The sequence below is a fragment of the Rhizobium leguminosarum genome (assembly GCF_010668065.1).
Lineage (GTDB): Bacteria > Pseudomonadota > Alphaproteobacteria > Rhizobiales > Rhizobiaceae > Rhizobium > Rhizobium leguminosarum_S.
Map to the genome: position 1 here is coordinate 572,088 of NZ_WUEN01000003.1, position 57,671 is coordinate 629,758.

At 60.6% G+C, this 57,671-nt stretch carries 50 protein-coding genes and 1 pseudogene (1 of these 51 only partly in view); 24 read left to right on the forward strand and 27 right to left on the reverse strand.

The window, feature by feature from the left end:
- Positions 1-850: the 3' end of a helix-turn-helix transcriptional regulator gene (locus tag GR198_RS11090; protein ID WP_164068893.1), read on the forward strand. Its footprint begins 1,901 nt before the window's first position; only the last 850 of its 2,751 coding nucleotides appear in the window; the start codon falls outside the window, past its left edge; the stop codon is at positions 848-850.
- A 132-nt stretch (positions 851-982) separates the two neighbouring features.
- Here GR198_RS11090 and GR198_RS11095 read toward each other — a convergent pair whose 3' ends face one another.
- Entirely contained in the window at positions 983-2,212 is a 1,230-nt protein-coding gene (locus tag GR198_RS11095; RefSeq protein ID WP_164049498.1) for a flavin monoamine oxidase family protein, read from the reverse strand.
- An 88-nt stretch (positions 2,213-2,300) separates the two neighbouring features.
- Between GR198_RS11095 and GR198_RS11100 the strand changes: the two genes are divergently transcribed.
- Positions 2,301-3,842, forward strand: a complete 1,542-nt coding sequence (locus GR198_RS11100) for a cation:proton antiporter (protein ID WP_164051326.1) — start codon at positions 2,301-2,303, stop codon at positions 3,840-3,842.
- A gap of 166 nt (positions 3,843-4,008) precedes the next feature.
- On the opposite strand, the gene GR198_RS11105 is transcribed toward GR198_RS11100, so the two are convergent.
- Complete coding sequence (locus GR198_RS11105; RefSeq protein WP_164049500.1) at positions 4,009-5,067, reverse strand: LacI family DNA-binding transcriptional regulator; 1,059 nt, start codon at positions 5,065-5,067, stop codon at positions 4,009-4,011.
- A 246-nt stretch (positions 5,068-5,313) separates the two neighbouring features.
- On the opposite strand from GR198_RS11105, the gene GR198_RS11110 reads away from it, so the two are divergent.
- From GR198_RS11110 to fba, 6 genes are all read left to right on the forward strand, one after another.
- On the forward strand, positions 5,314-6,297 hold the full coding sequence (locus tag GR198_RS11110; protein ID WP_029871576.1) for an autoinducer 2 ABC transporter substrate-binding protein: 984 nt from the start codon (positions 5,314-5,316) through the stop codon (positions 6,295-6,297).
- 126 nt (positions 6,298-6,423) lie between these two features.
- Entirely contained in the window at positions 6,424-7,938 is a 1,515-nt protein-coding gene (locus GR198_RS11115; protein WP_164023350.1) for a sugar ABC transporter ATP-binding protein, read from the forward strand.
- Positions 7,931-8,959 (forward strand): ABC transporter permease, encoded by a 1,029-nt coding sequence (locus GR198_RS11120; protein WP_164049502.1) that lies wholly within the window; start codon positions 7,931-7,933, stop codon positions 8,957-8,959. The genes GR198_RS11115 and GR198_RS11120 overlap by 8 nt, the downstream gene beginning before the upstream one ends.
- Positions 8,959-9,945, forward strand: coding sequence for an ABC transporter permease (locus tag GR198_RS11125; RefSeq protein ID WP_164049503.1), 987 nt, complete (start codon positions 8,959-8,961; stop codon positions 9,943-9,945). Before GR198_RS11120 ends, GR198_RS11125 begins: the two co-directional genes overlap by 1 nt.
- Positions 9,946-9,956: 11 nt before the next feature.
- Complete coding sequence (locus GR198_RS11130) at positions 9,957-10,805, forward strand: sugar phosphate isomerase/epimerase family protein (RefSeq protein ID WP_164051330.1); 849 nt, start codon at positions 9,957-9,959, stop codon at positions 10,803-10,805.
- A gap of 370 nt (positions 10,806-11,175) precedes the next feature.
- Positions 11,176-12,240: a class II fructose-bisphosphate aldolase gene (gene fba / locus GR198_RS11135; protein WP_011648981.1), complete on the forward strand. Its 1,065-nt coding sequence runs from the start codon at positions 11,176-11,178 to the stop codon at positions 12,238-12,240.
- Positions 12,241-12,247: 7 nt separating this feature from the next.
- Here the strand turns inward: fba and GR198_RS11140 are convergent, their stop codons facing one another.
- From GR198_RS11140 to GR198_RS11170, 7 genes are all read right to left on the reverse strand, one after another.
- Positions 12,248-13,999, reverse strand: coding sequence for a glycerol-3-phosphate dehydrogenase/oxidase (locus tag GR198_RS11140; protein ID WP_164068896.1), 1,752 nt, complete (start codon positions 13,997-13,999; stop codon positions 12,248-12,250).
- A gap of 37 nt (positions 14,000-14,036) precedes the next feature.
- Positions 14,037-15,566 carry an FGGY-family carbohydrate kinase gene (locus tag GR198_RS11145; RefSeq protein WP_164068898.1) on the reverse strand — a complete coding sequence of 510 codons (1,530 nt, stop codon included), beginning with the start codon at positions 15,564-15,566 and terminating at the stop codon, positions 14,037-14,039.
- 37 nt (positions 15,567-15,603) lie between these two features.
- The gene (locus GR198_RS11150) at positions 15,604-16,446 is read right to left on the reverse strand and encodes a DeoR/GlpR family DNA-binding transcription regulator (protein WP_164068900.1); all 843 of its coding nucleotides are present in this window, start codon (positions 16,444-16,446) and stop codon (positions 15,604-15,606) included.
- A 149-nt stretch (positions 16,447-16,595) separates the two neighbouring features.
- On the reverse strand, positions 16,596-17,543 hold the full coding sequence (locus GR198_RS11155; RefSeq protein WP_003550839.1) for a D-ribose ABC transporter substrate-binding protein: 948 nt from the start codon (positions 17,541-17,543) through the stop codon (positions 16,596-16,598).
- Between the two features lie 111 nt (positions 17,544-17,654).
- Positions 17,655-18,707 (reverse strand): ABC transporter permease, encoded by a 1,053-nt coding sequence (locus tag GR198_RS11160; RefSeq protein WP_011648984.1) that lies wholly within the window; start codon positions 18,705-18,707, stop codon positions 17,655-17,657.
- Between the two features lie 21 nt (positions 18,708-18,728).
- Entirely contained in the window at positions 18,729-20,273 is a 1,545-nt protein-coding gene (locus tag GR198_RS11165) for a sugar ABC transporter ATP-binding protein (protein WP_164068902.1), read from the reverse strand.
- Positions 20,270-20,923, reverse strand: coding sequence for a DUF2291 domain-containing protein (locus GR198_RS11170; protein WP_164068904.1), 654 nt, complete (start codon positions 20,921-20,923; stop codon positions 20,270-20,272). Before GR198_RS11170 ends, GR198_RS11165 begins: the two co-directional genes overlap by 4 nt.
- A 759-nt stretch (positions 20,924-21,682) precedes the next feature.
- On the opposite strand from GR198_RS11170, the gene GR198_RS11175 reads away from it, so the two are divergent.
- From GR198_RS11175 to ligD (GR198_RS11210), 8 genes are all read left to right on the forward strand, one after another.
- Entirely contained in the window at positions 21,683-23,257 is a 1,575-nt protein-coding gene (locus GR198_RS11175; RefSeq protein ID WP_246711086.1) for an FGGY-family carbohydrate kinase, read from the forward strand.
- A 34-nt stretch (positions 23,258-23,291) separates the two neighbouring features.
- The gene (locus GR198_RS11180; RefSeq protein ID WP_164068908.1) at positions 23,292-24,803 is read left to right on the forward strand and encodes a glycerol-3-phosphate dehydrogenase; all 1,512 of its coding nucleotides are present in this window, start codon (positions 23,292-23,294) and stop codon (positions 24,801-24,803) included.
- 11 nt (positions 24,804-24,814) lie between these two features.
- Complete coding sequence (locus tag GR198_RS11185) at positions 24,815-25,747, forward strand: sugar phosphate isomerase/epimerase family protein (RefSeq protein ID WP_164068910.1); 933 nt, start codon at positions 24,815-24,817, stop codon at positions 25,745-25,747.
- 70 nt (positions 25,748-25,817) lie between these two features.
- Positions 25,818-26,753, forward strand: coding sequence for a sugar-binding transcriptional regulator (locus GR198_RS11190; RefSeq protein WP_018480514.1), 936 nt, complete (start codon positions 25,818-25,820; stop codon positions 26,751-26,753).
- A 99-nt stretch (positions 26,754-26,852) separates the two neighbouring features.
- Positions 26,853-27,629, forward strand: a complete 777-nt coding sequence (locus tag GR198_RS11195; RefSeq protein ID WP_029871591.1) for a DeoR/GlpR family DNA-binding transcription regulator — start codon at positions 26,853-26,855, stop codon at positions 27,627-27,629.
- Positions 27,626-28,396 carry a triose-phosphate isomerase gene (locus tag GR198_RS11200; protein ID WP_164047541.1) on the forward strand — a complete coding sequence of 257 codons (771 nt, stop codon included), beginning with the start codon at positions 27,626-27,628 and terminating at the stop codon, positions 28,394-28,396. Before GR198_RS11195 ends, GR198_RS11200 begins: the two co-directional genes overlap by 4 nt.
- Positions 28,397-28,407: 11 nt before the next feature.
- Positions 28,408-28,863, forward strand: coding sequence for a D-erythrulose-4-phosphate isomerase (derI, locus tag GR198_RS11205; protein ID WP_003562478.1), 456 nt, complete (start codon positions 28,408-28,410; stop codon positions 28,861-28,863).
- Positions 28,864-29,127: 264 nt separating this feature from the next.
- Entirely contained in the window at positions 29,128-30,168 is a 1,041-nt protein-coding gene (gene ligD / locus GR198_RS11210) for a non-homologous end-joining DNA ligase (RefSeq protein WP_164068912.1), read from the forward strand.
- Between the two features lie 145 nt (positions 30,169-30,313).
- Here the strand turns inward: ligD (GR198_RS11210) and GR198_RS11215 are convergent, their stop codons facing one another.
- From GR198_RS11215 to GR198_RS11240, 6 genes are read right to left on the reverse strand one after another with little or no spacing between them, the layout of a single operon-like run.
- Entirely contained in the window at positions 30,314-30,610 is a 297-nt protein-coding gene (locus GR198_RS11215; protein ID WP_164023365.1) for a YciI family protein, read from the reverse strand.
- Positions 30,607-31,455, reverse strand: a complete 849-nt coding sequence (locus GR198_RS11220) for a dioxygenase family protein (RefSeq protein WP_164047543.1) — start codon at positions 31,453-31,455, stop codon at positions 30,607-30,609. The genes GR198_RS11215 and GR198_RS11220 overlap by 4 nt, the downstream gene beginning before the upstream one ends.
- A 20-nt stretch (positions 31,456-31,475) precedes the next feature.
- Positions 31,476-32,534 carry a maleylacetate reductase gene (locus tag GR198_RS11225; protein WP_164068914.1) on the reverse strand — a complete coding sequence of 353 codons (1,059 nt, stop codon included), beginning with the start codon at positions 32,532-32,534 and terminating at the stop codon, positions 31,476-31,478.
- 1 nt (position 32,535) lies between these two features.
- Positions 32,536-33,516, reverse strand: a complete 981-nt coding sequence (tsdA, locus tag GR198_RS11230) for a gamma-resorcylate decarboxylase (RefSeq protein WP_062941586.1) — start codon at positions 33,514-33,516, stop codon at positions 32,536-32,538.
- Positions 33,517-33,564: 48 nt separating this feature from the next.
- A complete protein-coding gene (locus tag GR198_RS11235; RefSeq protein ID WP_164068916.1) occupies positions 33,565-34,797 on the reverse strand; it encodes a flavin-dependent monooxygenase in 1,233 nt (410 codons plus the stop codon).
- A 10-nt stretch (positions 34,798-34,807) separates the two neighbouring features.
- Positions 34,808-35,347 carry a flavin reductase family protein gene (locus GR198_RS11240; RefSeq protein ID WP_017956502.1) on the reverse strand — a complete coding sequence of 180 codons (540 nt, stop codon included), beginning with the start codon at positions 35,345-35,347 and terminating at the stop codon, positions 34,808-34,810.
- 201 nt (positions 35,348-35,548) lie between these two features.
- Here GR198_RS11240 and GR198_RS11245 point away from each other — a divergent pair, with 201 nt between their 5' ends.
- The 4 genes from GR198_RS11245 to GR198_RS11260 all read left to right on the forward strand — a co-directional run bounded on the left by GR198_RS11245 (position 35,549) and on the right by GR198_RS11260 (position 38,423).
- The gene (locus GR198_RS11245) at positions 35,549-36,001 is read left to right on the forward strand and encodes a MarR family winged helix-turn-helix transcriptional regulator (RefSeq protein WP_003562469.1); all 453 of its coding nucleotides are present in this window, start codon (positions 35,549-35,551) and stop codon (positions 35,999-36,001) included.
- A 181-nt stretch (positions 36,002-36,182) separates the two neighbouring features.
- Positions 36,183-37,484, forward strand: a complete 1,302-nt coding sequence (locus tag GR198_RS11250) for an MFS transporter (RefSeq protein WP_204337065.1) — start codon at positions 36,183-36,185, stop codon at positions 37,482-37,484.
- Between the two features lie 269 nt (positions 37,485-37,753).
- Positions 37,754-37,987: a BrnA antitoxin family protein gene (locus tag GR198_RS11255; protein ID WP_029871604.1), complete on the forward strand. Its 234-nt coding sequence runs from the start codon at positions 37,754-37,756 to the stop codon at positions 37,985-37,987.
- 40 nt (positions 37,988-38,027) lie between these two features.
- Complete coding sequence (locus tag GR198_RS11260) at positions 38,028-38,423, forward strand: hypothetical protein (protein ID WP_032983866.1); 396 nt, start codon at positions 38,028-38,030, stop codon at positions 38,421-38,423.
- 99 nt (positions 38,424-38,522) lie between these two features.
- Here the strand turns inward: GR198_RS11260 and GR198_RS11265 are convergent, their stop codons facing one another.
- The 6 genes from GR198_RS11265 to GR198_RS11290 all read right to left on the reverse strand — a co-directional run bounded on the left by GR198_RS11265 (position 38,523) and on the right by GR198_RS11290 (position 44,904).
- Entirely contained in the window at positions 38,523-39,422 is a 900-nt protein-coding gene (locus GR198_RS11265) for a carbohydrate ABC transporter permease (protein WP_164068920.1), read from the reverse strand.
- A gap of 40 nt (positions 39,423-39,462) precedes the next feature.
- The gene (locus tag GR198_RS11270) at positions 39,463-40,395 is read right to left on the reverse strand and encodes a carbohydrate ABC transporter permease (RefSeq protein ID WP_164068922.1); all 933 of its coding nucleotides are present in this window, start codon (positions 40,393-40,395) and stop codon (positions 39,463-39,465) included.
- 84 nt (positions 40,396-40,479) lie between these two features.
- Positions 40,480-41,784 carry an ABC transporter substrate-binding protein gene (locus GR198_RS11275; protein ID WP_029871608.1) on the reverse strand — a complete coding sequence of 435 codons (1,305 nt, stop codon included), beginning with the start codon at positions 41,782-41,784 and terminating at the stop codon, positions 40,480-40,482.
- 149 nt (positions 41,785-41,933) lie between these two features.
- The gene (locus GR198_RS11280) at positions 41,934-43,001 is read right to left on the reverse strand and encodes an ABC transporter ATP-binding protein (RefSeq protein ID WP_164023373.1); all 1,068 of its coding nucleotides are present in this window, start codon (positions 42,999-43,001) and stop codon (positions 41,934-41,936) included.
- A 166-nt stretch (positions 43,002-43,167) separates the two neighbouring features.
- On the reverse strand, positions 43,168-44,154 hold the full coding sequence (gene denD / locus GR198_RS11285) for a D-erythronate dehydrogenase (RefSeq protein ID WP_138333015.1): 987 nt from the start codon (positions 44,152-44,154) through the stop codon (positions 43,168-43,170).
- 21 nt (positions 44,155-44,175) lie between these two features.
- Positions 44,176-44,904, reverse strand: coding sequence for a FadR/GntR family transcriptional regulator (locus GR198_RS11290; RefSeq protein WP_164047552.1), 729 nt, complete (start codon positions 44,902-44,904; stop codon positions 44,176-44,178).
- A gap of 206 nt (positions 44,905-45,110) precedes the next feature.
- Here GR198_RS11290 and GR198_RS11295 point away from each other — a divergent pair.
- Both GR198_RS11295 and GR198_RS11300 read left to right on the forward strand, forming a co-directional pair.
- Positions 45,111-45,408: pseudogene (locus tag GR198_RS11295) on the forward strand (PRC-barrel domain-containing protein).
- 73 nt (positions 45,409-45,481) lie between these two features.
- On the forward strand, positions 45,482-46,117 hold the full coding sequence (locus tag GR198_RS11300; RefSeq protein ID WP_164069050.1) for a hypothetical protein: 636 nt from the start codon (positions 45,482-45,484) through the stop codon (positions 46,115-46,117).
- Between the two features lie 364 nt (positions 46,118-46,481).
- Here the strand turns inward: GR198_RS11300 and GR198_RS36230 are convergent, their stop codons facing one another.
- Together GR198_RS36230 and GR198_RS11310 are read right to left on the reverse strand one after the other, a co-directional pair.
- Positions 46,482-46,961: a hypothetical protein gene (locus tag GR198_RS36230; protein WP_164069051.1), complete on the reverse strand. Its 480-nt coding sequence runs from the start codon at positions 46,959-46,961 to the stop codon at positions 46,482-46,484.
- Between the two features lie 322 nt (positions 46,962-47,283).
- Complete coding sequence (locus GR198_RS11310) at positions 47,284-48,162, reverse strand: alpha/beta fold hydrolase (RefSeq protein ID WP_029871613.1); 879 nt, start codon at positions 48,160-48,162, stop codon at positions 47,284-47,286.
- A 213-nt stretch (positions 48,163-48,375) separates the two neighbouring features.
- Between GR198_RS11310 and GR198_RS11315 the strand changes: the two genes are divergently transcribed.
- Positions 48,376-48,930 (forward strand): methyltransferase family protein, encoded by a 555-nt coding sequence (locus tag GR198_RS11315; RefSeq protein ID WP_029871614.1) that lies wholly within the window; start codon positions 48,376-48,378, stop codon positions 48,928-48,930.
- A 346-nt stretch (positions 48,931-49,276) separates the two neighbouring features.
- On the opposite strand, the gene ligD (GR198_RS11320) is transcribed toward GR198_RS11315, so the two are convergent.
- The gene (ligD, locus tag GR198_RS11320; RefSeq protein WP_164068925.1) at positions 49,277-51,922 is read right to left on the reverse strand and encodes a DNA ligase D; all 2,646 of its coding nucleotides are present in this window, start codon (positions 51,920-51,922) and stop codon (positions 49,277-49,279) included.
- Positions 51,923-52,099: 177 nt separating this feature from the next.
- On the opposite strand from ligD (GR198_RS11320), the gene GR198_RS11325 reads away from it, so the two are divergent.
- On the forward strand, positions 52,100-53,866 hold the full coding sequence (locus GR198_RS11325) for an SLC13 family permease (RefSeq protein ID WP_164068926.1): 1,767 nt from the start codon (positions 52,100-52,102) through the stop codon (positions 53,864-53,866).
- Between the two features lie 60 nt (positions 53,867-53,926).
- On the opposite strand, the gene GR198_RS11330 is transcribed toward GR198_RS11325, so the two are convergent.
- The 3 genes from GR198_RS11330 to GR198_RS11340 all read right to left on the reverse strand — a co-directional run bounded on the left by GR198_RS11330 (position 53,927) and on the right by GR198_RS11340 (position 57,671).
- A complete protein-coding gene (locus GR198_RS11330) occupies positions 53,927-54,988 on the reverse strand; it encodes an Ldh family oxidoreductase (RefSeq protein WP_164068929.1) in 1,062 nt (353 codons plus the stop codon).
- 70 nt (positions 54,989-55,058) lie between these two features.
- Entirely contained in the window at positions 55,059-56,579 is a 1,521-nt protein-coding gene (locus tag GR198_RS11335; protein WP_164068931.1) for an ABC transporter substrate-binding protein, read from the reverse strand.
- Positions 56,580-56,765: 186 nt separating this feature from the next.
- Positions 56,766-57,671 carry a 5-dehydro-4-deoxyglucarate dehydratase gene (locus GR198_RS11340; protein ID WP_164068934.1) on the reverse strand — a complete coding sequence of 302 codons (906 nt, stop codon included), beginning with the start codon at positions 57,669-57,671 and terminating at the stop codon, positions 56,766-56,768.

Sequence of the window (57,671 nt, forward strand, 5' to 3'; positions counted from 1 at the left end):
GGCCCGCAGCCGGCTGCGGCTGAGCGGTCTCGATACGGCAATGGCAGCGATCGACAAGGCGGAAGAGGTCGCCGTCGAACGCGCTCTGCCGCGCCTGAAGATTGCGGCCGACATCATGCGCGTCGATATTTTCTCGAAGACCGGCCTGATTGAATCGGCGGTGCTTCTCGCCGAGCGGCTGGTTTCATCGTTGCGCGATCCCGAACTCGGGCGCTTCTGGACGTGGCGCGAGGAAAGCGATTTCCTCGTTGCACAAGCGCGCCTTCTCAAAGCCCAGGGACGACCAGGCGAAGGGCTCGCCAATCTGGAGATCGTGATGGCGCGAAGCCGCGCGAACGGCAGCGGTTATCACCTGCTGGCGGCGGAAATCCTGGCAACGGTTGCCGCCTGGAACGACGGCCGGCATGCCCAGGCGCTCGAATATTTCCAGTTTGCGATTGCGCGTGCCCGCTCGCACGAGGTGACCCAGCTTTTCGAGGACGAGGGACTCGAATTCTCCACGGTCGTGCGGGCGATCGTGCGGCGTTTCGGCCTGAAGGTCTTCAGTGCCGATGCCGTCGACTTCATCGGTCGCATAATTGGCCAGGGTGAAAAAAGCGCCTTCGGCAAACTCACCGATAACGGCCGTCGGATCAAGAGTCCTCTTGCCGGCGGCAAAAGCCTTCTCAGTCAACGCGAGCAACAGGTCCTGCTCTGCCTGCACGAAGGTAAGAGCAACAAGGAAATCGCTCGCGCGCTCGGGCTTTCCGAGCCTACGGTGAAATTCCACCTTAAGAATGTGTTTTCTAAACTGGGGGTCAGTCGCCGGGCAATGGCCCTGGCAGTTTCGGCTAAATTGAACCTTAGATAGCGACAGAATGCCGACACTGTCAGCAGAAACGATCTATATTTCCACATGAACAATCCGAACCGGGCAATCATGAAATTCTGCCAGCTGGTGATGGTCCAGTGCGCTGGGGATCATGCGATGCACGCTTCTATATCACGAGGGTGTTAGGACAGCTGCAGCCTGGTGGGCGGCCCGCAACCCGCTTTCCCATGCGCCATGCGCGGTCGAAAAGTCGGATTGGTGCGTCGCCTCGCCGGCGAAAAACAGCCGGTCGCCGATCGGGCGCGCCAGGACTGCGCGTGCGCCCGCATGGCCGGGCAGCGCATGGCTGTAGGAGCCGCCTATCCAATCGGTACGACACCAGGAAGAGGCTGCCAGGGGCCGCAGGTGGCGGCGAATGTTGCTGCCGAGCAGTGATGACAGCTGGTCGAGTGCGAAGGCAAATGCGTCCACCAAACCCGCGCGTTCGATGACGACAGCGCCGTTTCCGCCAAAGAAGCCTTCGATGATTGGTCGACCGAGCGGCCGGATATAATAGCTGCCGGTCTCGGCATTTTGTGGGTCGCCGAGCAGATGGGTTTCCGGCTCGAGACCATGATTGCCATGGAGTTCCAAAAACAGCTTGTCTGCGAGGCCAAGCGGCAGCTGACTTGCGGCATGGAGGTGATCGTCGGTCCCCGGATCGAAGACAATGGCTCCGCGGGCCAGAACGGTCGTCGATGCCGTTATGATCGCAGCACCTGACGTGACCGGGCCGCGGTCGGTCTCCAGCTGGACGCCGTTCGCGGTCAATGTCACGCGTCGAACGGGCGTCGAAAGGCGCAAGCCCACGTTCGGAACGGCCGCGCTGATCAGACTTCCATAGCCTTCCTGCACCCGCCAATTGGCGTCGGTCGCTGCATTGTCATAGGCAAGAAAGTCGGTGACCGACAGCCGATCGAGCGGAGCGCCGTTCAGATATCCGCTGAGGGACTGGCAGTAGGCGTTCCATTTGCCGCCCGGCTCCAGCGCGTCCGACGCCCTGTCGCTGGCGGGAGGACTGGTCCGCATCCGCTCCTTTAGAGCGGTCCATGCCGCCGCCGCCGCCGCGCGCTCATCCTGCGTAAAGCCGAGATCGCGCCACTGGCCTTGCCACGCCGTCGGCCCACGCTCGATATTGAAGCCGGCCCCGCGGCCAATGGCGACGAGAGGATTGCGCTCGGCAGAGTGCAGCCAGCCGCAACCCATATCCAGCGGCATTCCGGCCAGTTCGATTGTCCAGGCCCGTCCACCCACGCGGTTGCTGGCCTCCAGGATGATGACCGAGCGCCCGGCATCGGCCAGGCTTTTTGCCGCTGCAATCCCGGCTGCGCCAGCGCCGACAATCGCAACCTCGTAGTCCATCGTCGCCCTCATCAGCTTGATACGACACAAGCTGTACATCGGGGCTGCACCCGCTTCAATGTGCTCGAAAGCCTGCTAGTATGCTGAAATGACGTTCTTCGAAACACTTGTTGCATTGCTGGCGGTTGCCATCCTGCTGCTGCAGGTCACGCGTCGCATGCGCCTGCCCTACCCCGGCATTCTGGCTGCCGCCGGCGTCGCCGTGGCGATGTTGCCCGGCGCACCCACGATCCCGATCGATCCGCCGACGGCGCTCGCTTTGTTCATCGCGCCCGTTCTTGTCGATTCGGCCTATGACTTCCCGGTGGGCGCGGCGCGGCGTATGCTGCTGCCGTTGTTCTTCTATGCTGTTGTTGCGGTTCTCGTCACGACAGGCGTGGTCGTGTCGATCAGCATGCTGACGGTCGGGCTTCCGATTGCGGTTGCGGTCACACTCGGCGCAATTGTTTCGCCGCCCGATGCCGCAGCCGCCACGGCAGTCCTTTCCAATTTGCCGGTCGCCCGCCGTGTGGATGCTCTGCTCAAGGGAGAAAGCCTGTTCAACGACGCAACCGCGCTGCTGCTTTTCGGCGCCGCGCTGACTGTCCAGGCGCGTGGCGGACTGGATGCCGGGACGGCGCTTCAGGTGGGGCTTGCCGCACCTGGTGGAATCGTTTTCGGCATCGTTTTCGGCTTTTTTGTCTCGCGGCTTCGGCCGATAACCGAAAACACGGTCGGCGGGACCCTGCTTCAATTCGTCTACGCTTTTTCAACCTGGCTGATCGCCGAACATCTGCACCTGTCGGCTGTCCTTGCCACCGTGGCGAGCGCAATGACGCTCGCCACTCTCTCTTCGGTCAAGGATTCGCCACGGATGCGGGTGCATTCCTTCGCCGTCTGGACGACTGTCGTCTTCCTGCTGAACGTGGTGGCTTTCCTGCTGATGGGCCTGCAGGCGCGCCGCATCCTTGAGGCGATGTCGGCCGAAGAGCTTCAGCGGGCGATGGGATTTGCCGCCATCGTGGTGGTCGGCGTCATCCTGGCGCGTATGGCGATGGCGTTCCTGCTTCACGCCGTCGTCGCGTCTCGCCACCGAAGCGGCCATGAATTGGCGCCTTTCACATCCGGGGAAACCTTGCTGGTGGGCTGGGCCGGTATGCGCGGCCTCGTTACGCTGGCGACGGCCTTCGCACTACCCGCCGATTTTCCGGAACGAGACCTGGTCGTGCTCACGGCCTTTACGGTGGTGCTCGCAACCCTGGTCATTCAAGGGGCGACCCTGGCGCCGATGATCCATTTCCTGAAACTCGGTCGGCAGGCAGAAGTCCGCGATGAACTCAAGGCGGCCCGAAGATCGCTCGCCGAAGCTGCCTTTCAGCGGCTCGAGAAGGAAGACGGCACTGAGGCCGAAGCGATCCGGACGATCTGCAAGGATCATTGGACCGCATCAACCGATGCAAACGAGACCTCGCCGCTCGATCGCCGCCGTCACCTGACGATCGCGGCCGTTCTCGCCCAGCGCCAGCGCCTCGAGGAATTGCGCGACGCAGATCAGATCGGCGCGACGCAATATCTCGAGCTGCAGGAAGACCTGGACTGGAAGCAGCTTTCCGTCGACTCGGATGAAGATCGCCGCATCACAGAAAGCTAGATCCGATAGGTTCCATTGGCTATGCGATCTGCGGTCGGACGACCTGCAGCAGTTTGTTGTTGCTGACCGGCACGATCAGCCGGCGAAGCCAGTAGCCGTGTCCAGCGATCGGCATCAAAGAGCCTGCTGCTCCGTCAGTCCAACCTCACCAACGAGGCAGGACGCATTACTCGATATCCTTCAGCGCATCGAGCGGGCCGGTCAGCGCCGTGCGTGGTGGGACGAGGGTTGGCCGCACCAGATGCGTGATTAGTGGGCCGCGGCCCGCATCGAGGATCGCAAACCCCTTGGTGATCATCGTTTCGCTGTCCTGCCGGATCATGAAGACGGGGAAAGGCAGGAAAGAGCCGAAGGGATCGTAGTCATAGCAGCCGACGATGATATCGGCGAAGGTCTCGTGCGGGTGCAGCGCGAGGAAGCGCATCAGGCCTTCGAGGTTGATCGAGGAATTGACGAAGAATGCGCGCGGCAGCTTTCCGTGGCCTTCGTAGAAGGCTTCGAAGGCGCGGGCCGTCATGGCGGGTGAATAGCCGGTCGGCTGGATGCAGACGTCGGGATCGGCGCCCAGCAATGCGCGCTTTACGTCGCGGAAACCGCGAATTCGCTCATGGCTGGCGTGGTCGTTGCGCCCGCCGAACAGGTAGAGATCGTCAGGTGAAAGCGGGCCATCCTCTTGCGCGCGTTCGATGATCGCCTGTGTCAGCATGCGCGCACCTTCATGATTGTCGCTGATGATCGACGGCGCCAGCGTGCCGGGCAGATCGATGTTGACGTGCTTCAGCCCTGCCTTTTCGCAAACCTTGTGCACGCCATCCGGATCGGTTGCGCCGGCGATGAAAAGCTCGTCGATCGAATAGGAGATCAGCGTCTCGACGACCTTGCGCTCCTCCTCCGGATCGCGACAGGCACTGACAACGAGAGGGCACTGGCCGCGGCTTCTGACCTGCGCCTCGAAAGACTGTGCCATGGAGGAAAAATAGCGGTTGTCGTGCACCGGCAGCAGAAGACCGACGAGACCGGAGCGGGACGAACGCAGGCCACGGGCCTGCAGGTTTGCCGTATAGCCGTGCTCGTTTGCCAGGTTCTGAATGAGCTGCGCCGTCGCCTCCTTGATACGCCGCTTCCGCCAGCTTCCGTTCAGCACGGCGCTCACGGTGGAAGGCGACGCACCCGATAGCATCGAGAGATCGTAGATCGTCGCCTTCTTCTTGCCGATGTCGGTCATATCTCGCCTTTCCCTTGTCGCTTCCCTTAGAAACAAACCCCTCTTGACGAAAGCCCTACCTTGATCGATAGTCATTGCACCATCGATTGTGCAAAAAAGAAAGATCGATTGTGCAAAAGATGGTTCGCCGGAGGAGGCGGGATGGGAGGCAAGGGTATTCCCTCGCCAAGAAGCAACCAGGAACAACCTGCCGCAAACCGGCCGGTGGTCGTCGTTCGTATGAGCGACCTTTGAGGAGGAGTGAGGATGAGGAGCCTTATCGTAGCGGCATTTGCCGCATCGCTGTCGCTTGCCGGGGCGGTGGTCGCGTTTGCGCAGGACGCGCCGAAGGTCGGCGTTGTCGTCAAGATCGGCGGCATTCCCTGGTTCAACGCGATGGAAGCCGGGATCAAGGAACAGGGCCAGAAATTAGGCGTCGATGCCTTCATGATCGGCCCGACCAGCGCCGATCCGGCGCTGCAGGTGCGCGCCATCGAGGATCTGATTGCGCAAGGCGTCAAAGTCATTGGTGTGGTTCCGAACGATGCCAAGGTGCTCGAGCCCGTGCTGACCAAGGCGCAGGCCGCCGGCATCAAGGTCATTACGCATGAATCACCCTCGCAGAAGGGCGCCGACTGGAATTTCGAACTCGCATCGGCCAGCGGCTTCGGTGAAGCGCATGGCAAGCTGCTCGCCGAGAAAATGGGCGGGAAGGGCGAATATGCCGTCTTCGTCGGTTCGCTGACCGTGCCGCTCCACAACGCCTGGGCGGATGCCGCAATCGCCTATATCAAGGCGAATTACCCGGACATGAAGCTCGTTGGCGAGCGCTACGGCGTGGCGGAAGACGTCGACAAGAGCCGCTCGACGGCGCTCGATCTCATTGCCGCGCATCCGGATCTGACCGGCTTCCTCGCCTTCGGCAGCCAGGGTCCGATCGGCGCTGGGCGCGCCATCGAGGAACGCCGCAAGACGGGCAAAATCTTCGTGCTCGGCCCGTTCTCGCCCGGCCAGGGCCAGAAGCTGATCAAGTCCGATGCTATATCGGGCGGCTTCATGTGGAATCCGAAGCAGGCCGGCGAAGTCTTCGTCACGCTCGCCGATCGCCTGATCAAGGGCGAGAGCGTCAAGGAAGGTGATGACATTCCGGGTCTCGGCGTGATCAAGCCTGTTGGTAACGACATCATCGTCGATCAGCTGCTGCCGATCAACAAGGATACGGTCGACGACCTGGCCGCAATGGGCCTCTGAAGAGGCCCCCTCCCCGGGTGTCGGGCTGGTCCATGTCGACCGGCCCGGCGTTCGGGAAAGAGAGCGGTATCCGGCCATGGCCGGACCATTGATCTTTCATGGCATTCGACTGGACAGGCAACCGGCATGAGCACGGCAACGGATGATGGTGTGAAGGCGCAGCCGCTTCTTTCGCTTCGCGGCATCAACATGACATTCGGCGGTGTGAAGGCGCTCAAAAACGTCTCCTTCGAAGTCTTGCCCGGCGAAGTGCATTGCCTCGCCGGCGAGAATGGATCCGGCAAGAGCACGCTGATCAAGGTGATCTCCGGCGTCTATCGGCCGGCCGACGGCGCCGAGATCGTCTTCGACGGCGAGACGATATCCCACATGACGCCTGCCATGGCCCAGTCCCGCGGCATCCAGATCATCTGGCAGGACCTCGCGCTCTTTCCGGAAATGAGCGTGGCTGAGAATATCGCCTTCCAGACCCTTTCCGGTTCGCGCCCGCGCTTCGTCAACTATGCCGCGATCCGCGGAATAGCCGAGGAAGCACTCGTCCGGCTCGGCGTCACCCTCGACGTCGACAGACCCCTCAAGGACTTCGCCATCGCTCAGCGCCAGATCGTCGCCATTGCCCGCGCGCTGGTCGGAGAGGCCCGGATCGTCTTCATGGACGAGCCGACCGCCTCGCTCACCCAGTCTGAGACCGATCATCTGCTGGCGATCGTGCGCACGCTGTCGACCTCGGGCGTTGCCGTGGTCTTCGTCAGCCATCGTCTTGCGGAAGTGCTGGAAATCTCCTCGCGCATCACCGTGCTGCGCGATGGCGCGCTGGTCGGGGTCTATCCGGTGGAGGGCATGACCCAGTCTGACATCACCGAGCTGATGACCGGACGCACCTTCGACCAGAATGTTCGCGCCCGCGACGTATCGCAGAACCCGGTCCTGCTCTCCGTCAGCAAGCTTTCTCGGCCCGGCGAGTTCGAGGACATCTCCTTCGATCTGCGCCGTGGCGAGACCCTCGGGATCACCGGCCTGCTCGGCTCCGGGCGCACCGAACTTGCGCTCACGCTGTTCGGCATGCGCCGGCCCGCCGCCGGAACGATCGTGTTGGAGGGAAAGCTGGTGCGCTTTGCCTCCAACCGCGAGGCGATCACATCAGGCGTCGCCTATCTCTCCGAAGACCGCCTTTCGCTCGGTCTCAACCAGCCGCAATCGATCGCCGACAATCTGGTCATGGCTTCGCTTAACCGTATCCTCAGCGGCCGGCTCATTTCGCCGGAAAAGAAGCGCTCGCTGGTCGCGCGCTGGATCGCCGATCTCGGCATCAGGATCGGCAAGCAGGACGATGCGATTTCGACGCTTTCGGGCGGCAACCAGCAGCGCGTCGCGATCGCCAAATGGCTCGCCACCGATCCAAAAGTGTTGATCCTCGATGCGCCCACGGTCGGCGTCGATGTCGGCGCGCGCGCCGGCATCTTCGAAATCGTTGCCCGCCTCGCCGAGGCGGGGCTTGCGATCATCCTCATCTCGGACGAGGTGCCGGAAGTCTATTTCAACGCCGATCGGATCGTCCACATGGAAAAGGGCCGGATCGCCGGCTGGCACGATCCGCGCGCGACCACACTGAAGGACCTGGAGGCGGCGGTCTATGCGTAAGCTGTTCCTGGCCTATACGACGGAATTCGTGCTGTTTGCCGTCATCATCGCGATGAGTATCGTCCTGGCTTTTACGACCGACCGTTTCTTCACGCTCGGCAACGCCTTCGACCTGCTCAATATCAGCGCGGTCAACATCATCTTTGCCGTCGGCCTGCTCGTGGTGCTGATATCAGGCGGGATCGACATCTCCTTCGCCGTCGCAGCCTCGATCGTGCAATATGTCACTGCACTTGCGCTCGAGAGGATCGGCGGCGGCGGATGGGTATCCGGTCTCCTGATTGCGGCCTGCATCGGCATCGTGCTCGGCATGATCAACGCCTTCCTGATCCACCGCTTCCGGATCATCTCGATCGTCGCGACGATCGCGACCTTCAACGTCTATTTCGGCCTGCTGATGTTCTTCACCAAGGGCGTGTCGATCTACAATCTGCCCGACTGGCTGACGAGCCGCGTCATTATCTACGAGCGCGAAATGGCCGATGGGAGCTGGGCTGAGATCACCTTGCCGGTTGTCGTCATGGCCGTCTGCACGCTCGCCACCTGGTTCTTCATTACCCGCACGACGACCGGCCGGCAGCTCTATGCCTTCGGCGACAATCCGGAAGGCGCGCGCCGCTTCGGCATCAATATCGGCGCCATGCAGTTCATCGCCTTCGGCTGGCTTGGGTTGATGGCGGGCATCGCCGGTCTCATGCAGGCGCATTATGCGCAGGAGGTCGTGCCGAACGCACTCTATGGCCGCGAGCTCGATGTCCTGGCCGCCGTGGTGCTCGGTGGCGCGCGGCTGGGCGGCGGCAAAGGCTCGGTGCTCGGTTGCGTGCTGGGCGTGCTGCTCGTCTCGATCACCCAGAATGGACTCAACCTGATGGGCGTCTCGCCCTTCGCCTTCAAGATGATCGTCGGCGCGATCATCCTCGTTGCGATCACCTTGTCGAGCGCCCGCATCGGCAATCTGGTGCCGGTGTTTGCGACCCGCAAATCGACCGGTGACAGGCCTGCAGTCGGGGGAGAGAACTGATGAACGCGCTCGCCGCCCGCTTCAACGCCATCTTCGGGGCCGACATGGCCGGTCCCCTCGCCGCGCTGGCGGTCGTGCTCATCGTCTTCGGTTTCGCCTCGCCGCATTTCCTTACGGGCGCGACCTTCGGATCGGTTGCCTTTCAGCTTCCCGAGCTTGGCGTTCTGACGCTTGCCATGCTGATGCCGATCCTCACCGGCGGCCTCAACCTTGCGATCACCTTCACCGCCAACATCGCCGGCCTGACGCTCGCCTGGACGCTGCAGGCCAATGGCGGCATCGATGCCGGCCCGGGCGCCTTCCTCCTCGGCTCGGTTCTGGCGCTTGCCGTCGGCGCGGCAAGCGGCCTGGTCATGGGCCTGGTCATCGCCTTTACCCGCGCCCATCCAATCCTCGTTTCGCTGTCGATGATGATCTTCCTGCGCGGCCTCGGCGAGTTCCTGACACGCGGCGGCGATATCTCGGGCTTCCCCACCTTCATCGCTCCGATCGGCCACGGCAGCATCCTCGGCATCCCCGTCCCGTTGCTGATCCTGATTGCCTGCGTGATCGCCAGCCATATCCTGCTCTCGCGCTCCAAGCTCGGCTTTTCCACCTATATGATCGGTTCCAATATCGAGTCTGCCCGCTATTCCGGCATCAACACCCGCAAGGTCCTGGTGCTGGTCTATATGCTTTCCGGCGTGATGGCGGCGGTTGCCGGCATCATCATGCTTGCGCGCTTCAATTCGGTGCGTGTCGGCCACGGCGAATCCTATCTGCTGATCACCGTGCTCGCCTGTTTCCTCGGCGGCATCAATCCCTTCGGCGGCTTCGGCCGCGTCCTGCCCGTCTTCGTGGCGCTCATCGTGCTGCAGCTTCTCTCTTCGGGGCTCAACCTGCTCGGCGCCAACCAGCATCTCACCACTGCCGTCTGGGGCATCCTGCTCATCGTCGTGATGGTGCTGCGGTGGCTCTCGGCCAAGTTCATCAGAATCGTGAAATAGGAGATACGACCATGGAAGGTTTCGGCGTTCACACCAGCATGTGGACCATGAACTGGGATCGCGCAGGCGCCGAAAAGGCAATCGCCGGAGCCGTGCACTACAAGATGGATTTCATCGAGATCGCGTTGCTCAACGCGCCGGCCGTCGATGCCAAACACACCCGAGACCTGCTTGAAAAGAACAAGCTGCGCGCCGTCTGCTCGCTCGGCCTGCCGGAGCACGCCTGGGCCTCCGTCCGCCCGGATGCGGCGATCGAGCACCTGAAGGTTGCGATCGAAAAGACTGCGGAAATGAACGCCGAGGCGCTCTCCGGAGTCATCTTCGGCGGCATTGGCGAGCGCACCGGCCTGCCACCGACGCAGGGCGAATACGACAACATCGCCAAGGTGCTCGACGTGGCGGCAAAGCATGCTAGGAAGTACGGCATCCAACTCGGCGTCGAGGCCGTGAACCGCTATGAGAACCACCTGATCAACTCGGCGCAGCAGGCCGTCGACATGGTGGAGCGTGTCGGCGCGGACAATATCTTCGTTCATCTCGACACCTACCACATGAATATCGAGGAAAAGGGTGCGGCAAACGGCATCCTGATCGCCCGCGATCACCTCAAGTACATCCATCTTTCCGAAAGCGACCGCGGCACGCCGGGCTACGGCAACATTCCATGGGATGCGATCTATGCCGCGCTCGCCGCAATCGGCTTCAAGGGCGGGCTTGCGATGGAAAGCTTCATCAACATGCCGCCTGAGGTCGCCTATGGCCTGGCCGTCTGGCGCCCCGTTGCGCGCGATATGGAAGAGGTCATGGACAAGGGCCTGCCGTTCCTGCGCAACAAGGCGGAACAATACGGTCTCATCTGACCCGGTTTGCCGGATATCCGCATTCCTGCAAAGGCGTTAAACCGACGCCCATGTTGGCCGTCTGCGATTGGCCACAAGCTATAACCGCAGCGGCCGCGCGAGGTGTCTGGCTGAAGAGCTCTCGTCATCGCCGGCTAGACCATGACGCCCATCTCTTCAGCACATGCCTGAAATTTCATTCGGCTCGTGGATACGCAATGACCGCTGAGAAATATCATGCTCGTTGTGATATTGTTATTATTGCTTGTTACATTCCTCCTCCTATGCCATTTTGCCAATTAAAATAAGATGCTTGAACGGCTCGCGCCCGGGCTCTAGTTTCGAAGAGATGGCGGCGTTTAAATCGACCATCGATATGGGGGAATCTTGGATGGCACGCATTACGCTGAGGCAACTGCTCGACCATGCTGCGGAGGAAGGCTACGGCGTTCCTGCTTTCAACATCAACAACATGGAGCAGGCGCTCGCCATCATGGAAGCCGCGGACGCGTGTCATGCGCCGGTTATCATGCAGGCGTCGCGCGGAGCCCGCGCCTACGCCCATGACATCATGCTGAAGCACATGATGGATGCCGTCGTCGAAATCTATCCGCATATTCCGGTCTGCGTGCATCTCGACCACGGCAACGATCCCTCCAACTGCATGACGGCGATCCAGGCGGGCTTCACCTCGGTGATGATGGATGGTTCGCTGAAGGCGGACGCCAAGACGCCCGCCGACTGGGCCTACAATGTTGGCGTCACCAAGATGGTGACTGACATGGCGCATTTCGGCGGCATCTCGGTGGAAGGCGAACTCGGCGTTCTCGGTTCCCTGGAGACCGGCATGGGCGAGGCCGAGGATGGCCACGGCGCCGAGGGCAAGCTTTCGCACGACCAGCTGCTGACCGATCCGGACGAAGCCGTGAAGTTCGTGCGCGAAACCAAGGTCGATGCGCTCGCCATCGCGATGGGCACATCGCATGGCGCCTACAAGTTCACCCGCAAGCCGGACGGTTCGGTACTGGCGATGAACGTCATCGAAGAAATTCACCGTAAGCTCCCGAACACGCATCTTGTCATGCATGGCTCGTCCTCGGTCCCGATCGAGCTGCAGGAGATCATCAACAAGTATGGCGGCCAGATGAAGCCGACATGGGGAGTCCCGGTCGAGGAAATCCAGCGCGGCATCAAGAACGGCGTTCGCAAGGTCAATATCGACACCGATGGCAGAATGGCAATGACCGGTCAGATCCGCCGCGTGCTGCAGGAGGACCCAAGCGAGTTCGACCCGCGCAAATATCTGAAGCCGGCAATGACGGCGCTGACCAAGCTCTGCAAGGAGCGGTTCGAACAGTTCGGCACTGCCGGCATGGCCGGCCGCATCACGCCCCTTCCCGTTTCGGAAATGGCGAAGCGTTATAAATCCGGTTCTCTCGATCCGGCTTTCTCTTGAAACTGGGTTAGCCTGCGGCCGGGCGTGCGGCCTTTTCCGGCCCGGCGGCGGCAGGCTTGCCCGTCAGCGTTTGGCCGTGGAAGCGGCTCAGCTGGCTGACAACGTCCTGGATTTCGCTGGCCGTCCGTTCGGCATTCCAATCGAGCGCTGCCCCGGCAACGCCGGCGATTTCCTGTAGGCCTGCCAGCGTCAACCGGCCCTCGATCGCAAGCGTCGTGCGGCGCATCACGATGTCCGACAGGTGGATAACGAGTTCATTCCGGGCGATCCAGTCGATCTCGCGGAGGCTGTAATGCGGCGCACCCGTCAGGCGCTGCTCGTCGGAATAGGCTGAAGGAGAAGAAAGCAGGGCCGCGGCCGTCGTGCCGTAGCGGCGGAGCAGTTCGTCGGCACGCTCGGCAGCAACGCCGCTGCGCGCCGCGGTATCGCTGATCCAGGCGTTACGCTGCTCAGCATCAACCGGAAAGGCCTTGCCGCCGCCGATCGCCAGATAGCGTGTCGACTGGCTGCGGCGGCGCTGCAGCCGGGTGAGAACAGTGTCGGCAACCTCTTCCGCAAAACCGCGGAACGTCGTCCACTTGCCTCCGACCAGCGAAATGATCGGAAACGGTCTGCCGTCCTCGGGTTCCTTCACCGGCGCGGAGTGATCGCGGCTGATCAGCCCCGGTGCGGTCGCATCCGATGCCGGCAGCGGGCGGATGCCGCTATAGCTGTAAACGATCTGGTCGCGATCGAAGCGGAGCGTCGGCAGCAGCGAGCGGATGCTTTCGAGGAAATACTCCGTTTCGGGCTCCTCGCACGAGACATTGTCCGGATCACCTGCCGGAATGTCGGTTGACCCGACCAGCGCCAGCCCGAGATAGTCGTAGACCAGGCAGATGCGGCCGTCGTCGGCCTCGAAATAGATCATATGGCCGTTGAGGCTTCGCACCAATTCGGGATGGTCAAGCAGGATATGGGAACCCTTCGTGCCGCCGATCAGCCGCGATGGAACGCAGAGCAAAGTGTTGACCTGATCGATCCAAGGACCTGCCGCATTGACGACCAGTTTGGGAGCGACGCTGAACTCGCGACCATCGGGCTGCCGGAAGGTCAAACGCCCTTCTGAAACGGCAGCCAGTGTCGCGAAATTTGCCGCGAGGCTCCTCGCATTCGCATCGAGACCATCACGCACGAGCTCATAGACGAGCCGCTCCGGCCTGCTGATCTTGGCATCGTAATAGATGCCGCCGGCGACGATGGCGGGGGTAATATGCGGCATCTTCCTGCGCGCCTGTTTCTTCAGGATCAGCCGGTGACGCGGCATGACCTGGTCGCGTGAACCGAAAAAGTCATAGAGCCGAAGCCCGATCTTGATGAGAACCGCACCACGGCTGCGTGGGGCCGTCTTCGACCCGAAGAGCGTCCGGATCGCTGCCCAGATACCGCGGGTCCAGGAAAAGACCGGAATGAAGGTCGGCAGCGGCTCGACGCAATGCGGCGCGTTCTTGAGCAGGAGGTTGCGCTCAAGCGTCGACTGCGCAACCAGTCCGAACTCACCCGTCTCCAGATATTTCAAGCCGCCGTGGATGAGCCGCGATGGTGCGGCGCTCGTGCCGGAACCAAAGTCGGCCTTGTCGACGATCAGGCAATTGACACCCTGTATCGAGAGGTCGCGGAACAGGCCGGCGCCGTTGATGCCCGCCCCGATGATCAAAACGTAGATATCGTTCTCGCCGAGATTCGAGAAGCGCTGCTGCAAATCGGGAGTCATGCTCATCGTCCTAAATCGCCCGCCGCAGCAGGCATCTGTCTTTTCAGTTTGCCGATTGTTCCGGCGCAAGCGCGGCAATCTTCGGCCAAAGGGGGATCATCGCGTCGGCAATCTCGCGGAACACCTGGTAACGCTTTTCATAATCCGCGCTGCGCGCCGCATCGGGCCGGCAAGTCTTTGCGATGGAGGCCGTGTCGCGCGGATCGCTCTGCGGATCGGCGAAGATACCGGCGCCCGACCCGGCACAAAGCGCAGCACCCCAGGCGGCCGCCTCATCCGTCTCGGTTACCGTGACCGGCATGCCAAGCACATCGGCAAACATCTGCACGACGGCAGGATTGCGCGAGACGCCACCGGCGAGCCGCGCCTGATCGAAGGCAAAGCCGTCGCGAAGCGCGTCAACATGAATGCGATGATTGAAAGCGATGCCCTCAAGCACGGCGCGCAGCATGTCGCCGCGGTCGTGCCATCCACCGAGCCCGAAGAAGCCGGCGCTGGCTGCCGCGCCATAAGGCGAGCCGAACAGATAGGGATGGAAGAGCGCCGTCGAGGGGCGTTCGAAGGCGGCGTCGATCTCGGGCGCCAGCAGGGCGTGGATTGAGTTGCCTTCCACCTCGCCATTCGTTCGCTCGGCAGCGCAGAGCGTGTCCAGAAACCAGTCGTAATTGGCTGTCGATGCAGGGGAGATCGACATGCTGTTCCAGATGCCGGGCGCAATCCCGTTGCGGCAGAACCAGCGTCGGTCGACACGCGGTTCCGACGAAAGCGTCTCGTTGATCGAATAGGTCCCGGCAATGACTGCGACAACGCCCTTGGCATACCCCCCTGCCCCGAGCGCCGAGGCCGTGACGTCGTGCAGACCGGCAACGACAGGCGTTCCTTCGGCAAGGCCCGTCAGCTGCGCGGCTTCACGGGTCACGCGTCCGACGATCTGGTCGGAACGCGAGGCTGGCGGCAGGGCGTGGACGAGATCCTGCAAGCCAAACAGCTGCAGGGCATCCTCACTGTAGTTCTGCGTTTTGACATTGGTGAAGGAGGTGCTGGCTTCGGTGCGGTCCGTACCGATGATCCCGGTCAGGCAGAACCGCAGCCAGTCCTTGCAGCTGCAGAAATAGCCGATGCGCTTGTAGCGCTCAGGCTCCATTTCGCGGATCCAGGCAAGCAATGCCGATGGCGCGGAGACATGCGGGATCTGCCCCGTCAGCTCGATTGCCAGGTCGGCGACATCGCTCTGCGTCCACCGGTCGACGATCGCCCCTGCCCGGCTGTCCAGCGAGAGAATGGCCCGGCCGAGCGGCTTTTGGGCGTGATCGAGCAGGTAGATGCCGTCTCCATGCGCGGTAGCGGCAATACCCTCTATGTCGCTTGCCGGCCGTCCGCTGAGCGAAATCGCCTCGCGGATGGCATCGGCCGTCGCGTTCCACAATTCATCCATGTCGCGCTCGATATGGCGGGCCTTCCGAATGAACTGCGTGACGCGGCGCCGGGCGGCTGCAAGCGGCGTGCCGTCGATATCGAAGATGACCGCCTTGGTGACTGTCAAACCACTATCGATCCCGAGCAGTGTCGGCATTTAAATTTACCTCATGAGGGGCAACGGGCCGGCGCCGTCAGGAGCGCCCTCCGGCGCCCTTGGCGATGACCACGTTGATATCTCTGGACCGCATGCGGTCGATGTGCACCGGGTGGGTCTTGTCGTCGACGATAACGACGTCGAACTCATCCAGTGCTGCGAAACTGTGGAGTGCACGCCGTTCGAACTTGGTATGATCGGCAAGCAGGATGCGTTTTACGGAACAATCGAACATGGCGCGCTTGGTATCGACTGTCTCAGGAGACTGGTGCAGCACCGTGCCATCGCTGATCGCCGACATCGAGATAAACGCGACATCTGCCCTGAGAGCCTTGATCTCGTTGATGGTCATGCGACCCATGAAGGCATTGCACCAATTGTAATACTGGCCGCCGAGGGCGAGCAGCGTCACGTCGTGCAGGCCCGTCAGCGCATTCATCAGAGTCAGGGAATTGGTAATTGCGGTGACCGGCGCCTTCGAAGGCAGATGTGCCGCCATCTGAAGAACCGTGGTCGAGTCATCGAAAAAGATCGCCTGCCCCGGTTCGACGAACTGCATTGCCGCCTCGGCGATCAGCTTCTTTTCGGCCGACTGACGGTTCGAGCGGTAGACGTCGCTGGATTCGATGAGATTGGTCGCCGCCGCAGTGACGATACCGCGCGTCTTCCTGAAGAGGCCGCGGCTGACGAGTTCATCGACATCGCGATGAGCCGTCATCAGGCTGATCCCAAAGCGGTCGGTCAGGTCTTCAATCCGCATCGAGCCTTCACCCATCACGGCCTCTGCAATCATGCGGCGGCGCGCGATCTGGCGCGTCTGCCGGCTGTCACTGGTGAGCTGGTCCAACAGATCGTCGTCCCGGCTGGTCTTCTCTGTCACGGGTCACCCCTGTCGCTGAATTATGGATCCCAGCTTCGTACAGTGATTGCCGCGCCAAGGCAAAAAGGCGAAGCGCAACCGGCGGTTGGATCGTCGGCCATCGCTTCCAGCATGAAAATGAGGGCGCTCTTGCGAGCGCCCTCTTCCCTTTACTGCGCCAGAACGAACGGGCCAGTGTACTTGTCGATGTTGTCCTTGGTGATCAACAGGCAATCGAAGAGCTGCTTCTCGCTCTTGGCACCGGTGTTACCCGTCTTGATCAGATTGTCGGCCTGCTTGACGGCTTCTTCGGAGAAGACGGCAACCGGTTGGAGGACGGTGTATTGGAGTTCGCCCGCCTTGATGGCGGCAACCGCATCCGGCGAACCGTCGAAGCCGCCGACCTTCACATTGGCGAGCTTGCCGGCTTCCTTGAGCGCGGCGATCGCACCGAGCGCCATTTCGTCATTGCCCGAGATGACGCCGACGATATCCGGGTTGGCCTGCAGCATGGACTGCATCTTGTTGTGGCCCTGGGTGCGGTCCCAGTTGGCAACTTCCTTGGCGACCTTCTTCAGATCCGGATACTGCGAAAGGACAGTCTCGTAGCCATTCGACCGCGTCGCCGCGTTGTTGTCGGACGGAGCGCCGAACAGTTCGGCATAGTTGCCCTTGTCGCCGATCGCCTCGACCCATTGCTGCGCGCCGAGGGCGGCACCCTGTGCGTTGTTGGAAACAAGCTGCGCCTTGGCCAGGCCTTCCTGGTTGATTTCGGCGTTGACGAGGATGACCGGGATGCCGGCAGCAACGGCCTTCTTGACCGCACCGACGGAACCGTCAGCGTTTGCCGGGTCGAGGATGATCGCCACCGACTTGTTGGTGATCGCCGTATCGATCAGGTTGCTTTCGGTATTGGTGTCACCCTTGTGGGCGTTGACCGAGGCCGTGTAGCCCAGCTTTTCGGCAGTTGCCTTGGCGACATTGCCTTCCGTCAGCCAATAGGGATTCGACGGATCATTGACGATGATCGTCATCATGCCCGCTGCCCAAGCCGAGCTTGCCAGAAGCGGTGCTACGGCCGCGGCGGCCAGAAGTATGCGCATGCCTTTCTTAAACATAGTCTCTCTCCCATTTGTGAGCTCAGTTATTGCCGGTGATCCGGCGTTGCTTTCCCCAATCGGCTTTCTGGACTCCAGCCTGCCGTCGTGGATAAGTTTCGGTCTCAGCCGTCAGGACGATTTGACCCGGCGGCCGTATTGGATGCTGTTCATGAGGACGGCGAGAACGATCACAGCGCCGGTAAATACCGTCTGCCAGTAGGCCGAGACGCCGATGATCACGAGGCCGTCCGAAAGGAAGCCGATGACGAAGGCGCCAAGCATGGTGCCGCGGACCGTACCGCGGCCGCCGGTCAGCGCCGCCCCGCCGATAACCACGGCTGCGATCGCCGTCAGCTCGTAGGTTGTGCCTGCCGTCGGACCGGCGGAGGTCAGCTGCGAGGAGAGGACCAGGCCGGCGATTGCGGCACAGACGCCCGAAAGCACATAGACGATGATCTTCACGCGCTTGACCGGAACGCCGGAGAGGTCGGCGGCCCGCTCGTTACCACCAGAGGCGTAGAGCCAGCGGCCGAAGGCGGTGCGGCTCAGCACGATGCCGCAAATGATGGCGAGAACCGCAAGCACGATGACCCCGATCGGAATGCCTGCGAGCCGGTTGAAGCCGAGCCAGTCGAAGCCGGTATTGCCGAGTTCCGGACGGCCGCCGAGATTGTTGTAGGTCAGGCCGTTGGTCATCAAGAGCGCGATACCGCGGGCGACGTAGAGCACGCCGAGCGAGGCGACGAAGGCCGGCACCTTGAGATAGGCGATCAGCACGCCGTTGACTGCACCGACCAGCGCACCGAGCGCACATGTGATGACGACGACGGCCCAGACCGGCGGATAGAGGATGACGCCGAAATAGGTGAGCGTGACGCCCTGCATCAGGAAACCGGCAATGCAGCCTGCAAGCCCAAGCGTCGAGCCGACCGAAAGGTCGATGCCGCCATTGAGGATGACGAGCAGCATCCCGATCGCCAGAATGCCGAAGATCGCGACGTGCGACGCCATGATCAGGAAGTTGTTCAGAGTGAAGTAATAGGGCGACAGGAATGAGAAGACCGCGATGATGACGATCAGCGCGAAGAAGGCCCGGCCCTCCAGGATGAGACGCACGATATTGGTATTGCGCTTCGGCCCGCTGGAAACTGATTTCTTTTCGGTGACGTTCGTGACTGACATAATCAGTGCTCCATACTCAGGCTAGTGCGCGACCACGGCTTCGCCGGAGGCGGCCATGATCTTTTCCTTGGTGACATCCGAGCCGAACTCGGCCGATATCCTGCCGCGATGCATGACGATGATGCGGTGCGCGATGCTCAGGCATTCATTGACTTCGGACGTCGAATAGATGACCGCCAATCCCTGCTTGGCGCGCTCCGCGAGCAACTTGAATACTTCCGCCTTGGCGCCGATGTCGATGCCGCGGCTTGGCTCATCGAGCAGGATGACTTTCGGCTGGGTTGCCAGCATCTTGCCGATGACGACCTTCTGCTGGTTGCCGCCGGAGAGCGAGCCGATCGAAGCCGCGCCGCCATCGGTTTTCACATGCACCCGCCGGATCGCGTCATTGACGAGATCGCGCTCCCGATGGCCGGAGGTGAAAAGCCCTTTGGTGAATGCGCGGATACTCGCAAGCGACAGATTGGAGCCGACCGTCATCGTCTGGACGAGACCGTCGCGCTGGCGATCTTCGGGCACGAGCACGAGACCGCTGGCAATGCGCCCGGCTATGCTGAGCCCACTGACGTCCTGTCCTTCGAGCAGAACCTGTCCGCCGCTTGCGCGCAGACGTCCGGCAACGCACTCGAGCAGTTCCGTGCGCCCGGCGCCCATCAGCCCGTAGATGCAGACGATCTCGCCGGCACGCACCTTGAGAGACAGACGATCGACTGCATTATAGGCGGCGCCGGAGGGACCGGGGACACTGAGATTTTCGATGGAAAGCGACACGTTTCCGAACGGGTGATCTTCCGGCGGGCTGCCGAGGTCGAAATTCTCGCCGACCATGTTGCGGACGATCCACTCGAGATCGATATCCTTGCGTTCGGCATAGGCCGTCATGGTTCCGTCGCGCAGAACGACGGCATGATTGGTGATCTGCAGCGCCTCTTCCAGATGATGCGAGATGTAGACGATCGACACGCCTCGGCTCGTCAGATCGTGGATGACCTTGAAGAGCACTTCCACCTCGGTCGCGCTCAGCGCCGAGGTCGGCTCGTCCATGATCAGGATGCGCGAATTGACGGAGAGCGCCCGGGCAATTTCGACGATCTGCTGCTGGCCGAGGCGAAGATCCTCGACGCGCGTCAGCGGATCGATGTCTTCCTCGAGTTCCTCCATCAGCGCGCGGGTCTGACGCGCCTCTTCAGCGAAGTCGACGACACCGCCCTTGATGATCTCCCGGCCCATGAAAATATTGTCGCGGACACTGAGATTGGGGGCCAGGCTGAGCTCCTGGTGAATGATCGAGATCCCGCACTCGCGCGCATGGGTCGACGAGCTAAAGCTGATCGGCGAGCCGTCGAGAATGATCTCGCCGGAGCTTGGCTGCGCGACACCCGAAAGGATCTTCATCAAGGTCGACTTGCCCGCGCCGTTCTCTCCGAACAGGGTTGTGACCTGGCCGCGACGAATGTCGAAGTTCACTCCCTTCAGGGCATGTACGCTGCCGTAGGATTTTGCGATGTTGCGGGCTGCGAGGACGACCTCGCCTTTCGCCCCGTTGCTGCGTTGCGGCTGGCTCATTTGAGCTCGACCTTCACCGGCGTGACGAGCCAGTTCTTCGGGTTGATGAGCTTGAAGACGCCGACGACGGTCGCCTGCTTTCCGTCCAGCGCGTCAGCATCCAGGCCCGCGAAAACTGCCTTCTTCATCTCGTTATTGATGGCCGAGCCGGCATCCTGATACTGGATCTGGTTGGTAAACTGGCCGAATTCGATGGTGCCGGTTGCATCGCGGAGGTCCGTGCCGTTGACCGCAGGGCCGGTCTGGACACGGACCACCGTCTCGGGAGGCAACCCATCGATCTTCATTTCGTTGGTGTTCGACTTGCGGGCGCCGAAAACACCGGTCAGTGTGACCGGAATGACCGGTCCGGTGCTCGTCGCAGTGCCGTATTTCTCGGCCGCCGCCTTCTTGTCGGCGGCAATGGCGGCCGCGAGGTCGGCGGCTGCAATCGCCCGTTCCTCGACATTTGCCTTGATCTTCGGGAACTGCTCGGCGCCGAAGGTTTCCGGAGAGAATGCCTGCTGGCGGACATCGTTTTCGGAACCGATCCTGACGACCGCCGTATCGAACGCGATCGCTGCAACGACGATGACCGCCAACGCCGCACTGACAAGGAGCCCGCGATTGCCGCTCGGCTTTGATGCTGGATAATCGGGCGAGGTACTCATGTCCGGACGGCCTTTGGCTTGGAATGGCAAGATGGAGAGGGCTAGCGCGACGATGATCGCAGGCGGGCTGAAGCATTGCGTCGCACCGGAACGGAAGCCGGCGGACCACCCGCAAGAGCGCAACTCTGGACGAAAATTCGCATTTTAAGCCTCCTCAACAAGACCGGCGCTTGTCTCCTCCAACCGCCTGGATCTGCAAATTCTCCATCAGGAAGACCGCTTCCGTGATAGAAGTATGTTATTTATGCCGTAAATGATGTTATAAATTTTATGAGCTGTCAACGGCACTTTCAAGGTATGTCGATTAAAATGCAGGGTCTCACATCTTGTTTATCACGCTGCGCTGCAGCGAAAAGGGGCAGCAAATGCTAACAGCTTCACGCATGTCATTCGATCGAATTATGGCGTTATATGTCTGGTTTCAAATCAATATTCTGCACGTTAAGCATCGCGGACATTGCCGTTTTCGATGCCGCACGGCAATCGCTGGGCGGCACAGGCATAACATCCGTACCTTTCTATTTTAGATGAAAAAAATTACACCGCTAGAAAAATCTTACTGGCATTGTGGTATCTTTATGTTATGTTTTTAAACGAGCTTAGGGAGGTTTCGGCTGCGCGCTCGATCTGAGATTAAAAACCGAATTTGGCAGCCGGATGCACCATCCCAGAGAGTTGAGGGATCGGGAGGACTTCAGATGAATTTGATGCGCATATTGCCCGCCGTGACCCTTGCTAGGATGGCGAGATAGGCCTGCAATGACATCGACCGAGAAGATCATCATTGGGATAGATGCCGGCACCTCGGTCATCAAGGCTGTCGCCTTCGATCTGTCCGGCCGCCAGATCGCCACCGCCTCCGTTCGCAACCGATATGCCACCGGAGACGATGGCTCGGCAACGCAGTCGCTGGATCAGACCTGGCTCGATTGCGCCAGTGCGTTGCGTGGCCTCGGCGAAAAAGTCCCCGACCTCACATCCCGCACCGCAGCCATCGCCGTCACCGGACAGGGCGACGGCACCTGGCTCGTCGGCCGCGGCAATAGGCCGGTCGCCGATGCCTGGCTGTGGCTCGACGCGCGTGCCGCGCCGACGGTTACGGCACTCGCCGGCGGAACCCAGAACCGTGCCCGCTTCGAGGCGACAGGCACCGGTCTCAACACTTGCCAGCAGGGCGCGCAACTTGCCCATATGGACCGCTTCACGCCGGATCTTCTCGACCAGGCGGATACGGCGCTGCACTGCAAGGACTGGCTCTATCTCAACCTCACAGGCGTGCGGGCAACCGATCCATCGGAGGCAAGTTTCACCTTCGGCAATTTCAGAACGCGCCAGTATGATGCCGTGGTGATCGACGCGCTCGGCCTTGACCACAGACGCGGGCTGCTGCCCGAAATCATCGACGGCAGCGAGATCAGCCACCCGCTGACATCGGAGGCGGCGAAGGCCTGCGGGCTTCTTGCCGGAACGCCGGTCTGCCTCGGCTATGTCGACATGGTGATGACGGCGCTTGGTGCAGGCGTACGCAGCGGCACTCGCAACGCCGCCTGCTCGACGATCGGCTCTACCGGCGTGCACTTGCGCGCCAAGTCCGTTGCCGACGTTCAGCTCAATCGTGAGGGCACCGGCTATGTGATCGCCCTGCCCATCCCCGGCATCGTCACCCAGGTCCAGACGAATATGGGCGCCACGATCAACATCGACTGGATCCTTAATGTCGCCGCCTATCTGATGGCCGAGGCAGGCAAGCCTGCTTCGCACGCAGACCTCATTGCGCGCATCGACGGCTGGTTTGCAGAAAGCCGACCGGGGTCGGTGCTTTACCATCCCTACATTTCCGAGGCGGGCGAACGTGGGCCTTTCGTCAACGCCAATGCGCGCGCGGGCTTCACCGGGCTTTCGATGCGTCACGGTTTCCCCGACCTGCTGCGCAGCGTGATCGAAGGGTTGGGGCTTGCTACCCGCGACTGCTACGCGGCGATGGGCGCGATGCCAGAGGAGCTGCGGGTCACCGGCGGCGCAACACGGTCCGTCGCCCTTCGCCGTTCACTTTCGGCCGCCGTCAACGCATCGATCCGCCAGTCGCGCCGCGAGGAGACGGGGGCGGCCGGCGTGGCGATGATGGCCGCGGTGGCTGTCGGCGTCTATTCCAGCATGGACGATTGCATTGCCGATTGGGTGACGCCGCTGCTCGGCGATCCGGAAACACCGGATGCCAGCGAGGCTGCCCGGTTCGACCGACTTTTTTCTGCCTACACCGATATACGCCAGGCAATGGCGCCCGCCTGGGACAAGCTTGCCGAAGCCGCAACGACGTCGCCGCTGGGCGCGTAATTCTGATGCAGCAGGGGCATCGAAGGAGCATGACATGACCGAACCCGAACTCCTGGATCTCTTCGTCATCGGCGGAGGCATCAACGGCGCGGGGATAGCACGCGATGCTGCCGGCCGCGGCCTGAAGGTCGTGCTGTGCGAAAAGGACGATCTGGCACAGGGAACCTCGTCGCGCTCGGGCAAGCTGGTGCATGGCGGTCTGCGTTACCTCGAATATTACGAATTCCGCCTGGTGCGTGAGGCGCTGATCGAGCGTGAAGTGCTGCTCAACGCCGCGCCGCATATCATCTGGCCGATGCGCTTCGTCCTGCCGCACAGCCCTGAGGATCGCCCCGCATGGCTCGTGCGGCTCGGCCTCTTCCTCTACGATCATCTCGGCGGCCGCAAGAAGCTGCCCGGGACCCGAACGCTCAATCTGCTCCGCGACCCGGAAGGTACGCCGATCCTCGATCAATACACACGCGGCTTTGAATATTCCGATTGCTGGGTCGACGACGCCCGCCTCGTGACCTTGAATGCGGTGAGCGCAGCGGAAAACGGCGCTCTGGTGCTGACCCGCTCGCCGGCCGTGTCGGCCCGTCGCGAGAATGGCGGTTGGACGGTGGTCACCAAAAGCAACGCCACGGGGGAGACGCGAACCTTTCGTGCCAAATGTCTGGTGAACTGCGCCGGTCCCTGGGTGATGGACATCATCAATCGCGTCGCCGGTTCGAACTCCGGCCGCAACGTCCGCCTCGTCAAGGGCAGCCACATCATCGTGCCGAAGTTCTGGGCGGGCGCCAATGCCTATCTGGTGCAGAACCACGATAAACGCGTCATTTTCATCAATCCCTATGAGGGCGACAAGGCGCTGATCGGGACGACCGATATCGCTTACGAAGGCCGGGCCGAGGATGTTGCCGCCGACGAGACGGAGATCGAGTATCTGCTCCAGGCGGTCAATCGCTACTTCAAGGAAAAGCTGCGTCGCCACGATGTGCTGCACAGCTTCTCCGGCGTGCGCCCGCTGTTTGACGATGGCAAGGGCAATCCGTCGGCCGTTACCCGCGACTATGTCTTCGATCTCGACGAGACAGGCGGCGCTCCACTGCTCAACGTCTTCGGCGGCAAGATCACCACATTCCGCGAGCTCGCCGAACGCGGCATGCAGCGCCTGAAGCATATCTTCCCGAACATGGGAGGCGACTGGACGGAGAAGGCGCCGCTGCCTGGCGGCGAAATTCCGAATGCCGATTACGAGAGCTTCTCCAACAGCCTGCGCGATATCTATCCCTGGATGCCGCGCGAACTCGTCCATCACTACGGCCGTCTCTATGGCGCCCGTGCCAGGAATGTGGTTGCCGGAGCGACTGGCATGGAAGGGCTCGGGCGGCATTTCGGCGGACAGCTCTATGAGGCCGAGGCGCGCTATCTCGTCGCCACGGAATGGGCCGAAACGGCCGACGACATCCTCTATCGCCGCACCAAACACTACCTCCATCTGAACGAAGCGGAACGCGCGGCCTTTGGCGAGTGGTTTGCTTCAACCCGCCTTGCCGCCGCCTGAAGGATGCCGCCATGCCGCTGACCCTTTCGCTCAATACCAATCCGCTGGTGAACCGCTTCGCCGACCCAGACGATCTGATCGATACGGTTGCGCGTGATTTGCGGATCCGCGACCTCCAACTGACCCACGAGTTCATCAATCCGAGCTGGCAGGCGCCCGTGATTAGCCGCCTGACGCGCATGATGAGCGCTGCCCTGAAGCGCACCGGCGTACGTGTCACCTCGGGCATGACCGGCCCCTATGGGCGCCTCAACCATTTCGGACATCCGGATGCCGATGTGCGCCGCTACTACGTCGACTGGTTCAAGACCTTTGCCGACATCACCGCCGATCTCGGCGGCCATTCGGTCGGAACGCAATTTGCGATCTTCACCTATAAGGACTTCGACGATCCGGCCAGACGCGAGGAGTTGATCAAGATCGCCATCGATTGTTGGGCCGATGTCGCCGAGCACGCGCGCGCTGCAGGCCTCTCCTACATGTTCTGGGAGCCGATGAGCATCGGCCGCGAGTTCGGCGAGACGATCGGCGCCTGCCTGTCGCTGCAGGAGCGGCTGACATCGGCCGGAATGGCCATCCCGATGTGGATGATGGCGGATATCGATCATGGCGACATCACCTCCGCCGATCCCGACGACTACGACCCCTATGCCTGGGCGCGTGCCGTCCCGGCGATATCGCCGATCATCCACATCAAGCAGAGCCTGATGGACAAGGGCGGGCACCGGCCTTTTACCGCCGAATTCAACGCCAAAGGCCGCATTCAGCCGGCACCTCTGCTCCAGGCGCTGGTCGAAGGTGGGGCGAAGGACAATGAAATCTGCCTGGAACTCTCCTTCAAGGAACGCGAGCCGAACGATCGCCAGGTCATCCCGCAGATCGCCGAAAGCGTGGCCTTCTGGGCGCCGCATATCGACACCGGCGTCGCCGACTTGAACATCTGAGGCGGAGATCTTTAAAAGGCAGCACTGCGATACGGCGGAATCGCCGCATGACCTTCGAAAAGGAGCCGTGATGACGGACGCCGATGATACGCTTGCCGTGCGTGCTGCCTGGCTTCACTATGCCGGTGGCCTGACGCAGTCCGACGTCGCTCGCCGCCTCGGCGTGCCGTCGGTAAAGGCCCATCGCCTGATCGCCAGAGCGGTCGCCGATGGCGTCGTCAAAGTCACCATCGACGGGGATATCGTCGAATGCGTCGAGCTGGAGATGCGGCTTTCGGAACGGTTCGGACTTCAATATTGCGAGGTCGCACCCGATCTCGGCGAGGAAGGCTTGCCGCTGCGCGCACTCGGCCATGCCGGCGCCGGCTATCTCAAGCGCGAGATCGAGCGCGGCGACAATACGGTCATCGGCCTTGGTCATGGCCGCACGCTTTCCGCTGCCGTCCAATATATGCCGAGGGTAAGCGCGAAGAACCTGCGCTTCGTCTCGTTGCTTGGCGGCCTGACACGAAACTACGGCGCCAATCCCTATGACGTGATGCATCGCATCGCCGAAAAGACCGGCGCCCATGCCTATGTCATGCCGGTTCCCTTTTTCGCCAATACCGGCGAGGACCGCGAAGTGCTGAAGGCGCAGCGCGCCGTCAAGGAGGTCTTCGATCTTGCCAATAATGCCGATCTGAAGCTCGTCGGCTTGGGAACCGTCGATGCCGAGGCGCAGCTTGTTTTGTCCGGCATGGTTGAACCCGGTGAAATCGACGACATCGCTGCCGCAGGCGGCGTCGGCGAAATCCTCGGACATTTTTTCGACGCCGACGGCCATATCCTCGACACTGCTCTGACGGCGCGCACGCTCTCTGCGTCTTTCCCCAAGACCAAGAAAGAGCGGCTTGTGGCGCTGGCTGGCGGGCAGTCGAAAGTGGCTGCCATCCGGGCAATTCTGAATAGCCGCCGCCTTTTCGGGCTGATCACCGACGAACGAACCGCGCAGGCGCTGCTGAAGTAACGATCGAAAGCAACAATATTTGATCGCAAAATAACATAATAAATGTTGATTATCACGAATACTCCGTTATCTTAACATCAAACGAGGGTGGAGACCGGGATGAGGCGGGAAGAGCGGCAGCAGTTGATCGTCAACCTGCTCGTCGAAAACAAGACCGTCGATCTCGACGACCTTGCCGATCGCTTCACCGTGTCAAAGATGACGATCCATCGCGATCTCGACGATCTCGAGCAGGCCGGCGTCCTGCGCAAGGTTCGCGGCGGCGCGACCATTGACGCCGGAACGCAGTTCGAAAGCGACTTCCGCATTCGCGAACGCCAGGGCAACGAAGCCAAGCTGGCTATGGCTGAGACCGCGCTGGAACTGGTCGAGCCCGGGATGACGGTGATGGTAAATGACGGCTCGATGGCGGCCGTGCTCGGCGAAATGCTGCTGCAGAAGCGACCGCTGACGTTGATCACCAACAATGCGGCGATCATGGAGCGGCTGAAAGGCGAAACCGGCATCACGTTGATCGCGCTCGGCGGCATCTATTCGGCCAAATTCAACGCCTATCTCGGCGTTGTCACCGAGGAGGCACTGTCGCGGCTGAGGGCCGACATCGCCTTCATTTCGACGCCCGCCGTCAGCGGCGGGCGCGCCTATCACATGGACGACAACGTCGTTCGCGCCAAACGGGCGATGATCGCGTCCTCGACCAGGACCTGCCTTCTGGTCAATCACCAGCGCATCGGCCACACCGCCCTGCATGTCATGGCGGATCTGGCCGATTTCGACGCGATTATCACCGACAGCGCACCGGATGCTGCTGTCCTGGAGGAATTCGAGCAGGCGGGCATTACGCTCACCATCGCATCAACGCAGGATCCGACATGACCGAAAAGCCGCGCTTCTGGATTGGCACCAGCTGGAAGATGAACAAGACGCTTGCTGAAGCCGAGCATTTCGCCCGCGGTCTTGAAGCTGCCGATGCCGCGCGCGACCCGCGTATCCAGCGTTTCGTCATTCCGTCTTTCACGGCCGTGCGCGAGGTCAAGGCGAGGCTTGCCAAGACCTCGGTGAAGGTCGGCGCGCAGAACATGCATTGGGCCGACCAGGGCGCCTGGACCGGCGAAGTCTCGCCGGTGATGCTGAAGGACTGCAATCTCGATCTCGTCGAGCTCGGCCATTCCGAACGGCGCGAACACTTTGGAGAGACCGACGAGACTGTGGGTCTGAAGACCGAAGCGGCCGTTCGCCACGGTCTCATTCCACTGATCTGCATTGGCGAGACACTTTCCGACCGCGAAAGCGGGAGGGCCGCCGACATCCTCGCGACCCAGGTGCGCGGCGCGCTTTCGAAACTTTCGGGCGCCCCGAAAAGCGCCGAAATCCTGCTCGCCTACGAGCCGGTCTGGGCGATCGGCGAGAAGGGCATCCCGGCGACAGCGGATTATGCGGATGCCCGCCAGTCTGAAATCATCGCCGTTGCCGAAACTGTGCTTGGCCGGAAGATCCCCTGCCTCTACGGCGGGTCGGTCAACCCGCAGAACTGCGAAGAACTGATTTCGAGCCCGCATATCGACGGGCTCTTCATCGGCCGTTCGGCCTGGAATGTCGAAGGCTACCTCGACATCCTGGCCAAATGCGCCGCCAAACTCTGAGGAGAAAGACAATGAAGCTTGCCATTGCAGGAGACAGCGCCGGCGAAGGCCTTGCCAAGGTTCTGGCCGACCATTTGAAGGACCGCTTCGACGTGTACGAAGTCTCGCGTACCAGCGCCGGTGCCGATCCTTTCTACGCCAACCTCTCGGATCGCGTCGCCTCGGGCGTCATCGACGGTACCTACGACAAGGCGATCCTCGTTTGCGGCACCGGCATCGGCGTCTGCATCTCGGCCAACAAGGTTCCGGGCATCCGTGCCGCCCTGACGCACGACACCTATTCGGCCGAGCGCGCCGCGCTTTCCAACAATGCGCAGATCATCACCATGGGAGCCCGCGTCATCGGAACGGAGCTTGCAAAGTCGATCGCTGACGCGTTTCTTGCCCAGACTTTCGACGAGAACGGCCGCTCTGCCGGTAACGTCAAGGCCATGGATGATCTTGACGCGAAGTACAGCGCCCGTTGAAGAATGACGATGACGGGCAGGAGTGTGTTCTCCGTGTTAAGTCCTTGAATTGAGATTCGTTTCGACTCGGAACAATCGGCCGGGTGATCAGTTGAGTCGCGTTGTTGCCATCGACGCGAAGAAGAAGCAGATGAAGCCGAGCACGGCAAAGTCCAAGGCTGGGGAAAAGCAAGAGCCGGCACCGGGCAATGTCGTCAGAATCAGGAGTGCTCGGCGCAAGCCGGTCGAAGTGGAAAACTGCTCGGGGAGGCGTCAGACTTAATCATGAAGCGCCCGCGCCGCCCACTGCCCTTGATCGACGAATCTCACTCAACGCTGCAGTCTCGTCCGATCCGCAAGCGCGATCCTGACCAGCCCAGCCTGCCCTTCGATCCTATGCCGTCGCGCGTCGAGCCCTGCCTCGCACTGCTGAAGCCGACTGTGCCCGTCGGGCCGGATTGGCTCTATGAGGTGAAGCTGGATGGCTATCGATTGGCAATCCACGTTGAGCCGAAGGGCGTGCGGGTCATCACCCGCGGCGGCCATGACTGGACCCATCGCTTCCCCACCATCGCCGCCGCAGCGAAAGAGCTTGGCGTAACGACCGCCATTCTCGATGGCGAGGCCGTTGTACTCGATGATCATGGCCGATCGGATTTTGGCGCCCTGCAGCGTTCGCTCGGCGGGCGGGGCGGCAAGCGAGTATCGACCGAGTCGATCCTCGTCGCCTTCGACCTTCTCTATCTCGATGGACACGATCTGACCGGCACCGAGCTTGACGTACGCCGGCACCTGCTTGAAGATCTGATACCGGACGGCGACGATCAGGCGATCCGCCTCTCCGAGGAGATAGAACTGCCGGCCGAAGAACTCCTCGAGCACGCCTGCCTTCATCATCTGGAAGGCATCATCGCCAAGCATCGCGACCGGCCCTACGGCAGTGGCCGCACGGGCGACTGGCTGAAGATCAAATGCGTCCAGAGCGAGAGCTTCATGATCGTCGGTTATGAGCAGTCCGCATCCGCCCGCGGCGGCATCGGCAGGCTGCTGCTGGCCGGCAGACAAGGGCTCGACTGGATTTACGTTGGCTCCGTCGGAACCGGTTTCGGTGCCAGCGATGCTGAATACCTGAAAAAGACGCTGGACCGGTTGAAGACGAGCCGGCCGGTTGTTCCCCTGAAGGGCAAGCGCCTCGTCCTCGTGCAGCCGACGCTGATCGCGGAGATCGAGTTTCGCGGCTGGACGGATGACGGCAATCTCCGCCATGCCTCGTACAAGGGGCTGCGCGAGGTTCAGGACAACGCCGCCGTCTTCGATATGACCTAGAACAGGATGATTTTAGGCCGAGTCGGCCTAAAATTTGAATCCTGTTCTAAATTAAAGAGTTAGAGCATGATGTCGTCCGAAAACCGCTCACACTTTTCGGCATCATGCTCTGGATCTGATCGCTTTCAGCAGGTCAAAACGCCGATCAGAGACTCTCCAGAAGAAGCCCAAAACTGGGCCGCCATTCGAATATATCGACGCTCGCGTAAACGCCGGAGCGGACGAAGGGGTCTCCTGCGCTAAACGCCTCGAACTCGGCGAGCGTTTCGACTTGCGCCATCACGATTGCGGTGGAACCCTTGTCCTCCGCCGGCGGCGCGGAAGGTCCGGACAGCAGGATGCGGATCACCGCGCCATGCAGATAGGTCTTGTGCTCCTCGAGCAATCGGGAGCGTTCGGCAGCCTTGCCGGGGTCGGATACCGCGTAGCGGGCGACGATCATCGTGTATTCTCCACCGGCGTCAGCACGAAATCGAAATCGGAGCGCCAGATCGTCGGACGATCGACACGCTCGAAAGGCGCGACCAGGCTGTTTTTGACACCAAACACCGTATCGGATTGCAGATAGGGATCGTCGCCGACAAAAGTGTGGGTTACGAGCTTCTGATAACCTGAAGCCGTGATCAGGTAATGGGTATGGGCAGGACGGTAGGGATGGCGGCCGAGGGACGTCAACATCTGGCCGACCGGGCCATCATCCGGGATCGGATAGGAAACCGGCTTTATGCCGACGAAGCTATAGCTGCCATCTGCGCCGGTGACGAAAATGCCCCGGTTGTTCCACTTCGGCTGGGTATCCGGCTGCTGGACGTCGTAGAAGCCATCGGAATTATCCGACCACACATCGATCCGGGCTCCCTCGATCGGATTGCAGTTAAGATCCAGCACGCGCCCGATGAAGAGACAGCTCTCACCCTTGCCGTCGAGCGAGATGTTTTCACCCATCTGCCGTACGGGCGCGCCTTCGACATGGAACGGTCCAAACACGGTATTTTCCGTGGCGCCTGGCGGACGCCGGTTGTTGATTGCATCCACCAGCATCGACAAACCCAGCGTATCGCTGAGCAGGATGAACTCCTGTCGCTCGTCATGACAGAGATGGCCGGTTCGGGTCAGGAAGCCTATGGCCAGCTCCCATTCCTCCTGGGTCAGGCTGATATCCTTGGCAAAGGCATGCAGGTGCTTGACAAGCGACGCCATGACTTCGGCCAGGCGCGGATCAACGCCCTGCCCCATCCGCGAGTTGACGGCTTCCACGGATCTCTCTTCGCTGAAATATTCAGGCACGTGGCCATCCTCCTAAGGTATTAACGCGGCCGCGCGCCCTCCCAGGCGCTCTGCAACAAAGCCCGGATCGCTTCCCGTTCGATCGGGCGCGGGTTCCAGTAGGGGTTCCGGGCGGCGAGTTCCGCTGCACGATCCAGATCGGCTTCCTTCATACCCAGATCTCGCAGCGTCAGGGGCGCGCCGATCGAAGCGGCAAAATCATAAAGACCGCTGCCCAGCGAGCCGCCAAAAAGATCGGCAGCGGGCTTTAGCGCATCCGCTGCGGCCTCAGCGTTGTAGGCAGCAGAATGGGGAAGAATGACCGCGTGAGTTTCGGCATGCGGCAGGTCGAAGCTACCGCCCAGCGTATGGCAAAGCTTGTGATGCAGGGCCATTCCAACCGCTCCGAGCACCGTGCCGCACAGCCAGGAACCGTAAAGCGCTTCGCTTCGCGGCTCGATGTCCCCAGGCGCATTGACGATTTGAGGCAAAGCCTGCTTCAGCGCGCGCAAGCCCTCGACCGCCATCATCGACGAAATGGGATTGCGATCCTGTGCATAGAGACCTTCAACCGCATGCGCCATCGCATTGAGCCCGCTGCTGACGCTGATGTTGACCGGCAATCCCAATGACAATTCAGGGTCGTAGATGACCACTTCGGGCAGGATGCCGGCCCCGCGGACCGTCGTCTTCTGCCCGTTCTCTGTCTGGCCGAGGATCGGTGTAACCTCCGACCCTGCATAGGTCGTCGCCACCACGATTTGCAGCGCGTCGTTGCGATAGGCGATTGCCTTGCCGAGACCGATCGTCGATCCGCCGCCGATCGCGACGACGCAATCGGCACCGGCTGCGCTATATGCCGCCATCGCCCGCTCGGTCACATCGACCGGCGTATGCATCGTCGCATCGTGGAATAGTCCCGCCGCAAGCGGGCCGAGGGAGGCGGCGATCCGTTCAGCCTCCGCTTTCTGGTGCGGGGTCGAAAGGATCAGGGCGCGTTTGCCGCCCTGCCCTGTCATCGCATCGGCGAGACGGCTCAACGAGCCGCTCCCGAAGATCACCTGGGCCGCGCTGACCGTGTATCTGAAAGGTGCGACCATGCTATCGATCGAGTTTGAAGAGTGAAACTGCGTTGGTGCGACCGATCTTCAGACGGTCGGCTTCGGAGATGGTGGCGCTGTCGAACCAATTTGCAGCATGGTCGATGTTCTCGAATGGCCAGTCTGCCGAGAACAGAATTCTGTCTGCGCCGATTTCCAGCATAGCATCGATCAGCGATTGCGTGCGGAAATTCCCTGACGTCGTGATGTAGAAATTCTCGTTGAAATAATCGGCAATCGGACGTTTGGCCGGATAGCTCTTTTCCACCTTGACCCACGCATTCCGGTTGTCGATGCGCCACATCATGTATGGCAGCCCCTCGCCCATGTGACCAACGATGATCCGCAAGGCCGGATGTTCGTCAAACAGGCCGGATCCCATCAAGCGCAGCGCATGAACGGCGGTCTCCTGCGCGAACGCCCATGTCGGGCCCATCAGCCAGGAATGGCCAGCATAGATCCGGCTGTCCTGCGGCAGCGGGTTACGCGGATGCAGATAGAAGGGAACGTTGAGTTTTTCGACTTCTGCCCAGAACGGGCGGTATTGCGGCAGGTCGTAGTAGAGCGGCGTCGTTCCGTCGCCTTCCTGCGAGAAGCCGTTGACCAGTGCGCCGACGAAACCCATCGTCGTCACGCAGCGCTGCAATTCCTGTGTTGCGGCATCCGGATCCTGCAGGGGCAATGCTGCAAATCCCAGGAAACGGTTGGGGTTCTTGACGCATTGCTCCGCCAGAAAATCGTTGGCGCGTCGGGAGATCTCCAGGGCCTTTGCCCTATCCGGGATCGCCTGCACGGCCGGAGCGTTCAGCGACAGGATCATCTTCTCGATGCCGTGGGCATCCATCAGCCGCAAACGTTTTTCCTGGATATCCAGAAGACGGGCGGACAGTTCCGTCCAATAGTCGCCCGGCACGAATCCAGCCGAATCCTGCAGCGTCTCGGGAATGGCGAAATGTTCTTCAAGCGCGATCTTGCCTTGCACGATATGCTCTCTTTCCTGTCTTGAATCGAAATACTGAGGATGGCGGGATCAGAATTGTCCCTTGGGCGGAAGACCGAGCAGCTGCTGGCCGGCCATGGTGCCGACGGCATCCCAGTTCATGGAAATGTGGCGCCCGACGGCATTTGCATCGCGCCATGCCCGCTGGACGGGGTTGGACATCTGGAGGCCGAGGCCGCCTGTCGATGCATTGAGTGCTTCGACGGCGCGAAGCGCCAGGCTGACCGCAAAGGACTGGCTGCGACGGGCAAGAATCCGATCTTCCTCGGTGATCTCGCCGGTGCCGTCCTCGCGGGCCTGGGCAAGTTGCTGCGCCCGGGCAATATCGCGCAGAATGATTTCGCGGGCCGCATCCACCGATGCGGAGGCTTCCGCCACGCGAAGCTGGATGGTCGGAAACTCCGCGATCTTGTTGTTGCCACCGGCAACTGCACCACGTGTCACACGGGTCCCGATCTGGTCGATATAGCTCTCCAGTGCGCCCTTCGCCGCGCCAACAGCTGCGCTGCCGAGGCAGAACGGAACTCCCATGAGGAGCGGAATGTTGAAAAGCCCGATACCTTTGTAGCCACGTCCGCCCGGCGTCCTGCCGGAAGTCGCATCCGGAAAGCTCAGAATGCGGTATTCCGGAACGAAGGCATCCTTGAGGATCAGGCTTTTTGAGCCGGTGCCTGCGAGCCCGACCACGTCCCAGGTCTCGGCGATGGTATAGTCGCTGGCGGGAACCAGAAGAAACGCCGGTACAGGACGCTCCCCCTCGCCGTTTGGCGGAATGATCGCCGCACAGAGCGCCCATTGGGCATTTTCGCATCCGCTCGCAAAGGCCCAATCGCCGGATAGCCGGAAACCACCCTCGGTGCGTTCAGCCATTCGGACCGGCGCATAGGAACCGCAAAGCAGCGCATCCGGATCGCTGCCCCACACCTCCTGCTGAACCCTTTCATCGAACATGGCGAGGAGCCATTGATGCGCAGAAAGGAGGCCGGCAACCCATCCGGTGGAGGCGCAGGCCGACGACAGCTCGATATTTGCATCGACAAGCTCGGCAAACGATCCTTCGTCGCCGCCGAAACGGGCAGGCTTGACGATATCGAAATAGCCGACGGAACGCAGCAGATCGATAGAGCGCGCCGGCACACGGCCAGATTTTTCGGTATCGCGAGCGCCGGCACGGATTTCGTCCAGCACCGGGGCGATGCGATCTGCAAGACATGCGGTCTTGACCCGCGCCGAGGCGGGAAACAGGGCGGCTGTATTGTTCATGGAACTACCTTCAGTTCTGGGATGCAGGAAGCGCGTGCTGTGGCGCGCAATATTTCGAATTCTCGTACATCAGCGCGATCGTGTTTTCGGAATGGCGTGTATCTACCACCTGCCCGATGAAGATCGTGTGCGTTCCGTAGGGAACTGCGCCCATGCGGCGGCAGACAACCGAAGCATGAGCGGAATTCAGCACCATCATGCCGCGCTCATGGCGAACCCAATCGGCAGCGTCGAACCGACGCTCAGGCGCAATCTTGCCGCTGAAACCTTCCGATACGGCTGCCTGCCTGTCGGTCAGAATGCTGACTGCGAATTCCGGCACCTCAAGCAGCATGTCGTGCAGGTAGGTGCGATTGTTCAGGCAGATGATAAGAGATGGCGGATCCATCGAAAGTGATGTGACGGCGGTGGCCGTCATTCCATGATCCGCACCGTTGCGACAAGCAGAAATGACCGTCACCGTCGCCGGGAAACGGCGCATGGTCGATCGAAACGCATCGCTGATGGGTGCAGGGGCCGGCGCTATGCCGAGGGCAGCAGTGGCAGACATGATTTCCTCCCGTGTCTCCTCGGCATCTAGATTATTGCATTTGCAACTATTGTCAATGCAAGTTTATAAATTGAGCGGGAAAATGCTTGCCTTCCTCAGCCTTTCTCGACGACTGAAAGCCAATCGTGTTGTCATTCCGGTAATTTAGGTGCATGTCGGAGAGAGCCCTCAGCAAGCGAAATCCCGCCAGCAGACAGAGACATGTACAAACTTACCGATTCCGTTCCCTATCTTCTCAATCGCGCCGGCGTGCGGATAGCCGAGGTATTCGCGCAGAGAATCGCTGAAGACAATCTCAGCGTGGCGATGTACCGGGTTCTGGCCATGCTCAAGGAGCGCCGGGAAAGCACCCTTGGAGATCTCGCCGACGTCGTCTCTGTCGAGATTTCGACGCTTTCGCGCCTCGTCGGCACACTGGCCAAGCGCAAGCTGGTGTCGAGAACACGTCCGGAAGATAATGGCCGTATCGTCATCGTCAGGCTGACCCCGCAGGGCGAAGCGCTGACGGAAAGGCTCATGCCGCTTGCCGTCGAGCTTGAACGCACCGCGGTTCAGGACATGTCGGACGAGGAGGTCGCAGCACTGAAGAAGGCGCTGCGCCGCATGCACAGCAACCTGCCGGCAATGTCCGGAAAGGGAAAAGTTGCGAGCTGAGAAGTTTGCAGTTGCAAATATTTTATTCGCAAGTATTTAATAGCGTGTCATCGTTGTCTTGACATAGCCCGTTTGCGGGTGAGTCTGGCGCTGGGAGGAACCACGCCGGCAACGATCCAGGAGGATTTGTACATGGATCGACGCGGACCTGCCGCTGGCAGGAGCGTACTCCTGTACGCAAATGTATGGGGAGGGAAAATTGGCCATACAAGATCTCGCTATTATCAACGAACGCGTTCGCAGCCCGAATATCATTATCGCCCTTTGCGGTCTGCTGATCCTGTTCGACGGCTACGACCTGATCGTTTACGGCGCAGTCGCGCCGGCGTTGCTCGGTGAAGCCAGTTGGGGCCTGACGCCGGGCATGGTCGGACGCGCTGCTTCCATCACCCTGTTCGGTATGCTGCTGGGCGCACTCGTTGCCGGCACACTTGCTGACAGGATAGGTCGTCGCAAGGTCATCATCGGCAGTCTGCTGAGCTTTTCCGTTATGATGATCGGCAGCGGTCTTGCGCCGAACTTTCTCGCTTTCGAGGGAACACGCTTTCTCGCCGGCCTGGGCCTTGGCGCTCTTTTTCCGACGGTAACCGCTTTGATCATCGAGTTTTCTCCGCCGAAACGGAAGGCAATGGCCTATTCGATTGCCCTTCTCGGTTATCTGGCCGGCGGCATCATCTCGGGTATCCTCGGAATGCTGCTGATACAGAAATACGGATGGCGTCCACTGATGATCATCGGCGGTGCACCGATCCTGCTTCTGCCTTTCTTCATCCGCCTCATCCCCGAGTCCCCCGAATGGCTGGCAACGAAGAACCGCCAGACCGAAGCCAACCAGATCGCAAACCAGTACGGGCTGCCCAATCCCGTAGCCAGGCCCGTTGCGTCACGCCAGGTGGGCATCCGCTCGCTGTTTTCCGAAGGTCGCCTGCTGCCGACATTGAACGCATGGGGCATTCACTTCTGTTCGCTTCTGCTCACATTCGGCATGGTCAACTGGCTTCCGACGATCATGAACAAGATGGGCTATGACCTCGGTTCTGCCCTGCTCTTCTCCGTAACGCTCAATCTCGGAGCGGCCGTCGGCCTCCTGATCGGCGCAAGGATTGCCGACCGCGGAAACGTCAAAATAGTCGTGGCAGGCATGTTTCTTCTCGGAGCCTGCTCGATCTGGTTGCTGACGCAAGTGGATCAGGGCCTCCAGGTTTATGGTCTCGTCGCACTTGCCGGTACGGGAACGATCGGCACGCAGATCCTCGCCAACGTTCTCGTTGGAAACCTCTATCCGGTCGAAATCCGTGGAACCGGCCTTGGCTTCTCGCTCGGCATCGGCCGTATCGGCGGCATGATAGGACCGGCTATCGGCGGTGCGGTTCTGGGTGCAGGCCTGGCTCCGCAGTGGAACTTCTACATCTTCGCATCGGTCGGAGTGTTAGGATGCGTCCTCGCAGTCATGACATTGCTGTATCGCAAAAAGGCTGATTGACGGCCAGATTGTCGGCAGGTCTGACATCCAGAACCTGCCGGCAATGCAAACCTTGTGAAGCCGATTCCCGATCATAGCCGACGGCTTTACGCGGTCACCGAGGCGAAAGACCGGAAGCGCAAGGAAAAGTGGTTTCTGCCGCCGGCACGCTGGCGATCGAGCAGGTCGGCTAAATCGTCCCCATAAAACAAGCTAAATAGTCGACGAAGCAGCCGAGATCCCGTATGCCGCTCATATGTCGATCCGACAGGCAATAGAAAGTCATAACGATGGCAAACTCGCCCCGCAGACCTGTCAATCCAATGGATGCTGCCGAAGCGTTGTTCAAACCCGCGAAGAAGAAGGCGGAGCCAGCGGTTGAGCGGCCGACGCTGCCGAATACAAAGGAGCTTGTTTCGCTCAAGATCGACAGCGATGTGCTTTCCTTTTTCCAGGAAGATGGCCCCGGCTGGCAGGATCGGATCAACGATATATTGCGCGCCGCGATGAAGAACAGGCTCTGACCCTGTTGCAGCATCTTGTCCGCCACGGGTGGTCGCTGTGATGCCGAACGCACTGCAGCGGCTTCTCCGCAGCGGCGTTGTCCATGTTCTCTTCGCCTTTTTGGCAATGGGCAGCTGGGCGGTTTTCGCCAATCGCGCGCACGCCATGCCATTGCCGCTCTATGCCGGCCTTGTGCAGGGTGCGATATCCGCCTGCCTGACGCTTTTCCTGAAATCTGTGATCGACTGGCTTTCGAAGCGCTTTGTTGGATCCGCACGATTTTGGGCGCCGCCTCTCATTGCTTGTCTCGGCTCAGCCGGCATTCTCGTGGCAATCCATGCGGCGACCGGCACACCGGAAATACTCAAGACTATCGCATTTCCGCTGCTCGTATCGACGAGCTACGCGGCAATTTACAATTATTCGATCTCGGCAAGACGAGGTTTCGATACATGATGGGAAGGCAGCTGATCCCATTTTGCGGACACTCCTCCTGCACACGGTAACAAGCAGTCGCAACTGCTGCAGAAGCAGGGGCGTGTCCGCGCTAGACTGTCACTCCTTCACCGCCCCGGTCATCGATGAGACGTAGTAGTCCACGAAGAACGAGTAGAGGATCACCACCGGGAGCGAGCCGAACAATGCGCCCGCCATCAGTGCCCCCCATTCGAAGACGTCGCCGCGCACCAGTTCGGTCAGCACGCCGACCGGGATGGTTTTGTTTTCCGACGACTGGATGAAGGTTAGCGCATAGATGAATTCGTTCCAGGACAGTGTGAAGGCGAAGATGCCAGCCGAAATCAGCCCGGGTACTGCGAGCGGCAGAATGACCTTGGTGAGAATCTGCCATCTGTTGGCGCCGTCCACCAGCGCGCTTTCCTCCAGCTCGAATGGGATCGACCGGAAATAGCCCATCAGCAGCCAGGTGCAGAAGGGAATGAGGAAGGTCGGATAGGTGAAGATCAGCGCCAACCGCGAGTCATAGATCCCGAGCTTGAAGACGATGAAGGCAAGCGGGATGAAGAGGATCGACGGTGGCACGAGATAGGCGAGGAAGATGACGAGGCCGACCGAACGCGAGCCGGTGAAGCGGACCCGCTCGATGGCATAGGCGCCGAAGACTGACGCCACCAACGAGAGGAAGGTGGAGCAGACCGCGACCAGCATCGTGTTCCACAGCCAGCCCGGATAGGATGTCTCAAGGAACAGGTATTTGATGTGATCGAGCGTCGCTCCCACCACCCAGAAGGGGCTGTAGTTGCTGTAGTCGGTCAGCTGATCGTTCGGCTTCACCGCGGTGATCGCCATCCAGTAGAACGGGAAGAGCAGCACGACGACGAAGACGGCCATCGGCAGGTAGAGCATTACGATCCGCCGCGGCAGGCGGTTCAGATAGCTCATGCCTTCGGCATTGTCGGTCACGACCTGATCGGCGGCGTTTGAATTTATCGACATCATCACTCTCCCTAACCCCAATTTGGCTCCAACCCTGGCCTTAATCCTGGCCGCCCTGTTGCCATTTGCGCCGTTGCAGCCCGAAGAAGCTGAACATGATGGCGCCGAGCAGGAAGGGCACCATGGCGACCGCGATGGCCGCACCCTCGCCGAGCTGACCGCCTGGAATGCCGCGCTGGAACGATAGCGTCGCCATCAGATGTGTCGCATTGACGGGTCCGCCCTTGGTCAGCACGTAGATGAGCTGGAAATCCGTGAAGGTGAAGAGCACCGAGAAGGTCATCACCACGGCGATGATCGGCGTCAGCATCGGCAGCGTCACGTAGCGGAAACGCTGCCAGCTCGTGGCGCCGTCGAGCGAGGCGGCCTCCTGCAGCGACGCCGGAATGGTCTGCAGGCCCGCAAGCAGCGAGATCGCCACGAAGGGAATGCCGCGCCAGACATTGGCGACGATGACGGATATGCGCGCATTGATCGGATCGCCGAGGAAGTTGATCGGTCCATTGATCAGCCCGAGCTGCATCAGCGACCAGGAGATGATCGAAAATTGGGAATCGTAGATCCACCAGAAGGCCAGCGCCGAAAGCACCGTCGGCACGACCCAGGGAAGCAGCACGATGGCCCGGAAGAAGGATTTGAACGGCAGGTGCTGATTGAGCAGCATCGCCAGCCAGAGGCCGAGCGCGAATTTCAGCACCGAGGCGACGGAGGTATAGAGAATGGTGTTGAAGACCGACAGCCAGAAGACACTGTCGTCCATCAGGAACTGGTAGTTCTCCAGCCCGATGAAGATGCCGTCGCGGCCGATCCTCGTATCGGTGAAGCCGAGCCAGACGCCGAGCCCCAGCGGATAGGTGAGAAAGCAGACGAGGAACACCGCCGCCGGCAACATGAACAGGAAGCCGAGCACATTGTTGTTCTGCAGGAGCGAAGAGATCGGCCCGCGTCTATCCTCCGAATTCACCGTCGACATTGCCTATCTCCCAGATTGCACTTGAACTCCCAGAGGACTTTACGGCATGCCGAAGCCGGCATGCCGCTTGTTTTGAAGCGCGGCTCAGACGCGATAGTAGCGGTTTGCCCGCCGTTCAGCTTCCTTCATCGCATCTTCGGGCGACATCTGGCCGGTGACGGCGGCCGCATACATGTCGACCAGAACGTAGTCGGCCATGGTCGCTGCCGAGGCATAACCGAGTGGGCCGGCATAGCCGTTCGGACGCAATTTTTCCGAGGCGCGCGCATAAGGCGCGTGGATCGGGTCGGAGGTCCAGATCGGGTTCTCGGCGAAAGCCTTGAGCGGCTGGCAGCAATAGGCGCTGGAGCCCTGGATCCAGGCATTCATCTGGTCGGCTTCCATCATGAACTTGATGTAGGCCTTTGCCGCTTCCGGATATTTTGTGTGCTTGAAGAGAAGCAGCGAGCTCGTCTGGAAAAGCTCGACGCTCTGGCCGACCGGGCCGACCGGGAAATTCGTCGTGCGGATGTCCTTGGCGATCTCGGCGAGCTTCGGGTCGTTCTTGGCTGTGTAATAAACCGAGACGCCGTTGGCGATCAGCGAAACCTGGCCGGCGAGGAAGGCGCGGTTGTTGTTGACGTCCTGCCAACTTTCCGTGCCTGGAATGAAGGTCGCATAGAGCTCTTTGGCATAGTTGATCGAGGCCAGCGTTTCCGGGCTGTTGATCGTTACCTTGCCGCCTTCGTCGACCATCTTGCCGCCGTGGCTCCACAGCAGCCAATGGGCGTAGTTGTTGCCGTCGCCGACGGCCTTGCCGTGCGGGAAGCCTGCCGGCGTGCCCTTGGCTTTCATCGCCTTGCAAAGCTCGAGGAAGCCTGCCGTATCCTTCGGGAACTCGCTGAATCCGGCCGCCTTCACGTGAGTGTCGCGATAGACCACCGCATTGCCGATTGCCGCCAGCGGCATGGCGATGAACGTGTCGCCGCGCGCGGCATAGCCCTTCACGCCGTCATACCAGCCGCCATATTTGTTGCCGAGATAGTTGGCGAGCTCGGTCAGGTCGACCAGCTTGTCGGGATACTGGTGAGCGTCGTCGAACCAGCACATGATGAGGTCCGGGCCGGAGCCGACATTGGCCGCGACGGCAGCCTTCGGGCGGATATCTTCCCAGCTTTCCTTGTCGATGCGCACCTCAACGCCGGTCGCTTCGGTGAACTTCTTGGTGTTTGCAATCCAGGCCTCCTCGTCGCCCTTGACGAAAGGTGTCCAGCGCAGCAGCCGCAGGCTGGCGCCGCTTTCCGGCGTATAGGTCGGTTCGGCCTGCGCGAAGGTCGGCCGGATGCCGAGGCCGGCGGCGCCGGCAACGGCAGCCGAGGCGGCAAGAAAGTCACGTCTCTTAAACCTCATGATATTCCTCCTCTTCAAAAAAAGCGGGTGCGAACTCCCCGCCATTCACCTCCCGCTTGGTGAACGACGGTCCTTGCATCCCTGAAACGGGGTGCTGCCGGCCTGCGGGCGACGGGGGCTCCTCCGCCCCGCGCAGCCGCCGAACGGCGTCAGTCGGTCAATCTCCGGCCGCTCTCGGCATCGAAGAGATGAACATGCGTGGCGTCGATCGCAACGCGCAGGGTCTCGCCCGGCCGCGCGCTGACGCGTTCGCGGAAGACGCAGCTGAGATCGCTGCCGCCGAGCCTGAGAATAAGATGCGTCTCGTAGCCGGTCGGCTCGATCACCACGATTTCACCGGGCAGGCCATTGGCGTCGAGCAGGATGTATTCCGGGCGAAGCCCGTAGACGAGGTCGCGCCCCAGGGCGTCGGCAGGCGGATTGGAAACCGGGAGCGCCGTGCCGTCCGGCGCCTTGAAACTTGTCGGGTTTTCGGGGTCGAGCCTGCCCTTGATCATGTTCATCGCCGGCGAGCCGATGAACCCGCCCACGAAGAGATTGGCCGGCTTGTCGTAAAGCTCGAGCGGCGTGCCGATCTGCTCGACGACGCCGTCATGCATGACCACGATCTTGTCGGCCATGGTCATGGCCTCGATCTGGTCGTGGGTGACGTAGACCGTCGTCGTTTTCAGCCGCTGGTGGAGTTCCTTGATTTCGGCGCGCATGGCGACGCGCAGCTTCGCATCGAGGTTGGATAGCGGTTCGTCGAACAGGAAGACTTCCGGATCACGGACGATGGCGCGGCCCATGGCGACACGCTGGCGCTGGCCGCCGGAAAGCTGGCGCGGATACCGGTCGAGCAATTTGTCGAGACCGAGGATGCCGGCGGCATATTTCACCCGCTTCTCGGCTTCCGCCTTCGGCGCCTTGTTCAGCATCAGCGAGAAACCCATGTTCTCTTGTACCGTCATATGCGGATAGAGCGCATAGTTCTGGAACACCATGGCGATGTCGCGGTCCTTGGGCGGCAGCGTGTTGACCACGCGCCCGCCGATCTTGATCTCGCCGCCGGAAATATTCTCAAGTCCCGCCAGCATCCGCAGAAGCGTGGATTTTCCACAACCCGACGGGCCGACCAGGATCACGAACTCCCCGTCGGCAATGTCGATATCCACGCCTTTGATCACCGGAAATGTCCCGAATGATTTCCGCACATCCGCGAATTGAACGCCTGCCATACCCACTCCTCCCAGAAATCGAGCGCTACATGCTATGTATTCGTATTTTCGTATATCTTGCCGGCGGCCTTATCTTCTCAAGTCCTTCTGCCGCTGCAATCCCGCATATGCGGGTGTGGCCGGGCGGTACTGTCCTCTTATGGGGCGGTTTTAGCCCGGTTCAATCTCATCCGGACGCACCCGGAGCGTCTTCGGCGAGATAGACCTCGATCAGCTCGTCCACCGTGGTTTCGGCGACGAAACCCAGTTGCGTCGCGCGTTCGGGCGTAAAGGACTTCGGCCATCCGGCGACGATCCCTTCAATGACCTCGTCGCGGCGACGATCGATCAAGTCCGCCGCCTCGGGACCGGCAGCACGGCGCAAGGCTGCGATCTGGTCGGCAACGGTGGCGGCGACGCCCGGCATGGTGAGCGTGCGCCGAACACCCAGCGCCGCCGTGTCGAGCGTCGCAGCATGGATCAGGAATTTGATGGCGGAACGCGGGCTTGCCAGCCAGTGCTTGACCGTTTCTTCGACCGGAAGAACAGCCCGCTGGCCTGCAAGCGGTTCACGCAGGATTCCGGAAAAGAAGCCCGATGCGGCGGCATTCGGCGCACCGGGCCGGATCACGATGGTCGGCAACCGAATTCCGACACCGTCGATAAAGCCCCGCCGCGAATAGTCGGCAAGCAGAAGCTCGGATATCGCCTTCTGGACTCCGTAGCTGGTGAGAGGTGCGAGCACGTAATCGTCGGGAATAGGATCGGGAAACGGCGAGCCATAGACCGCGATCGACGAGGAGAATACGAACCGGGGAACATAGGCTTGGCGGCTTCCTTCCCGGCGGATCGCTTCCAACAGCAATCGCGTGCCGTCCAGATTGACCTTGTAGCCGAGGTCGAAATTGCGCTCGGCTTCGCCGGAAACGATCGCGGCGAGATGGAAGATCACGTCGGCCCGGCGAGCCGCCAGGGCTTCCGCTGCGCCGCTTTCGGAAATATCGGCAGCCAGCGCTTCCGCCGGCACGGAGACGTCGGCGGGCACCGGCGGAGGCGTTACATCCACAAGCGTCATGCGCGTGATAGTATCGCCGCCGAGTGACCCGCTGCGCCCCAGTGTGGCGGCGAGCTTCCGGCCGATCATTCCTCCCGCCCCGATAATGAGAATATGCATCGTGTTTCGCCTCCCTGCGAACTACGAGAAGAGTAATTTGGTCGTCGTATAAATACGGGTTTCGTGGACTGCGAAGGCCGCGCATGCGGCATCCGGGTCCCGCGTCTCCAAGCCAGCGAGGATCAACCGGTGATCGGCAATGCTCGTGGCGATCGTTCCGGGCTGCGATACGACGCGCCTTCGGTGGCTGAGAAGATAGGAATAGAGGTCGGCGGCCATATCAGCCAGCACCGCGTTGCCGCTGGAACGGTAGATAGCGGTGTGAAATTCCCGGTCACATATCAAAAAACGCACAGGATCGTCACAGGCGGCCTCCTGCGCTGCGATCGACTTGCGGAGATAATCAAAAGTTGAAGGCTCCATCTTGAGCGCGGCAGCCCTGACGACCTGTGCTTCGATAAGAAGCCGGGCCTCATGAACATTGTCGAGACTGTAGGCCGCGATGTCGCGATACCGCGCAGCCTGGACGGCCAATTCGCCGACGTCCTCCGATGCCACCACCGTGCGCGTTCCGTGCACAACCGAGAGAATCCCATGGGTGGAAAGGATAAGGATGGCCCCACGGACGGTCTCGCGGCTGACCGAGAGTGCGGAGGCGAGTTCACGTTCGCTTGGCAACGGATCGCCCACCTTGAGAATGCCGGTGGCAATGAAGGTCGCAATCTTCTGGACGACGAAGTCTTTCATCGACTTCTTCGGCGCTCCACCGAGCGCCGCAACGTCGTCTTCGAGCATCGCTCGAACGTCCATTGCTTTCCCCTCCCCGCGCTCAGGTCTACTGGTCCGGTAAGTGGACCAGTAGACCTGAGCAAAAGAGGATTGTCAACGTGATGGCACGCGATTTACCCAGCCGTTATTTGGAGCAGTTTTGTGAATGGCAATATCAGCACGCCGAGAAAACCAGCTGATCACAGCGCCGGACGGACTGACCCTCCTCCACAAAGGAGGAAACGATCATGGAACACACCAACCACGTACGCTTGACGACTTCAGAACTTACCCCTGCCGTCCTCGAAGGTGCCACCATTCTATGGAGCCGACGATCGCAAGGTCGGCAAGGTCGATCATATCCATGGCGCGGGCGCCTGCGGCTCCGCGGTCAGCGACGTCGGAGGCTTTCTGGGTATCGGCGCGAAGCCTGTTGCAGTTCCGGTCTCGGATCTTGAGTTCATGCGCGATGAAGACGGCGACGTTCATGCCTTTACGAGCTGGACCAAGGACGAGCGCAAACAGATGCCCGAGTACCGCGACTGAGCGTAATCACATGATGCCTTCCGTCCTGACGTAGTCGTTGACGCTGCAGAGCGGAAGGCCCATCTACTCGTACATGGCAAAACCCAAAACCACCGACGATGCGGAGCTGATCAAGGAGTGGCCCCTATCGACCGCAGCCACGCTCGGATCATCCGTTCGGGCGAAGGGGATTCTGCTGGAAATTCGCGCACGTCTGCCTTTGGCGGTGAGAAAGTCGCTCGAAATCGAGGCGGGTGCTTTGACATTGGCGATGGCTGAAACGGCTAAGAGTGCGTTCCGTGCTGCTTCGTCAGTCGTTTCCAACGCGCTCGAAGACATCGAAAGCCTGCCTGTGATCCCTCGTGAAATCCAGGATATCCTGACGATCTCTACTACCGAGAGACATCGCTGGCTCACCGACGGGCGCTTGCGCAGCGCTGGAACCCGCACGGTGAAGCTACATGGGCGGGCGAGGAAAATTACCTTCCACGTATTCGACCCGCGCGTGGTGGAGGACATCCTCGACCGAGACCTGGTGACAGTCTGGCGCGAAGAGGATGCTGAAGCTACCGCCGAGAAACGACGACGGGCAGCCTTGAAAGCGAAGTTGACGCGTTCGCTGAAGACCAAGGCCAAGACCCCTTCGAAACCTGATGCCGACCCCGACGATGCGTCACGTTCGAAACCTCTCGGCTGGGAAGAGTTCAGTCGCGATGGGTTGCTCCGCTAAGGCGGCGGAACCTCTGCAACGCAGTCTTCGATCCCTTCCCAATAGTCGCCGAAGGCATTTCTGCGACCTTGAAGATCGGGTCGGCATCACAGACGTGGAGGCCTCCACCCCTCCACCGGCATGCTGCAATACAGCTCTCCGGATTTCTCCTTCGCGAGGGACGAGACAGTTAAGACCGTCACCGAGGGACTTCCGTCTCATCGGCGACTTGCGGACGCCGATGAGGGATTTTACATTCCCTGCATGAAAATCTTCGAATCCGGCGACAGCTCTCAGCGGAATTCGCTTCGTCAGGGTCCTAAGGCCGGAGACACTTTTTGGCGGCGTCAATCCGAAACTCTGTCTAACGGTGTCGATCCGCTGATCAATTCTCGCAAAGCTTGGCCAAGTTCTTCTCCAGACTTCGCCGGAGGGCGCCAGAGATTTCAGTCTCAAGTCCTTTGACGATATCGCCGAACCGGCCACCGGTCTTCACGATCTCGATGGAGGTCTCGGTCATCTTGCAGGTCGTAAGGTCGACCTTCAGCCGAACCTCTGCGGTCGCTGAAAACCCTCCTTCTACCAGCGCTTCGTCCGAGGTCTTGCAAGCAAGCTTGCCGCGGGCGCTCGCCTCCGCGGTGTTGCCATTCACCGACAATTGCAGGTTTTCGATCTTCACGGAATCGAGCTTGTCGACGCCTACTTCCACACTGATGCCGAAGCTCGATACCTTGGTCTTCAACGACCTGCATGGCTGCGCATCTCCGATGGCCCTCTCCAGGGCATTCGGTGCCTGTGCGTTGGCCAAGGAGCATAGCTGGAGGAGAAAGACTCCTGCAGCTAGCAGGCCTAAACAATTCCGCATCGCTCTCTCATCTCCCTGGATTTCATGCAGGCGCCTCTGAATGATAGGGCGGGATCGGTCTGCGGGAAAGGCAATGGCGGTTGCCCGACGATGACCGTCGCATAATGAACTAGACGTCAAATATTGTTTTACAACCGACGGAAACTACGTCGTTTGCAGTACGAGCTCGTGGCCGCGGCGAATGGCGAGCCACATCCCTCGCATTCCGATCCGATTACCTGCCCTGAAAGATCCTGTGTCGTCTTTCGAGCCACTCGTCGATCTTCCCGCGACATGTTTCGGAAACAGTAAGCACAGGAGACCGCAGCTCCGCGTATCGCTTTTAGAACACTGATCTGTTCGATAGAAAGTGATGATTTTTCAGATCGATATTGGCTTCATGAGCGGCGACTGTGTTCAGGAACCGGTCGAGCATCGAGTTGAAGCTCTCCGGCTTTTCCCAGAAGGGCGCGTGACCAGCACCTTCCATTACATGCGCTTTGCCTTCGAAGAGCAACTGGATGTTCAGGCCCGAAAAATAGCTGAGTTTGACAAAGGGATCATGAAATCCATTCACAAAAGCAATGGGTATATCAGCCTGTTCGACGGTGCGGCGCTGATCCACCCCCTCCCCCCGCAACATTGCGCGAGAAAAAACGCTCCTTAGTCTCCCATCTGCGCGCGCTATAGCATCGCGAAAGGAGGGGTTGCTCGTGTCTCCAAAGCAAAGAGACTGAAACCGCTCCACGTCACGCGATGTAAAGTTCTCTTTTGATGCCAGAAGAATATCAAATGATGGATGGAATCCCCGCAGCATTCCGAGGAGGCCGCTGGGGACCGGTGGGGTGCCGCACAACATCAGGCCCGAAATGCCGTTGCCGCTGCCCGCCATCTCAATCGCGACGTGACCGCCAAGCGACCATCCCAGCACGGGAAATCGACGAAGCCCCAGGCGGGCTGCCACCTCTCCTATGCAGTCGGCAAGACCGGTGACGGTATAAGTTGACTGCGGATCTCGAGCGTCGCTCGATTCGCCATGTCCTGGAAGATCGAGCGCAATCAGACGCCAATTCCGGGACAAATGGCTGTGTAGTTGCCTTGAAAAGACCGTCCGTGAGCTGCCGGAACCGTGTATCATAACCAGTGGTGCAGCGCCATCGATAGTGTCACTGATGCGCACAGCGCCGTGGCTGGTGTCGATTGTACAGTGAAATACGTCCATAAGCTGCAACCCCTAAAGCCCAGCCAAAATCTTGCACAAAAATATCTACGGCAGGTGCATGATCATCGTAAACCAGATCTAAACCAGGCCGTGCAATCACGACACGTTTCGGTGCGGTTGCGTATCATACATCAATCATTTGCCTTGGCGTTTTATACGGGTTAGGTCTGTCGCTGCAGCAATTGTAACCAACCTTTCAAGCTGGGTATCGAGATGCAATTTCTTCTGGACTTCATTATTTCGATCACCAGCCTGACTATCGTCGGGTCCTACGCGTGGTCGTTGCGAGGCCACTTCAACTCACCGAAGATGGAAGCCGGAGCAAAGCTGATCACCGTCGGCGTCATCGCGACGACGGCGTTTTTCCTGTACCTGGTTTGGTCCGAGACGCAGATGCTATGGGTACAGCTAGTAGGACTGGGATTTGAAATCGGCTCGGCGGGCTTGTTCTGGTGGGCGGTGTCGGCCTCGCGACAGGCCAGGTTGCGCTTTGTGTTCACCCACGATCATCCAGATAGTCTTGTCACCGACGGTCCCTATCGCTACCTGCGGCACCCTTTTTACACGTCCTACCTGCTCTTCTGGTCGGGGTGGGCGCTGGCATCTTGGTCGATATGGTCGATCCTGCCGGTTTTATTTTTTACGGTTGTCTACGTGATTGCAGCCCGCAATGAGGAGAGGAAGTTCTCCCTATCACCGCTGGCATCCGAATATGAAGCCTATCGGCGCAGGACGGGCTTGCTGACGCCGTGGTTCGATTGGCGGTAAACCTGCCTCCGAGGGAGGGACGCATGGCGGAACCGCGTCAGACGCAATGAAGCTGTACCACGAGGCAGCGGCCCGATAGTGCGACTGACCTCTCGACGATGCTGATAAAGCAATCAGCGTCGAAGCCTCCGACCGATGAACTTTTCGGACTGCTCCACGGAAACTCTCGATCGTGGCCAGGCGAGTGTCGTTGCCTGCAACAACTCCAACTTGAACACCACGGCATTGATCCGACGCCTGGCCCGGCTGTCGCCACGGTGGATCGCCGGGCGGGACCCGAACCGCCAAAGCAATTCCGGTTCGGGCTAACTATCACCTCGAACCCGGTCCGCGGTAAGCCCCTCAATCAAGCCGGGACCCGCGCCTTGGCGAGGCGCTTGATCGCCTGTTCCAGTGGCCGTTGGCCGTCGCAATAGTCTTCCCAGGCCGACGATTTCGCCAGAAGCGCAGGAACGGTGCGGATGGTGAAGCGCTTGGGGTCCAGATCTGATTTGACCTGCGTCCAAGTCAGCGGCATGGAGACCGTGGCTCCCGATCGGGCGCGCGGTGACAAAGGCGCCACGGCCGTCGCCATGCGGTCGTTGCGCAGATAGTCGAGGAAGATCCGGCCGTTCCTCAGGCTCTTCGTCATCTTGATCAGATAGAGATCGGGATTGTCGCGCGCCATCTGCTGGCAGACGTCGTGTGCGAAGCTCTTCGCTTCCGCCCACGAAAGCGGCTTGCGCTTGTTGATTGCGAGTGGCGTGACGACGTGCAGACCCTTGCCGCCAGTCGTCTTGCAAAAGCTGATCAGACCGAGCGCGTCGAGACGGTCCCGCATTTCGCGGGCTGCCGAAACGACCGCGGAGAATGGCACATCAGGACCTGGGTCAAGGTCGAAGACGAGCCGGCCGGGCACCTCAGGCTGATGCGGTTCGCAATTCCAAGGGTGCAGCTCGACGGCGCCGATCTGGGCGACGGCAGCCAAGCCTTCGACGCGGTCGATTTGCAGATAGGGCTTTTTATCTCCGAAGACCTTGACCAGTTCGAGAAGGTTCGAGGTGCCGGGCATCGCATGCCGCTGGAAAAACTGCTCGCCGCCGATCCCATCGGGCGCGCGGATGATGGAACATGGCCGTCCCTTGATGTGCTCGATCAGCCAGGAGCCGACGGCTTCGTAGTAGCGGGCCAGCTCTTCCTTGGTGACGGGTTTGCCGTCATTGGCATCCGGCCACAGCGGCTTGTCCGGGTTGGATATCAGTACCCCCATGACCTCGGCCTTGGCGCCTTTTTTGCGGGTGGGTCTGGCCTTCGCCTCCACGGCTGGCTGCGGCACATCAGTTTGCGCGGGCTTTGCCGGCCGTTCGGCCTTGACCTCTTTGGCCGGCTTGTCGTCCCGCAATCCCTTGAAGGCCGCCTGCCGGACAAGGCCGTCGGCGGTCCAGCCCGCGAATTCGATTTCCGCCACGAGTTCGGGCTTCAACCAGATGACCTCGGCCTCCTTCTTCGGCGCGCCGATCCCGGTGAAAGGCGATTTTGCCGTCTCGAGCGCTTTCAACTTCGGAAGCAGCGTTTCCACTTTCTTCGCGGCATATCCTGTGCCGACGCGGCCGACATAGACGAAGTGGTCGCCGCGGTAGACGCCGACCAGCAGGGATCGGAATTTCCCGTTGGTCTTGGCATAGGCGCCGATCACCACCTCGTGGCCGGCGCGGCATTTCGACTTCGCCCAGCTTTCGGTACGGCCGGATTGATAAGGTGCATCCGCCTCTTTCGAGACGATGCCTTCCAGCGAGAGCTTGCACGCAGACCGGAGAACTGCATCACCGCCGGTGTCGAAATGCTCGACGAAACGGACGCGCGGATCATTGCCGGCGTCGGACAGAAGGCTTTGAAGCCGCGTCTTGCGCTCGACGAGCGGCAGAGATCGCACGTCCTCGCCACCCTCATAGAGAAGATCGAAGGCGAAATAGACGAGCTCGCCGGTCTTGCCTTCCGAAAGGGCCGCCTGCAGGGCTGCGAAATCAGGAACGCCATGATCGTCGAGCGCGCAGATCTCGCCGTCGATGATCGCATCGGGCAGTGTCGATGCCGCCTCGGCGATCTCGGGATATTTTGCCGTCCAGTCGAGCCCTTTCCTGGTCTTCAGCGTCACCTCACCATCCAGCACCCGCATCTGGATCCGGTAACCGTCGAACTTGATCTCGTGAATCCAGCCGGTGCCGGCCGGAGGGCGTTCCAGGATCCGGCAGAGCTGCGGCGCAATGAAATCCGGCAGATCGACTTTTGTGGCCGGTTTCGATTTCCGACCACCTCCGGCGTTCTCTTTTCGCTCTTCGGCAGCCAGTCCGTGATTGCTGTCCCAGACGGCATCAGCCTGAACGTCACCACCCTCGACCATGAAAGGCTTGGGCTTTCGTCCCTTGCCGGCGGCAATCATCTCCATGGTTCGGCCTGAGGCGACAGAGGTGTCGTTCTTCTCGAGGATCGCTTCGCCATTATTTTCGACAGAGAACTGATCATGGTGTTTGATGAGCAGCCAATTTGTCCGGTTGCCGCCGTTGCGATCATTGCGCATGCGCACCAGCACGAAGCTGCCGTGCAGGCGTTTGCCTTCCAAGGTGAACTTGAAGTCACCCTTGGCGAGTCCCTGCTCGGGGCTCTTATTTCCTTCCGGTTCCCAATAGCCCCGATCCCAGAGCATGACCGTCCCGCCGCCATACTGACCTTTTGGAATGGTGCCTTCGAAGTCGCCATAGTCGAGCGGATGATCCTCGACCTCAACTGCCAGCCGCTTGTCGTGCGGGTCGAGGGACGGGCCTTTGGTGACCGCCCAGGATTTGAAGACGCCATCCAGCTCGAGCCGCAGGTCGTAGTGCAGCCGGGTGGCATCATGTTTCTGGATCACGAAGCGACGGCGATTGCTGCGGGCGAGCTGCGTATCGCCGCTCGGCTCATCCGTTTTTTTAAAGTCGCGCTTCGACCGATAGGTCGATAGTTTGTCGCTGGCCATGGTCGTTCCCGAAAGCAACCCCGACAGCGAAATGCCGCTTGGCGGCTGGAAGTTCCATCAGGGTGCTCCTCCAGCCGTCAGCGGATAAAACGGCTGGGATAGACGAGAAAAAATTTCTCCACCTCGCCGCATCGTTCTCTTGCTTGAGACGTTAATTGTTACCACCGGGATGCAAACATGCGCGCTGATCAATGGCTATCTCTTCTCATCATCGCGCTGATGATGGGCGCGTTCCTGTGGGGTCGTTATCGATACGATATAGTCGCCGTAAGCTCCCTTCTCGCTGCAGTCATTGTCGGCATCGTCCCCGCCAAGAATGCTTTTTCTGGCTTTTCCGATGACATTGTCATCATCGTTGGCAGCGCGCTCATCGTCAGTGCGGCGATATCCAGATCGGGGATCATGGATGTCGCCTTGCGCAGATTTTCTCCCGAACGACGCGGGCCACGGATGCAACTGATCATTCTGGTTGCCATTGTCGCAGCCCTGTCGGCTTTCATCAAAAACATTGGTGCGCTGGCGATCATGATCCCGGTCGCTGTGCAAATGGCCCGGAAATCACGCGTATCACCGTCGATGTTCCTGATGCCGATGTCTTTCGCCTCTCTGCTCGGAGGGCTTATGACGCAGATCGGCACGTCGCCAAACATCATCGTTTCCCGGGTGCGCGAGGAGATCACCGGGCAGCCGTTCATGATGTTCGACTATACGCCTGTCGGCCTGGCGCTCTCGGTCGCCGGCGTTATCTTTCTGGCGCTGTTCTACAAGCTGCTGCCTGAAAGATCACGGGTCGAAACGTCGATGGATGAGGCGGTGGCGATCAAAAACTACACGACCGAGGCCAAGGTCACCACGCCATCAGGGGCAATCGGGCGGTCCGTCAGCTGGCTGCAGAAGCCGGCGGGCGGCGATGCGATGGTGACTGCGATTATCGGTGGCAACGGCCAAAGACGAACGCCCCTTCCCGACACGGTGCTCAAGGATGGCGACCTTCTTATTATCGAGGGGGAGCAGAGTGCCCTCGACAAGATCGTCAGTGAAGCCAAGCTTCAACTGTCCGACCGTAAACACGAGCCTGAGACACGCCAAGACATCAGTTCTGTTGAAGCTATCGTTGGCGAACATTCGCGATTGATCGGCGTCAGCGCAAAAGACGTTTCTCTCTTCCACAATGCCGGGCTCAACCTTCTTGCCGTCAGCCGCCGCGACAGGCGCTTCACCGAGCGCCTGGGCGAGATCAAGATCCGCAATGGCGACGTCGTGGTCTTGCAGGGCGACTTGCAGAAACTACCGGATCTTCTACGCGAATGGGGATGTTTGCCGCTGGTCGAACGAGATATGAAGCTCGGCAACGCCCGCAATGGCATGATCCCCGTCATTATCCTGATGGCAACGATGGGGGCGACAGCCTTCGGGGGCATTCCCGTCGCGACAGCGTTTTTCGCCGCCGCTTTTCTGATGGTGGTCACTGGATCCGTTCCTTTGCGGGAAGTCTATCAGCATCTCGATGCGCCCATTCTGATCATGCTGGCCGCTCTCATTCCGATCAGCGACTCGCTCAGGACCACTGGAACCACCGACATCATCGCGGATCTCCTCTCGCGAACTGCCGAAATGCTCCCGCCCTTCGGCGCTTTGGCTCTGATCCTGGTTGCGGCCATGGCGGTAACCCCGTTTTTGAACAACGCAGCGACGGTTCTGGTCATGGCCCCGATCGCCGCGACCTTCGCCGAGAAGCTGGGCTTCAGGCCCGATGCCTTTCTGATGGCGGTGGCAATTGGAGCCGGCTGTGACTTCCTCACGCCCATCGGACACCAATGCAACACGCTCGTGATGGGACCGGGCGGATATCGATTTGGTGACTACGCCCGACTGGGTCTGCCGCTGTCGCTCATTGTGGTGCTCGTCAGTGTGCCGATCCTGTTGTTGGTTTGGCCGATTTGATTACAACCGACACCGGGCATTGCGGCGACCGATAGAAGTTTCGAAGCAGAGATGTGTTCCTCACGCGGCGAGGTCGGGAATAGGCAAGCCTAGGATCTCGGCATGTTTGCAAAGCTTCTGCCAAGCTGCATCGCCGACCGGCACGCCCTCTTCCAATGCCGAGCGGCGCTTTCGCGCTGCGCTGTCGCCCGGCATGCGAACGGGGCCATTGTTCCAGGGCGCCGGAGGATTGCTGCGGCAGGCAGAGGCGAGAAAGTCAGATTGCGCCGTAAAGGCATCGAGCCCGGCAAAAAAGGCGGGATCGATGACCTGAAGGAAAGCGCTTTGCGAAAACACACCGGACGGCGTGTTGGCCCGTCCCTTGCCGGAAAGCCCCTGCCCCAGCAACTCGACGATCAGCCCGAGCCCAAAACCCTTGTGCCCCTTCAATTGGCCGCCGAGGGGCATCATTGTCCCGCCCCGTTCCGTCACCTCGCGCGGATCATCGGTCGGCTCGCCTGCGGCGGTGAAAGCCCAGGCCTCCGGAAATTTCTTGCCGGCCTTCGCCAGGTTTTGCGTCATGGTCGTGGTGGTGATCGAGGCCGAGACGTCGATCAGGATCGGATCCGCAGATGTCGGGAATCCGGCCGCCATCGGATTGGGCGTCAGAAGCGGCTTCGTGCCGCCATAGGGCGCAACGCGGCTCGCGGCGGGATGCGAGACCGACAGCTGTACGATGAGGCCCCGTTCGGTCACCTGCCGCATGAAGGCTGAAAGCGCGCAGGTATGGTGGCAGTTGCGGATCGCGGCGGTGACGACGCCATGATCGCCGACCCGTTCGCAGGCCTGCTCGATCGCCTTGGTCAGCAGCCATGCGCCGGGCAAGGATTTGCCGTCCCAAACAAAGGCTGCGCCGCGGTCATTGACGACCTCATAGCTGCCGGACTTCGCCAGCGAGCCTTCTTCCAACGCCTCGACATACCAGTTCAAAAGACTGACGCCATGGGTTTCGTGGCCGATCATGTCGCCTTCCACCAGCACGGCGGCAGTCGTTTCGGCCTTGTCGGGCTCCATGCCGGCGCGGGTCAATATCTGCTTTGCGAATTGGGTCAGGGCAATGCGGTCAATCAGCGGCATCGGCATTTCTCCCTCACGTCATGGAAAGCACGGGCCGCTGCTCGCGGCGGCCCGTGGTTAAGTGCGGCATACCGGCTTACTTGAAGCGGATCTGCGACAGCTGCAGCTCGGAATTCGTCGCGATCGTCGGCTTGAAGTCGAGACGCGGGGAGACGCGGGTGAAACCGACCATGTGAAACATCGGGATGTCGGCGATGATTTCGGTGTTCACCTTGGCGAAAAGCTCCTTCCAGAGTTTTGTGCGCTCGTCGCCGGTGGCAGACGTCGCCTTGGCGATCAGCGCGTCGACGGCGGGATCGCGAACCATGGAGTGGGAACCGTCGGTCGCGTATTTCACGAATGCGGTGAAGACGGGGTCGCCGGTCGCATTGTCGTGCTGCGACTGGGTCAGTGTCGGACCGGAGTCGGCGACAAAGGGTGCAACGAAGTAGCCGTTCCAGACGGACACGTCATACATGTCGAGCTTTACGTTCAAGCCGACTTCCTGAAACATTGCCATCATCGCTTCCATCGCTTCGGTGGCGTTGGGATATTGCCCATTGCGACCGATGATGCGGATCTCACCATCGACCGGCACGCCGTCCGCTTTCGCTGCTGCGACAAGTTCCTTTGCTTTTTCGGGATCATAGGGCCAGGCGGGGATATCGGCATTGTAGCCGATCGTGGTCGGCACGACGAGCTGTGTCGCGATCTTTGCCTGTTCGGGGAACAACGTTCCGAGCATCGCCTGACGATCGATGGCGAGGTTCATCGCTTCGCGGATGCGCCGGTCGTTAAGGGGTGCTGCGCGCGTATCGATGCGCAGCGATGTCGTCTCCGAATTCGGATAGGCGAAATCGGTTTCCTTGTTGGTGGCATCCTGTACGGATACGGCAGGAACGATATCGGCTTCGCCAGCATCGACCATCGCGGCAGCAACGGCGCTGTCGGAGCGGAACAGATAGGTCGCCTGTTCGACCTGCGGTTTCTCCCCCCAATATTCCGGATTGCGTTTCAGCACGATTGACTGACCGATTTCCCATTTGTCGAACGTATAAGGGCCAGTGCCAATCGGCTTGCGGGTGAATTCGTCGGCTGGTGTCGCCTCGGCCGATTCCACAGCCATCACCGTCATCAGAAGCGGAAGAATCGGCTGCGCCGGTTTTGTCGTAATGCGGATCGTGTTGGCATCGGGCGTTTCGAAGGTGAACTCCGTGCCGCCGAAATATTTGCCGCCGGTCTCACAGCTGAGCTTCTTATTCTTGTTGCGCTCGATGGTGAATTGGACATCCTTGGCGGTGAACGGCTTGCCATCGTGCCATTTGACATTCGGGCGCAGCTTGAACTCCCAGGTGTCGTCATCGATCTTCGACCATTCCGTCGCCAGGCGGGGCTTGAGGCCGCCATTGACGTAGTCGAATTCCACCAGCATCTCGTTGACGTTTTCAGAAATGACCCGGCCGACGTCCTGGCGCGCTGCCATACAGGGTTCGACGACATCGACGGTTTCGGCAAGCACAACAGTGACGTTGCTCTTGGCATCCTGAGCCTGCGCCGTACCGCCGCTCAGCGCGAGCACCGTTGTTGAAAAGTAGGTAGCTAACAAATGCAGTTTCATTTCGTTCTCCTCCCATGCGCCTTTGGCGCTCCTCACAGTGAATCTGCGTCCCGTTTCCGGTGCTCCGGCATCTATCTCCTCATAGTTCTACAAAGCACAAGTGCACTAATATACTAGTTAGCGACGGCCTTCAACCCAGGCGCTCCGAAGCACGGAGCCCTCAACCGTGTCTGGAACCCTTCATTTTTACTGGGCCGAAGCAATCAGTTCGCGCATCATCTCGACTTCCTCGTCGGTGAGATCCGTCAGCGGCGCCCGCACTGGTCCCGCCTCAAAGCCGCGCAATCGCACGCCTGCCTTGACCGCGGATACCGCATAACCGGCTTTGCGATCGCGAATACGGGCAAAGGGATAGTAGAAATCGCGCAGCATCTGCTCACAGGCCGCGTCGTCACCGGCGAGGAATGCCTTGTGGAATTTCAGTGCCGTTTCAGGCACGAAATTGAAGACCGCCGAGGAATAGGTCGGCATGCCGGCTCCGCGATAGGCTTGAGCAAACAGTTCGTGCGTCGGCATGCCGCCGATATAGCAAAGGCGGTCCCCGAGCGCGATCGTGACACGGCGCACCGTATCGATGTCGCCGGTTCCATCCTTGAAGCCGATCAGATTTGGGCATTCGTCGGCAAGCTGAGCAAGCTGCTCGGCCGAAACCCGCGCCTGGCCACGATTATAAACGATAACGCCCATATTGGTGGCCTTGCAAACGGCCCGTACACGCGCGGCAATGCCATCTGCCGGCGCCTCGGTCAGGTAATGCGGCAGCAGAAGAATGCCGTCGCCACCGGCCGCCTCGATCTCGCGAGCCATGTCACAGGCAATCCGCGTGCCGTAGCCGCATCCGGCAATAACCGGCGCGTCGCCGGATACGGCGCGGGCGGCCTTTACCACCTCGACCACCTCGCCCGGCGTCAGCGAGAACAGCTCGCCGGTGCCGCCGGCAACGATCAGGCCGGCAACGGGATAGGATGACAGCCATTCCAGATGCGCTGAAAACGGCTTGGGGGCAAACCGGTCCTCGGCATCGAAAGGAGTGACGGGAAAAGACAGCAGGCCGTTGCGAATGATCTCGCGAAGTTCCGTCGGGGCAATCAA

Excerpts from the sequence above, each read along its gene's own strand:
- GR198_RS11095 (WP_164049498.1), bottom strand. The coding sequence starts at position 2,212 with ATGGACTACGAGGTTGCGATTGTCGGCGCTGGCGCAGCCGGGATTGCA.
- GR198_RS11100 (WP_164051326.1), top strand. The coding sequence starts at position 2,301 with ATGACGTTCTTCGAAACACTTGTTGCATTGCTGGCGGTTGCCATCCTG.
- GR198_RS11105 (WP_164049500.1), bottom strand. The coding sequence starts at position 5,067 with ATGACCGACATCGGCAAGAAGAAGGCGACGATCTACGATCTCTCGATG.
- GR198_RS11110 (WP_029871576.1), top strand. The coding sequence starts at position 5,314 with ATGAGGAGCCTTATCGTAGCGGCATTTGCCGCATCGCTGTCGCTTGCC.
- GR198_RS11115 (WP_164023350.1), top strand. The coding sequence starts at position 6,424 with ATGAGCACGGCAACGGATGATGGTGTGAAGGCGCAGCCGCTTCTTTCG.
- GR198_RS11120 (WP_164049502.1), top strand. The coding sequence starts at position 7,931 with ATGCGTAAGCTGTTCCTGGCCTATACGACGGAATTCGTGCTGTTTGCC.
- GR198_RS11125 (WP_164049503.1), top strand. The coding sequence starts at position 8,959 with ATGAACGCGCTCGCCGCCCGCTTCAACGCCATCTTCGGGGCCGACATG.
- GR198_RS11130 (WP_164051330.1), top strand. The coding sequence starts at position 9,957 with ATGGAAGGTTTCGGCGTTCACACCAGCATGTGGACCATGAACTGGGAT.
- fba (WP_011648981.1), top strand. The coding sequence starts at position 11,176 with ATGGCACGCATTACGCTGAGGCAACTGCTCGACCATGCTGCGGAGGAA.
- GR198_RS11140 (WP_164068896.1), bottom strand. The coding sequence starts at position 13,999 with ATGAGCATGACTCCCGATTTGCAGCAGCGCTTCTCGAATCTCGGCGAG.
- GR198_RS11145 (WP_164068898.1), bottom strand. The coding sequence starts at position 15,566 with ATGCCGACACTGCTCGGGATCGATAGTGGTTTGACAGTCACCAAGGCG.
- GR198_RS11155 (WP_003550839.1), bottom strand. The coding sequence starts at position 17,543 with ATGTTTAAGAAAGGCATGCGCATACTTCTGGCCGCCGCGGCCGTAGCA.
- GR198_RS11160 (WP_011648984.1), bottom strand. The coding sequence starts at position 18,707 with ATGTCAGTCACGAACGTCACCGAAAAGAAATCAGTTTCCAGCGGGCCG.
- GR198_RS11165 (WP_164068902.1), bottom strand. The coding sequence starts at position 20,273 with ATGAGCCAGCCGCAACGCAGCAACGGGGCGAAAGGCGAGGTCGTCCTC.
- GR198_RS11170 (WP_164068904.1), bottom strand. The coding sequence starts at position 20,923 with ATGAGTACCTCGCCCGATTATCCAGCATCAAAGCCGAGCGGCAATCGC.
- GR198_RS11175 (WP_246711086.1), top strand. The coding sequence starts at position 21,683 with ATGACATCGACCGAGAAGATCATCATTGGGATAGATGCCGGCACCTCG.
- GR198_RS11180 (WP_164068908.1), top strand. The coding sequence starts at position 23,292 with ATGACCGAACCCGAACTCCTGGATCTCTTCGTCATCGGCGGAGGCATC.
- GR198_RS11185 (WP_164068910.1), top strand. The coding sequence starts at position 24,815 with ATGCCGCTGACCCTTTCGCTCAATACCAATCCGCTGGTGAACCGCTTC.
- GR198_RS11190 (WP_018480514.1), top strand. The coding sequence starts at position 25,818 with ATGACGGACGCCGATGATACGCTTGCCGTGCGTGCTGCCTGGCTTCAC.
- GR198_RS11195 (WP_029871591.1), top strand. The coding sequence starts at position 26,853 with ATGAGGCGGGAAGAGCGGCAGCAGTTGATCGTCAACCTGCTCGTCGAA.
- GR198_RS11200 (WP_164047541.1), top strand. The coding sequence starts at position 27,626 with ATGACCGAAAAGCCGCGCTTCTGGATTGGCACCAGCTGGAAGATGAAC.
- derI (WP_003562478.1), top strand. The coding sequence starts at position 28,408 with ATGAAGCTTGCCATTGCAGGAGACAGCGCCGGCGAAGGCCTTGCCAAG.
- ligD (WP_164068912.1), top strand. The coding sequence starts at position 29,128 with ATGAAGCGCCCGCGCCGCCCACTGCCCTTGATCGACGAATCTCACTCA.
- GR198_RS11215 (WP_164023365.1), bottom strand. The coding sequence starts at position 30,610 with ATGATCGTCGCCCGCTACGCGGTATCCGACCCCGGCAAGGCTGCCGAA.
- GR198_RS11225 (WP_164068914.1), bottom strand. The coding sequence starts at position 32,534 with ATGGTCGCACCTTTCAGATACACGGTCAGCGCGGCCCAGGTGATCTTC.
- GR198_RS11235 (WP_164068916.1), bottom strand. The coding sequence starts at position 34,797 with ATGAACAATACAGCCGCCCTGTTTCCCGCCTCGGCGCGGGTCAAGACC.
- GR198_RS11240 (WP_017956502.1), bottom strand. The coding sequence starts at position 35,347 with ATGTCTGCCACTGCTGCCCTCGGCATAGCGCCGGCCCCTGCACCCATC.
- GR198_RS11245 (WP_003562469.1), top strand. The coding sequence starts at position 35,549 with ATGTACAAACTTACCGATTCCGTTCCCTATCTTCTCAATCGCGCCGGC.
- GR198_RS11250 (WP_204337065.1), top strand. The coding sequence starts at position 36,183 with ATGTATGGGGAGGGAAAATTGGCCATACAAGATCTCGCTATTATCAAC.
- GR198_RS11255 (WP_029871604.1), top strand. The coding sequence starts at position 37,754 with ATGGCAAACTCGCCCCGCAGACCTGTCAATCCAATGGATGCTGCCGAA.
- GR198_RS11260 (WP_032983866.1), top strand. The coding sequence starts at position 38,028 with ATGCCGAACGCACTGCAGCGGCTTCTCCGCAGCGGCGTTGTCCATGTT.
- GR198_RS11265 (WP_164068920.1), bottom strand. The coding sequence starts at position 39,422 with ATGTCGATAAATTCAAACGCCGCCGATCAGGTCGTGACCGACAATGCC.
- GR198_RS11270 (WP_164068922.1), bottom strand. The coding sequence starts at position 40,395 with ATGTCGACGGTGAATTCGGAGGATAGACGCGGGCCGATCTCTTCGCTC.
- GR198_RS11275 (WP_029871608.1), bottom strand. The coding sequence starts at position 41,784 with ATGAGGTTTAAGAGACGTGACTTTCTTGCCGCCTCGGCTGCCGTTGCC.
- GR198_RS11280 (WP_164023373.1), bottom strand. The coding sequence starts at position 43,001 with ATGGCAGGCGTTCAATTCGCGGATGTGCGGAAATCATTCGGGACATTT.
- denD (WP_138333015.1), bottom strand. The coding sequence starts at position 44,154 with ATGCATATTCTCATTATCGGGGCGGGAGGAATGATCGGCCGGAAGCTC.
- GR198_RS11290 (WP_164047552.1), bottom strand. The coding sequence starts at position 44,904 with ATGGACGTTCGAGCGATGCTCGAAGACGACGTTGCGGCGCTCGGTGGA.
- GR198_RS11300 (WP_164069050.1), top strand. The coding sequence starts at position 45,482 with ATGGCAAAACCCAAAACCACCGACGATGCGGAGCTGATCAAGGAGTGG.
- GR198_RS36230 (WP_164069051.1), bottom strand. The coding sequence starts at position 46,961 with ATGCGGAATTGTTTAGGCCTGCTAGCTGCAGGAGTCTTTCTCCTCCAG.
- GR198_RS11310 (WP_029871613.1), bottom strand. The coding sequence starts at position 48,162 with ATGGACGTATTTCACTGTACAATCGACACCAGCCACGGCGCTGTGCGC.
- GR198_RS11315 (WP_029871614.1), top strand. The coding sequence starts at position 48,376 with ATGCAATTTCTTCTGGACTTCATTATTTCGATCACCAGCCTGACTATC.
- ligD (WP_164068925.1), bottom strand. The coding sequence starts at position 51,922 with ATGGCCAGCGACAAACTATCGACCTATCGGTCGAAGCGCGACTTTAAA.
- GR198_RS11325 (WP_164068926.1), top strand. The coding sequence starts at position 52,100 with ATGCGCGCTGATCAATGGCTATCTCTTCTCATCATCGCGCTGATGATG.
- GR198_RS11330 (WP_164068929.1), bottom strand. The coding sequence starts at position 54,988 with ATGCCGATGCCGCTGATTGACCGCATTGCCCTGACCCAATTCGCAAAG.
- GR198_RS11335 (WP_164068931.1), bottom strand. The coding sequence starts at position 56,579 with ATGAAACTGCATTTGTTAGCTACCTACTTTTCAACAACGGTGCTCGCG.